Source organism: Peribacillus sp. P4_C12 (assembly GCF_056402095.1).
Genome location: NZ_JBFUIB010000007.1, coordinates 1 through 57,671, shown reverse-complemented (window position 1 = coordinate 57,671; position 57,671 = coordinate 1). Strand labels below are relative to the sequence as shown.

At 40.2% G+C, this 57,671-nt stretch carries 51 protein-coding genes, 1 riboswitch and 1 other annotated feature (1 of these 53 running past the window's edge); of the genes, 30 read left to right on the top strand and 21 right to left on the bottom strand.

From position 1 onward, the window contains the following. The 7 genes from AC1DUW_RS03545 to AC1DUW_RS03515 form a co-directional block, all read left to right on the top strand. Positions 1-921: the 3' portion of an isochorismate synthase gene (locus tag AC1DUW_RS03545; RefSeq protein ID WP_477642013.1), read on the top strand. Its footprint begins 489 nt before the window's first position; only the last 921 of its 1,410 coding nucleotides appear in the window; the start codon falls outside the window, past its left edge; the stop codon is at positions 919-921. Beyond that, positions 914-2,665, top strand: coding sequence for a 2-succinyl-5-enolpyruvyl-6-hydroxy-3-cyclohexene-1-carboxylic-acid synthase (menD, locus tag AC1DUW_RS03540; protein ID WP_477642012.1), 1,752 nt, complete (start codon positions 914-916; stop codon positions 2,663-2,665). The genes AC1DUW_RS03545 and menD overlap by 8 nt, the downstream gene beginning before the upstream one ends. Further along, complete coding sequence (gene menH / locus AC1DUW_RS03535) at positions 2,662-3,471, top strand: 2-succinyl-6-hydroxy-2,4-cyclohexadiene-1-carboxylate synthase (RefSeq protein ID WP_053347925.1); 810 nt, start codon at positions 2,662-2,664, stop codon at positions 3,469-3,471. Before menD ends, menH begins: the two co-directional genes overlap by 4 nt. A gap of 13 nt (positions 3,472-3,484) precedes the next feature. Continuing rightward, positions 3,485-4,303 carry a 1,4-dihydroxy-2-naphthoyl-CoA synthase gene (gene menB / locus AC1DUW_RS03530; protein ID WP_053347924.1) on the top strand — a complete coding sequence of 273 codons (819 nt, stop codon included), beginning with the start codon at positions 3,485-3,487 and terminating at the stop codon, positions 4,301-4,303. An 88-nt stretch (positions 4,304-4,391) separates the two neighbouring features. After that, on the top strand, positions 4,392-5,873 hold the full coding sequence (locus AC1DUW_RS03525; RefSeq protein ID WP_477642011.1) for an o-succinylbenzoate--CoA ligase: 1,482 nt from the start codon (positions 4,392-4,394) through the stop codon (positions 5,871-5,873). Then, the gene (menC, locus tag AC1DUW_RS03520; protein ID WP_053347922.1) at positions 5,870-6,973 is read left to right on the top strand and encodes an o-succinylbenzoate synthase; all 1,104 of its coding nucleotides are present in this window, start codon (positions 5,870-5,872) and stop codon (positions 6,971-6,973) included. The genes AC1DUW_RS03525 and menC overlap by 4 nt, the downstream gene beginning before the upstream one ends. Before the next feature lie 653 nt (positions 6,974-7,626). Continuing rightward, a complete protein-coding gene (locus AC1DUW_RS03515; RefSeq protein ID WP_157443825.1) occupies positions 7,627-7,773 on the top strand; it encodes a hypothetical protein in 147 nt (48 codons plus the stop codon). 51 nt (positions 7,774-7,824) lie between these two features. Here the strand turns inward: AC1DUW_RS03515 and AC1DUW_RS03510 are convergent, their stop codons facing one another. Together AC1DUW_RS03510 and AC1DUW_RS03505 are read right to left on the bottom strand one after the other, a co-directional pair. Continuing rightward, positions 7,825-8,520, bottom strand: a complete 696-nt coding sequence (locus AC1DUW_RS03510) for a response regulator (RefSeq protein ID WP_053347921.1) — start codon at positions 8,518-8,520, stop codon at positions 7,825-7,827. Further along, positions 8,513-10,123 (bottom strand): ATP-binding protein, encoded by a 1,611-nt coding sequence (locus tag AC1DUW_RS03505; protein WP_477642010.1) that lies wholly within the window; start codon positions 10,121-10,123, stop codon positions 8,513-8,515. The genes AC1DUW_RS03510 and AC1DUW_RS03505 overlap by 8 nt, the downstream gene beginning before the upstream one ends. A 141-nt stretch (positions 10,124-10,264) precedes the next feature. Here AC1DUW_RS03505 and AC1DUW_RS03500 point away from each other — a divergent pair, with 141 nt between their 5' ends. Continuing rightward, a complete protein-coding gene (locus AC1DUW_RS03500; protein ID WP_083450869.1) occupies positions 10,265-11,329 on the top strand; it encodes a DctP family TRAP transporter solute-binding subunit in 1,065 nt (354 codons plus the stop codon). On the opposite strand, the gene AC1DUW_RS03495 is transcribed toward AC1DUW_RS03500, so the two are convergent. The 3 genes from AC1DUW_RS03495 to yidD form a co-directional block, all read right to left on the bottom strand. Beyond that, positions 11,318-11,410, bottom strand: a complete 93-nt coding sequence (locus AC1DUW_RS03495; protein ID WP_083450868.1) for a DUF1540 domain-containing protein — start codon at positions 11,408-11,410, stop codon at positions 11,318-11,320. The two genes, AC1DUW_RS03500 and AC1DUW_RS03495, sit on opposite strands and share 12 nt — an antisense overlap. Before the next feature lie 128 nt (positions 11,411-11,538). Beyond that, positions 11,539-12,486 (bottom strand): metal ABC transporter solute-binding protein, Zn/Mn family, encoded by a 948-nt coding sequence (locus AC1DUW_RS03490; protein ID WP_477642009.1) that lies wholly within the window; start codon positions 12,484-12,486, stop codon positions 11,539-11,541. 125 nt (positions 12,487-12,611) lie between these two features. Further along, entirely contained in the window at positions 12,612-12,833 is a 222-nt protein-coding gene (yidD, locus tag AC1DUW_RS03485; protein ID WP_376103936.1) for a membrane protein insertion efficiency factor YidD, read from the bottom strand. 211 nt (positions 12,834-13,044) lie between these two features. Between yidD and AC1DUW_RS03480 the strand changes: the two genes are divergently transcribed. Next, positions 13,045-13,518, top strand: coding sequence for an S-ribosylhomocysteine lyase (locus tag AC1DUW_RS03480; RefSeq protein ID WP_053347917.1), 474 nt, complete (start codon positions 13,045-13,047; stop codon positions 13,516-13,518). Positions 13,519-13,556: 38 nt separating this feature from the next. On the opposite strand, the gene ytzI is transcribed toward AC1DUW_RS03480, so the two are convergent. After that, complete coding sequence (gene ytzI, locus AC1DUW_RS03475; RefSeq protein WP_053347916.1) at positions 13,557-13,712, bottom strand: YtzI protein; 156 nt, start codon at positions 13,710-13,712, stop codon at positions 13,557-13,559. Positions 13,713-13,836: 124 nt separating this feature from the next. On the opposite strand from ytzI, the gene AC1DUW_RS03470 reads away from it, so the two are divergent. Beyond that, complete coding sequence (locus tag AC1DUW_RS03470) at positions 13,837-14,277, top strand: Dps family protein (protein WP_053347915.1); 441 nt, start codon at positions 13,837-13,839, stop codon at positions 14,275-14,277. 148 nt (positions 14,278-14,425) lie between these two features. Here the strand turns inward: AC1DUW_RS03470 and AC1DUW_RS03465 are convergent, their stop codons facing one another. Further along, the gene (locus AC1DUW_RS03465) at positions 14,426-14,692 is read right to left on the bottom strand and encodes a DUF6154 family protein (RefSeq protein WP_376103862.1); all 267 of its coding nucleotides are present in this window, start codon (positions 14,690-14,692) and stop codon (positions 14,426-14,428) included. A gap of 227 nt (positions 14,693-14,919) precedes the next feature. Here AC1DUW_RS03465 and AC1DUW_RS03460 point away from each other — a divergent pair, with 227 nt between their 5' ends. Both AC1DUW_RS03460 and ytkD read left to right on the top strand, forming a co-directional pair. Further along, entirely contained in the window at positions 14,920-15,270 is a 351-nt protein-coding gene (locus AC1DUW_RS03460) for a hypothetical protein (RefSeq protein ID WP_053347913.1), read from the top strand. A 122-nt stretch (positions 15,271-15,392) separates the two neighbouring features. Further along, positions 15,393-15,851: an RNA deprotection pyrophosphohydrolase gene (ytkD, locus tag AC1DUW_RS03455; RefSeq protein ID WP_053347912.1), complete on the top strand. Its 459-nt coding sequence runs from the start codon at positions 15,393-15,395 to the stop codon at positions 15,849-15,851. Between the two features lie 170 nt (positions 15,852-16,021). Here the strand turns inward: ytkD and AC1DUW_RS03450 are convergent, their stop codons facing one another. Genes AC1DUW_RS03450 through AC1DUW_RS03440 form a run of 3 tightly spaced genes read right to left on the bottom strand, consistent with a single transcriptional unit; the run spans position 16,022 to position 18,567 of the window. Next, positions 16,022-16,876, bottom strand: coding sequence for an ABC transporter permease (locus tag AC1DUW_RS03450; RefSeq protein WP_083450867.1), 855 nt, complete (start codon positions 16,874-16,876; stop codon positions 16,022-16,024). Beyond that, positions 16,803-17,573, bottom strand: coding sequence for an ABC transporter ATP-binding protein (locus AC1DUW_RS03445; protein WP_053347910.1), 771 nt, complete (start codon positions 17,571-17,573; stop codon positions 16,803-16,805). The genes AC1DUW_RS03450 and AC1DUW_RS03445 overlap by 74 nt, the downstream gene beginning before the upstream one ends. Before the next feature lie 22 nt (positions 17,574-17,595). Then, complete coding sequence (locus AC1DUW_RS03440) at positions 17,596-18,567, bottom strand: ABC transporter substrate-binding protein (RefSeq protein WP_477642015.1); 972 nt, start codon at positions 18,565-18,567, stop codon at positions 17,596-17,598. Between the two features lie 161 nt (positions 18,568-18,728). Here AC1DUW_RS03440 and AC1DUW_RS03435 point away from each other — a divergent pair, with 161 nt between their 5' ends. From AC1DUW_RS03435 to AC1DUW_RS03420, 4 genes are all read left to right on the top strand, one after another. Beyond that, positions 18,729-19,517 carry an alpha/beta hydrolase family protein gene (locus AC1DUW_RS03435; protein WP_053347908.1) on the top strand — a complete coding sequence of 263 codons (789 nt, stop codon included), beginning with the start codon at positions 18,729-18,731 and terminating at the stop codon, positions 19,515-19,517. Between the two features lie 41 nt (positions 19,518-19,558). Continuing rightward, positions 19,559-19,801, top strand: coding sequence for a DUF2584 domain-containing protein (locus AC1DUW_RS03430; protein ID WP_053347907.1), 243 nt, complete (start codon positions 19,559-19,561; stop codon positions 19,799-19,801). A 765-nt stretch (positions 19,802-20,566) separates the two neighbouring features. Then, the gene (locus tag AC1DUW_RS03425) at positions 20,567-21,034 is read left to right on the top strand and encodes a 2-thiouracil desulfurase family protein (RefSeq protein WP_477642008.1); all 468 of its coding nucleotides are present in this window, start codon (positions 20,567-20,569) and stop codon (positions 21,032-21,034) included. Positions 21,035-21,126: 92 nt separating this feature from the next. Beyond that, the gene (locus AC1DUW_RS03420; protein WP_053347905.1) at positions 21,127-21,897 is read left to right on the top strand and encodes a TSUP family transporter; all 771 of its coding nucleotides are present in this window, start codon (positions 21,127-21,129) and stop codon (positions 21,895-21,897) included. Between the two features lie 131 nt (positions 21,898-22,028). Here AC1DUW_RS03420 and AC1DUW_RS03415 read toward each other — a convergent pair whose 3' ends face one another. After that, entirely contained in the window at positions 22,029-22,163 is a 135-nt protein-coding gene (locus tag AC1DUW_RS03415) for a VOC family protein (RefSeq protein WP_477642014.1), read from the bottom strand. 15 nt (positions 22,164-22,178) lie between these two features. Beyond that, complete coding sequence (locus AC1DUW_RS03410) at positions 22,179-22,436, bottom strand: VOC family protein (protein WP_477642007.1); 258 nt, start codon at positions 22,434-22,436, stop codon at positions 22,179-22,181. 251 nt (positions 22,437-22,687) lie between these two features. Between AC1DUW_RS03410 and AC1DUW_RS03405 the strand changes: the two genes are divergently transcribed. From AC1DUW_RS03405 to AC1DUW_RS03395, 3 genes are all read left to right on the top strand, one after another. Further along, positions 22,688-23,266: a TetR/AcrR family transcriptional regulator gene (locus AC1DUW_RS03405; RefSeq protein ID WP_053347904.1), complete on the top strand. Its 579-nt coding sequence runs from the start codon at positions 22,688-22,690 to the stop codon at positions 23,264-23,266. 24 nt (positions 23,267-23,290) lie between these two features. Further along, complete coding sequence (locus tag AC1DUW_RS03400) at positions 23,291-24,658, top strand: MATE family efflux transporter (RefSeq protein ID WP_477642006.1); 1,368 nt, start codon at positions 23,291-23,293, stop codon at positions 24,656-24,658. A 361-nt stretch (positions 24,659-25,019) separates the two neighbouring features. Beyond that, the gene (locus AC1DUW_RS03395; RefSeq protein ID WP_053347902.1) at positions 25,020-26,717 is read left to right on the top strand and encodes a methyl-accepting chemotaxis protein; all 1,698 of its coding nucleotides are present in this window, start codon (positions 25,020-25,022) and stop codon (positions 26,715-26,717) included. A 99-nt stretch (positions 26,718-26,816) separates the two neighbouring features. Here AC1DUW_RS03395 and wecB read toward each other — a convergent pair whose 3' ends face one another. Then, positions 26,817-27,974: a non-hydrolyzing UDP-N-acetylglucosamine 2-epimerase gene (gene wecB / locus AC1DUW_RS03390; RefSeq protein WP_477642005.1), complete on the bottom strand. Its 1,158-nt coding sequence runs from the start codon at positions 27,972-27,974 to the stop codon at positions 26,817-26,819. A 197-nt stretch (positions 27,975-28,171) separates the two neighbouring features. Here wecB and AC1DUW_RS03385 point away from each other — a divergent pair, with 197 nt between their 5' ends. From AC1DUW_RS03385 to AC1DUW_RS03375, 3 genes are read left to right on the top strand one after another with little or no spacing between them, the layout of a single operon-like run. Further along, on the top strand, positions 28,172-29,380 hold the full coding sequence (locus tag AC1DUW_RS03385) for a glycosyltransferase family 4 protein (protein ID WP_053347900.1): 1,209 nt from the start codon (positions 28,172-28,174) through the stop codon (positions 29,378-29,380). A 28-nt stretch (positions 29,381-29,408) separates the two neighbouring features. Continuing rightward, complete coding sequence (locus AC1DUW_RS03380; RefSeq protein ID WP_477642004.1) at positions 29,409-30,725, top strand: glycosyltransferase; 1,317 nt, start codon at positions 29,409-29,411, stop codon at positions 30,723-30,725. Positions 30,726-30,770: 45 nt separating this feature from the next. Continuing rightward, a complete protein-coding gene (locus AC1DUW_RS03375) occupies positions 30,771-32,072 on the top strand; it encodes a nucleotide sugar dehydrogenase (RefSeq protein ID WP_053347898.1) in 1,302 nt (433 codons plus the stop codon). 535 nt (positions 32,073-32,607) lie between these two features. On the opposite strand, the gene pckA is transcribed toward AC1DUW_RS03375, so the two are convergent. Continuing rightward, positions 32,608-34,194: a phosphoenolpyruvate carboxykinase (ATP) gene (gene pckA / locus AC1DUW_RS03370; RefSeq protein WP_477642003.1), complete on the bottom strand. Its 1,587-nt coding sequence runs from the start codon at positions 34,192-34,194 to the stop codon at positions 32,608-32,610. Between the two features lie 553 nt (positions 34,195-34,747). Further along, positions 34,748-34,911, top strand: a riboswitch (SAM riboswitch). Positions 34,912-35,073: 162 nt separating this feature from the next. Between pckA and metK the strand changes: the two genes are divergently transcribed. Beyond that, on the top strand, positions 35,074-36,267 hold the full coding sequence (gene metK / locus AC1DUW_RS03365; RefSeq protein WP_053347894.1) for a methionine adenosyltransferase: 1,194 nt from the start codon (positions 35,074-35,076) through the stop codon (positions 36,265-36,267). Positions 36,268-36,473: 206 nt separating this feature from the next. Here the strand turns inward: metK and AC1DUW_RS03360 are convergent, their stop codons facing one another. Next, positions 36,474-36,992, bottom strand: a complete 519-nt coding sequence (locus tag AC1DUW_RS03360) for a gamma carbonic anhydrase (protein WP_053348187.1) — start codon at positions 36,990-36,992, stop codon at positions 36,474-36,476. Between the two features lie 212 nt (positions 36,993-37,204). On the opposite strand from AC1DUW_RS03360, the gene AC1DUW_RS03355 reads away from it, so the two are divergent. Next, a complete protein-coding gene (locus AC1DUW_RS03355) occupies positions 37,205-38,008 on the top strand; it encodes a lysophospholipase (RefSeq protein ID WP_477642002.1) in 804 nt (267 codons plus the stop codon). 62 nt (positions 38,009-38,070) lie between these two features. Here the strand turns inward: AC1DUW_RS03355 and AC1DUW_RS03350 are convergent, their stop codons facing one another. The 3 genes from AC1DUW_RS03350 to mnmL form a co-directional block, all read right to left on the bottom strand. Next, positions 38,071-38,466, bottom strand: a complete 396-nt coding sequence (locus AC1DUW_RS03350) for a hypothetical protein (RefSeq protein WP_053347892.1) — start codon at positions 38,464-38,466, stop codon at positions 38,071-38,073. 384 nt (positions 38,467-38,850) lie between these two features. Beyond that, positions 38,851-39,423 (bottom strand): tRNA 5-(aminomethyl)-2-thiouridylate-methyltransferase MnmM, encoded by a 573-nt coding sequence (gene mnmM / locus AC1DUW_RS03345; protein ID WP_053347891.1) that lies wholly within the window; start codon positions 39,421-39,423, stop codon positions 38,851-38,853. Further along, positions 39,420-40,382 carry a tRNA modification radical SAM protein MnmL/YtqA gene (mnmL, locus tag AC1DUW_RS03340; RefSeq protein WP_477642001.1) on the bottom strand — a complete coding sequence of 321 codons (963 nt, stop codon included), beginning with the start codon at positions 40,380-40,382 and terminating at the stop codon, positions 39,420-39,422. Before mnmL ends, mnmM begins: the two co-directional genes overlap by 4 nt. A gap of 119 nt (positions 40,383-40,501) precedes the next feature. Between mnmL and AC1DUW_RS03335 the strand changes: the two genes are divergently transcribed. The 4 genes from AC1DUW_RS03335 (at position 40,502) to AC1DUW_RS03320 (ending at position 47,818) form a co-directional block, all read left to right on the top strand. Beyond that, entirely contained in the window at positions 40,502-41,053 is a 552-nt protein-coding gene (locus AC1DUW_RS03335; protein WP_082527421.1) for an SMI1/KNR4 family protein, read from the top strand. A gap of 98 nt (positions 41,054-41,151) precedes the next feature. Next, on the top strand, positions 41,152-41,415 hold the full coding sequence (locus AC1DUW_RS03330) for a DUF2524 family protein (RefSeq protein ID WP_053347888.1): 264 nt from the start codon (positions 41,152-41,154) through the stop codon (positions 41,413-41,415). Between the two features lie 158 nt (positions 41,416-41,573). Then, positions 41,574-41,803: a binding site (T-box leader), on the top strand. A gap of 54 nt (positions 41,804-41,857) precedes the next feature. After that, positions 41,858-44,272 carry a leucine--tRNA ligase gene (leuS, locus tag AC1DUW_RS03325; RefSeq protein ID WP_477642000.1) on the top strand — a complete coding sequence of 805 codons (2,415 nt, stop codon included), beginning with the start codon at positions 41,858-41,860 and terminating at the stop codon, positions 44,270-44,272. 369 nt (positions 44,273-44,641) lie between these two features. Continuing rightward, entirely contained in the window at positions 44,642-47,818 is a 3,177-nt protein-coding gene (locus AC1DUW_RS03320; RefSeq protein WP_477641999.1) for a S8 family peptidase, read from the top strand. A gap of 1,050 nt (positions 47,819-48,868) precedes the next feature. Here AC1DUW_RS03320 and AC1DUW_RS03315 read toward each other — a convergent pair. The 3 genes from AC1DUW_RS03315 to gltC form a co-directional block, all read right to left on the bottom strand. Further along, positions 48,869-49,444 carry a hypothetical protein gene (locus AC1DUW_RS03315; protein WP_477641998.1) on the bottom strand — a complete coding sequence of 192 codons (576 nt, stop codon included), beginning with the start codon at positions 49,442-49,444 and terminating at the stop codon, positions 48,869-48,871. Positions 49,445-49,648: 204 nt separating this feature from the next. Continuing rightward, positions 49,649-50,149 (bottom strand): spore coat protein, encoded by a 501-nt coding sequence (locus AC1DUW_RS03310; RefSeq protein ID WP_056521148.1) that lies wholly within the window; start codon positions 50,147-50,149, stop codon positions 49,649-49,651. 464 nt (positions 50,150-50,613) lie between these two features. After that, positions 50,614-51,516, bottom strand: a complete 903-nt coding sequence (gene gltC / locus AC1DUW_RS03305) for a glutamate biosynthesis transcriptional regulator GltC (RefSeq protein ID WP_379110572.1) — start codon at positions 51,514-51,516, stop codon at positions 50,614-50,616. Positions 51,517-51,650: 134 nt separating this feature from the next. On the opposite strand from gltC, the gene gltB reads away from it, so the two are divergent. Both gltB and gltD read left to right on the top strand, forming a co-directional pair. After that, positions 51,651-56,201: a glutamate synthase large subunit gene (gene gltB / locus AC1DUW_RS03300; RefSeq protein ID WP_477641997.1), complete on the top strand. Its 4,551-nt coding sequence runs from the start codon at positions 51,651-51,653 to the stop codon at positions 56,199-56,201. A 16-nt stretch (positions 56,202-56,217) separates the two neighbouring features. After that, on the top strand, positions 56,218-57,671 hold a 1,454-nt coding region (gene gltD / locus AC1DUW_RS03295), incomplete at its 3' end, for a glutamate synthase small subunit (RefSeq protein ID WP_477641996.1).

Below are 57,671 nucleotides of genomic sequence, written 5' to 3'. Positions count from 1 at the left end.
GATTCAGAAAAACTCTTCATAGATATGATAAATGAACGGGAATCTTTCCTTATCGAAAGCTTGAATGGCACCGAACTGCGTGCCAATACTCTTGTTAAGCAGAAGGAAGTCAAACCTAAGGAATGGAAGCAGACGGTTGCAGAGGCTGTTGAGGAAATCAAGACAACAGATCTCGACAAGATTGTTTTGGCAAGGGAGCTGCGCCTTGTGTTTGAGCGTTCCATTGATTCAGAGAAAGTACTCGAGCAATTGATTGCTGAGCAGCCATTAAGCTATATTTTTAGTTTGGAAGCGGGCGGTGACTGTTTCGTGGGTGCAACTCCTGAGCGTTTGATAAAGAAGCAGGGTAATGAAGTCTTTTCTACCTGTCTCGCAGGATCGATGGGACGGGGGAAAACTGAAGAAGAGGATGCTTGTCTTGGTGATGAACTGCTTCATGACCAAAAGAATTTACAAGAGCATCAATACGTCGTTTCGATGATATCAAATGCGTTTGAGGCGGTATGTGAAAAGGTAATAGTTCCGACAGAACCGAAATTGATGAAAAACCGTCATATTCAGCATTTGTATACACCGGTCCGTGGAATTTGCAATGAGGGTGTCACGATTTTTGAATTTGTAGAAAATCTGCATCCAACACCTGCAATGGGCGGGCTTCCGAAAGAAGAAGCTGTCGCCCGTATTCGGGAAATAGAAGGTCTTGAACGCGGATTTTATGCGGGGCCATTAGGCTGGGTGGATGCCTATGGGAACGGGGAATTTGCAGTTGGGATTCGTTCCGCCCTACTACAGGATAATGAGGCATCGCTTTTTGCAGGATGCGGCGTAGTGGAAGATTCGACACCTGAAAGTGAATTCCAAGAAACGGGGATTAAATTCAATCCAATGCTAAGTGCTTTAGGAGGAAATCTTAATGAATGACCGAGATGCATTGACAGCGTATGCTGCTTCATTTGTCGATGAGCTTGCACAAAATAAGATGAAGCATGTGGTGGTAAGTCCAGGTTCACGATCCACACCGCTCGCTTTGCTGCTGGTAGAACATCCTGATATCGAAGTTCATATTAATGTGGATGAGCGTTCGGCTGCTTTTTTTGCCCTTGGTTTGGCTAAGGCATTAAAAGAACCTGTCGGACTTCTTTGTACGTCTGGTACAGCTGCTGCTAACTTTTACCCAGCTGTCATTGAGGCTTACTATTCAAGGGTGCCACTGATCGTGCTGACAGCTGATCGTCCGCATGAGTTGCGTGATGTCGGGGCTCCACAGGCCATTGATCAAATTCATCTGTACGGAAGGCAAGTGAAGTGGTTTGTCGAATTGGCTCTTCCGGAAAGTACCGATGAAATGATGCGATATGCGAGAACAATCGGTGCAAGGGCAGTATCGACAGCGGCAACTGAGCCAGCTGGACCCGTACATTTGAACTTCCCGCTTCGTGAACCACTTATTCCAAATCTGGAACAAGCTAAAGAATATAGGCAAAATAAAATGACACCGGCTGTGATGATTGAAAATGGTGCACTATCACTGTCTGATTCACATATAGAGGCGCTGGCAGCTACGTTATCACAAGCGAAACAAGGAATAATCGTGTGTGGAGAATTACGGCATCCAAAGATAAAGGAAGCAATTGTAGCTTTAGCTGAGAAGCTTGCTTTCCCGATACTAGCTGACCCTCTTTCGCAGCTAAGAAGTGGCAAACACGATAAAGACGGTATTATTGATACCTACGATACATTCCTACGTGATGAAGCGGCCAAGGAAGCTTTCCGGCCGGATGTAGTGTTGCGTTTCGGTTCTATGCCGGTATCTAAACCTTTATTGTTATTCATGAAAAAACAAAAACAGGCAATTACTTTGGTCATTGATGGCGGAGCAGGGTGGCGCGAACCAGCAGGACTGGCAACCAACATGATTTACTGCGAAGAAAAAGAGTTTTGCCAACGTGTATGTGAAAAAATTCCGAAAGCTACTGAGAAAAACTGGCTTGGTTTGTGGAAAACTGTCAATGGAGCGACGAAAAATGCCTTATCTTCCATCCGTGATGAAGTGGAGTTAAGTGAAGGAAAGCTGTTCTCGCTGCTACAGGATATGATGCCAATAGAATCGACATTATTTGTTGGCAATAGTATGCCAATACGGGATCTGGATACATTCTTTTTGAGTAATGAAAAAGGAATCAAAACCTTTGCAAATCGGGGAGCGAACGGAATTGATGGTGTTGTTTCTACCGCGCTTGGCGTAAGCACCGTTTCAGAAAATACAGTACTCGCAATCGGAGATTTAAGCTTTTTCCATGATATGAACGGATTGCTTGCGGCTAAGCTGCAAAAGCAAAATATCACGATTTTGCTGATTAATAATGACGGCGGCGGTATTTTCTCTTTCCTTCCACAGGCAAATGATAGGGAACACTTCGAAACGTTATTCGGCACTCCCCACGGGCTTGATTTTTCCCATACGGCCCAGCTTTACGGCGGGAAATACAGCAAGGTGCAAAATTGGGATGAACTGAAGCAGGTATTTACAGAGTCGTTTGAAATCCAAGGCTTGAAAATAATCGAAGTACCTACCGAAAGGGAGTCCAATTTGCAAAAGCATCGAAATTTGTGGAATTTTGTTTCCCAGGAAATAAAAGTGGTATTAGATAGGGAAATATCATGAAAATTGTCTGCAGAGATGTCACTTATTCTGTTGAAATAGCGGGAAATGGAGAACCTCTTGTACTTTTGCATGGATTTACGGGAAATCGAGATACATGGGAATTTCTCATCCCGCTTTTGCGTGAAAGATATACCTTGATCATGGTCGATATTATCGGACATGGAGGGACTGCATCACCAGTCGATTATCGTCGGTATGAGATGAAGCAAGTGACTGAGGACCTTAAGCATATTTTGGATGAGTTAAATTTCCCAAAAACCCATATCCTTGGATATTCAATGGGAGGGAGGCTTGCTTTGGGCTTTGCCTGTTTGTATCCTGAGTATGTAAAGACATTGATGTTAGAAAGCGCTTCACCTGGCCTTTTAACAGAAGAAGAGCGGGAAATCCGCAGAAGTAATGATAAGAAGCTTGCCGGAAAGATTCTTGAAAACGGCATCGAGGCGTTTGTCGATCAGTGGGAAAACATCCCGCTGTTTGAAAGTCAGAAAAGGTTATCATCTAAAACCCAGGCGGCGATTCGACAGCAGCGTTTGGAAAATAATCCTTCAGGCCTTTCCAGTAGCCTTTTAGGAATGGGAACCGGCAGTCAGGCTTCATATTGGGAAGAACTAGAATTTCTTGATTTTCCAGTGCTTCTTGTTACTGGTGAACTCGATCCCAAGTTTTGTCTGATTGCGGAGTCGATGCAAAAAATGCTGAAACAGGCTGAATGGAAAATAATTAATGATGCCGGACATGCGATTCATGTGGAAGATGGAGAAAAGTTTGGTAAAATAATAAGTGAGTTTTTAATGCGAAATTAAAGGAGGATTTTAAATGACAATACAATGGGAAACAATACGTGAGTATGATGAAATTCTATATGAAAAATATAATGGGATTGCGAAAGTGTCTATCAACCGTCCACATGTACATAATGCATTCACGCCAAAAACGACTGCTGAGATGATTGATGCATTCGCAAGAGCGCGTGATGATTCTAGCATTGGAGTTATTATTTTAACCGGTGTAGGCGGCAAAGCATTCTGTTCAGGCGGAGACCAAAAAGTACGCGGAAACGGTGGATATGTCGGCGAAGATAATATTCCGCGTCTAAACGTACTTGATTTGCAACGTTTGATCCGTGTGATTCCGAAACCAGTTGTAGCTATGGTTGCAGGTTATGCGATTGGTGGCGGTAATGTATTGAATGTGGTATGTGACTTAACAATTGCCGCTGACAATGCAGTCTTTGGACAAACTGGGCCAAACGTAGGAAGCTTTGATGCTGGTTATGGTTCAGGTTATTTAGCACGTATCGTTGGTCATAAGAAAGCACGTGAAATTTGGTACCTATGTCGTCAATACAATGCTCAAGAAGCATTGGATATGGGACTAGTTAACACGGTTGTTCCTTTAGACCAATTAGAAGCAGAAACAGTTAAATGGTGTGAAGAAATGCTTGAGAAGAGCCCAACTGCACTTCGTTTCTTAAAAGCAGCGATGAATGCGGATACAGATGGTCTTGCAGGTCTTCAACAATTGGCTGGCGATGCTACACTTTTATACTATACAACAGAAGAAGCAAAAGAAGGCCGCGATGCGTTCAAAGAAAAACGCAATCCGGACTTCGGACAATTCCCTCGTTTCCCTTAATGAGACGCGTGAATCGATGAGACAAACAGCTTGGCGGATAATCGCCGGGCTGTTTTCTATATCTAAATGTATGGGAGGGTAAGCAACGATGGCAGAAGAAAAGTTGCCGAACTGGCTGAAAAACCGGGCACATCTATCACCGGATCGTCCGGCGATTGAATTTGAAGGGCGTACGTATACCTTTCTTGAACTACATACTCTAACCGGGAAAATGGCCGGTAAGCTAGCGAACAAAGGTGTGAAGGTTGGCGAATCATGCGCGGTTTTGCTCCGGAATCATATAGATAGTGTCGTCGTGATTCATGCGCTCTTTTATCTGGGTGTGAAGATCGTGATGCTGAATAATAAGTTAACGGCAAAAGAACTGTCCTGGCAGATCGAGGATAGTGAGGCAGTACGTCTGATATCGGAGGATTCCTTCTCTGAAAAACTCTCCGATATTCGTGACATTCTCACGGATTTCCAGGTTCTTTTAAAGGAAGAATTACCCGAAAAAGGCACGACAGAATTTCTCCATGAGTTTAATCTTGAAGATATAGCTACGATTATGTATACATCGGGTACAACGGGTAATCCAAAGGGTGTAATACAAACATTCGGCAACCACTGGTGGAGTGCGGTTGGTTCTATGTTGAATCTTGGATTGAGGGAAGAAGATTCATGGTATTGTGCGGTCCCGATTTTTCATATTAGCGGCCTGTCTATTTTGATGAAAAGTGTAATTTATGGTATGAAGGTCGTGCTGGTAGAGAAGTTTGATGAACGAGAAGCGAACCGGGGCATTCAGGAAAATGGCGTGACGATTATTTCGGTCGTGACGACGATGCTGAACCGAATGTTGCATGATTTAGGAAAGACAAGCTATCCAGAAACCTTCCGCTGTATGCTATTAGGCGGCGGCCCGGCACCGGTTCATTTGCTTGAAGTATGTAAGGGAAAAGGGATTCCTGTCTATCAGACGTATGGGATGACTGAAACATCTTCGCAGATTGTAACACTTGCACCGGAATATAGCATGACAAAAATCGGGTCGGCGGGGAAACCTTTGTTTCCTTCGCAGTTACGGATAGTTAAGGACGGTAAGACCTGTGAACCTGGTGTAGCGGGTGAAATTGTTGTTTCAGGTCCGAATGTGACGAAAGGTTATTTCAAACGATTGGATGCGACACAGCAAGCGATTACGGAGGGATGGCTTTATACTGGGGATCTTGGTTATCTTGATGAAGAAGGCTTTTTGTATGTGCTTGACCGACGCTCCGATTTAATCATCTCCGGTGGCGAAAATGTCTATCCGGCTGAAATTGAAAATGTTCTAAGTAAGCACCCGGCTGTTTTCGAGGCGGGAGTTACGGGAACAGACGATGAAAAATGGGGACAGGTACCACTCGCATTTGTCGTCTTACATCAAGGTGCAGAGTTGAAAGAGACCGAGCTTTTGAATTATTGCGGGGACTCCTTGGCTACTTATAAAATTCCCCGGAATGTTATTTTTTGTGAGGAGCTTCCCAGGAATGGTGCGAGTAAACTGCTGCGAAGGGAATTGAAGAAGAGAGTGGGGAAACAACGATGAAGTTATCCTCCATCTCATTACGGCTCATTACGGCCCCTTTAAAGCAACCGTTTAAGACCCACCTCGAGATGGTAAGCGAACGCGAAGTGATTGTTGTCGAAGCCAAAGATCAAGATGGGCTAATCGGATACGGTGAAGCGGTGCCATTTACAAGTCCTTGGTACACCGAGGAAACGGTTAAAACCTGCTTTCATATGTTGGAGGATTTCTTAATTCCGTTGACATTGGCTGGTCAGTTTAAGCACCCTAATGAACTGCCAAGCTTATGGAGTGGAATAAGAAGGAATGCGATGGCGAAGTCAGCTCTAGATCAGGCGATTTGGGATTTATATGCGAAGCAGAAGGGATTCTACCTCGGACAGTTGTTTGGAGGGGAACGGAGCGAAGTTGCGGCTGGTGTTGTCGTTGCATCGGATAATATCGGTGATGCGATGCGTCAGATTGACGATTTTTCCGCATTCGGGTATCAGCGGTATAAAATAAAAATCAATCCTAAAAATGACTTGGAGTTTCTATCAGAAATTCGGCGCACCTATCCAGATATCCCGTTAATGGCGGATGCCAATTCGGCGTACAAGCTTGAAGACACTTCGCACTTGCAAAAGCTTGATGCGTTCAAGTTGATGATGATTGAGCAACCACTAGGGCATGACGACATAGTCGAACATTCTGTTTTGCAAAAGCAGCTGCAGACGCCAATTTGTCTTGATGAAAGCATCAATTCCTATCATGATGCGAAAAATGCACTTTTACTCGAGAGCTGCGGGGTCATTACAATTAAGATGGCCAAAGTAGGTGGCTGGTCGGAAGCGGTCAAAATCCATGATCTATGCGTTGAAAAAAACGTGCCCGTTTGGTGCGGAGGCATGATTGAATTTGGCATATCCCGGGCTCATAATATCGCGCTAGCCACATTAAAAGGCTTTACAATTCCGGGGGACATATCGTCATCGTCCCGCTATTGGGAAGAGGATATTATTGAACCGGAAGTTATCGTTGAAAGTGGCGTCATTCAGGTTCCGGAAAAAGCAGGAATCGGTTTTGCCATAAATGAAAAGCGACTAAATGAATTGACGACCTATAGTAAGCTGTACCGGTAAAACGACAAAGAGGTGCAACTCGCACCTCCTCTTTTGAATGTACTTTTTTATTCGTAAAGCCATCGTCATTAATATTCCTTAGGCTGTTTGGATAACAAGTGAGGAGCTAGATGCATATGAAGATAGGAAATAGAATGAAGGGAGACGCGTGAATAAATTTGTTCCGCTTTCTACTGTCTAATAATGCATTTCTAGCACTTGTCTTAGTGAACCCAAATGCTTTTTCTTCTATATTCATACCGCGAAAGATAGGGTTGTATCTTGTGAAGCCAATTATAATATAACCTGAATAATTTGATTGTTCGTAATGATTAATATGTCCAACATAATCATCATTTCCCCCGCAAATTGTATTTCCATCCGTCTGAATGATTCCTGTGTGTTAGTAACAAATAAAACAATCTTGGATTAAAATCCACCCCTTAATAAACTTTTTTAATAGTATGATACAAATGGATTTTTACCCTATCCATCTTATTCCTTTAAATAAAACGACTCATAAAACAGATACGGTTTTCAAAAATAAGTAATTCCTAATTCTCCAAAAGTCATATTTTTTTCGAAAAATGGGGCTTTGTCTATTTTTCCTTTTATGGATTATTTTGTATAATAGAGAAAAGTGAAACAACTAAGGAATAGGGAGGGGAGAGTATATGAAAAAGCCATACCTTATTGCAGAAATTCTATTAAGAAGAGGTGTTCCGGATTTTGTCATTAAAGAAGTTACAGCATTGGCTGAGTGTGAATTGTTTCTCTTGAAGAGAAAGTGGGGCATATATAACAGAACAACAGGAGCGTAGGTTAAGAAGCTAAAAGGGAACCGCTATGGTTCTAGTAGGTCCCCATATGTTCTAAGATTTTTTTAGACGGTATCGATTGACTGGACGGCCTATGCTGCCGTACTGGACATCAAGCTGAAGAACGTCTTCGCCGTGTAAGTATTCTAGATAGCGACGGGCTGTTACTCTGGCAATTCCAATTCCATCGGCAACTTCCTCCGCAGATAAAGATCCAGGCTGAGTTTTTATGAATTTTGTGACCTGCTCAAGGGTCGCACCATTTAACCCTTTAGGAACATCGTATTTCGGACTCGTTTCAGGAGATGTTTTATTTTGAAAGAGAATTCGGTCGAGTTGATTTTGAGAAATCTGATGGTCGGGCTCAACTTCCATACGAAAAGCATAATATTGCTCAAGTGTATGTTTTAGTCTCTCGAATTTAAATGGTTTAATTAAATAGTCAAAAGCCCCGTTTTGTATCATTTTTCGGATGGTTTTTTGGTCATTAGCTGCCGAAATGATGATGACATCCACATCAATTTGTTCTTTTCTTATTTGATAGAGTGTATCTACCCCGTTTAAAGAAGGCATGAAGATGTCCAAAATGACAAGATCCGGTTTAGATTGCCTGATTTTTTCAAGACCTTCAAGTCCATTGGAAGCTGTATCAAAGACTTTAAATGCTTGTAGCCGCTCAATGAACTGCTTATTTACCTCTTGGACCATTGGGTCGTCTTCAATTAAAAGTACGCGAATTTGGTTAGTCATTTTGGTTCTCCTCTATATCATGCATGGGAAAAGAAAGAAAAAAGCTTGTTCCTTCATTAGGACGTGTTGTAAAACTCATTTCGCCATTCGCTTTTTTTACAATTTGGTCTATAAGATAGAGACCAATTCCTGATCCTTCCGCACCTTTTGTTGTAAAACCATACTCAAATATATCTTTGTGAATCTCCTCGGGGATACCGGACCCATTATCTTCAAGTACAATTTGGCAATGCTGTTCATCCTGATAGATGGATAGGTAGACTTGCTTTGGTTCTTCTGATAAATGTTTGAAGGCTGCAAAGGAATTTTCTATCAAGTTCCCGATAATCAATACGAAATCATGATGATCTATATCATTTGGAAAGCGGTCCAGTTTCGTATGTTTATCCATGATGAGTTCGATTCCAAGTTCCCGCCCTAAGGAGATTTTACTTAATAGTAGCCCCACTAAATTATCATCGTGAATGTGCTTCGTTAAAAACCTGGTCAATTCCTCTTGCTCTTCTGTAATTTGAAAAATGTACTGTAGTGCATCATCTAAATTCCCAAGTTGAATCAATCCTGCTATCGTATGAAGTTTATTCATATGTTCATGGTTTTGAACACGCAGGGCTTCAACGAATGCTTTGACACTCGTCAATTCTTCAGCAAGCTTTGCTACATCGGTACGATCCTGAAAGATTGCCACAGCTCCGATGGTTTTATCGGCTATTTTAATAGGTACCCGGTTGCTTAGAAGGTTTCTGTTTTGAACCGAAATTTCCTGATTGAAGATAGGAGATGTCCGGTCTAGCACTTCTGGCAGGCGGGTATCACTAATAATGTCATTGATATTCTTGCCAATCACCGCGCCACTGATATTTAGCATTTGCTTTGCCTTTTCATTAAAAATTGTGATGGTTTGATTATTATCTATTGCAATGACACCTTCATGCATCGCATTAAAGGCAGCGGTCCTTTCGACTAACATTCTTGAAATTTCATGAGGCTCAAGTTGAAAGGTTTCTTTTTTTATCCGTCTGGCCATGAGCCAGGAGCCGCATACGCCGAACAGCAGTGTAAGTAATAGAATAATCGCGATTTGGCCTTTCAAGTCCATGATTAATTCGGGAATTGTCGGTAATATGTTTCCGACGAGAACGACACCGATTTGTTCATTCTCCTTATCAAGGATCGGGACAAATGCACGGACTGAAATTCCAAGTTCGCCAGAAGCCTTTGATAGATATTCATGTTCAGCAAAAGCAGCGCTTTCGTCGTTGCTTTTTGATTGTGTTCCCAATTGGCTGAAAACCGGGTGGGAATAGCGAATATGTTGATTGTTCAGCACAACTATATAATCAGCTTGATGAATTTTTCTTAAGTTTTCAATCATAGGGTTTAGTTTTGTCCAACCTTCTGATTCACGGACTAATTTTTGTACTTCAGGTAGTTCGGCAATGGTATGGGCTGTAATCATGGAGCGTTTGCCAATTTCATCCTCCCTGATTGAAACGATGTTTCCAAATATAAAAATCCCGCCTATTAGAATCGAAAAAGCTACGATTACGAATGATAGCAGGGTAATCTTCAATTGAATCGGCATATGAAAGGATTTATCCATTATTTTTCCTCCATTACTTCTATACTTAATAGTAACAGAATTTCTAACACTTTTCGCTATTTTTCGCGCATTGTATTACGACAGGAAAAAGGCTGTGATAGAATAGATATACTGTGAAGCGAGCGGTAAGGAGATGTCAATATGCGTGCTTTTTGGGGGTACTTTGTTTTAATTGGAATAGGGTTGCTGATTGCGGTATATATTTCATTTCAATCGTTCTTTTCTAGCTCCAATTTTGATCTGCCTAAGGATGAAGAGCAGGTAGGAATGGAAGATCAAATTGTAATTAAGTTCAGCCATGTAGTCGCTGAAAATACGCCTAAAGGGCTAGCAGCGAACCGATTTGCAGAACTTGTTGATGAATATACCGATCACCGTGTCAAAATTGAAGTCTACCCTAATCAATCTTTATATAGTGATCATGAAGAAATCAATGCTTTACACGAAAATAAGGTGCAGATGATTGCTCCGACCACTTCTAAAATTACAAGCATATCGAAAAAGTGGATGCTCTTGGACCTGCCCTATGTCTTTCCAACGGATGCCGCCTTACAGGAAGCATTGAATGGAGAAGTGGGAGATGAGCTACTAGATCAGTTAAATACGATAGATATAGAAGGGCTAGCATTCTGGTCGAATAACTTCAAGCAAATTACAAGCAATAAGCCAATTCGCCATCCAGAAGATTTTGTAGGGAAGAACTTCCGGATTATGCCAAGTACGGTGATTGAAAGCCAATTTCAGCATTTTGGGGCCACAACATCTAAGCTGGAATTTAATGATACGTTCAAAAGCCTGGAAATCAATAAAACGGACAGCCAGGAAAATACGATTTCGAATATCTATTCCAAAAAACTATACGAAGTTCAAAAATATTTAACTATCAGTAATCACGGGTATTTAGGCTATGTTGTCATGATGAATAAGCCGTTTTGGGACAAGCTTCCGGTGGACATTCAGCAACAAATTCAGCGGGCAATGGACGACACAACGAATTGGCTATGGATCAAGTCGAATGAAATGAATCAAGCTCAGCTTCGAGAAATTGAGAAAAAATCCAATATCGACATATACACATTATCTGATAAAGAAAAAAAAGAGTGGATGGATAAAATGACGGTCATCTATCCGGAATTCGAGTCTACAATTGGGACGAAACTGATGGAAAAAATGGAAAGAATTCGTGAGAAACACCTAGAGAAATAGAAGAACCGGATCGGCAGCACAGCGATTGCCATGTTTCCAGAAGGAACAGGTGTCAACGGAACACTTTACATCTTGAGCCATGTACCTCCTTATATTTTACAGTTTGATGGTGGTACTAATATAGCTCGAGACAAAGAAAGAAACATTAAACTATAAAAATGGCAATAGCAAAGAAGAGGCGGACCCATTTGAGTCTGCCTCTTCTTTGTCTATTGCAACGCAGTTTGTAGCGTCTTGATATTTTTTTCCATTAAACTGAAGTAATCTTCACCGGCTTCGATATCTTTATCTGTCAAGACGGAAAGGTTATGAAGCTCAAGTGATTTCGCACCCATTTCCTTTTGAATGATCTCAGTCAGCTTAGAACTGATATTTTGCTCAAAGATGACGTAGTGAAGATTTTCTTTGTCGGCCATTGTTACGATCTTCCCTAGTTCTTTTTGAGAAGGCTCGTTTGAAGACGTAAGGCCGGTGACGCCAATTTGTTCAAGTCCGTATCGTTCTTCCCAATAACCATATGCGGAATGAGAAACGATAATCTTATTGGTACGACCCGATTCAACTGTCGTAGAGAATTTTTCATCAAGAGCTTTAAGTTTTTTAGAAAGTTCGTTGAATCTGCTGTCGAAGTAGCCTTTTTGTTCAGGCATTTGCTTCGTTAATTCGTCCTTAATGCTTTTTGCCATTTCAATGGAATAGATGGGATCTAGCCACAAATGGGGATTAACGCCACCATGATCATGGCCGTCTTCTAAATGCGCATGTTCGTTTTCGTGTGCATGCTCATCTGCATCTAAATGAACCGTTTCACCTACAGCGACTGTAGTGACGCCTTCTTTGCTTAAAATCGGTTCTGCTTTTGTGACAAAGCCTTCAAGATTATAACCAATATAGAAAAATAGGTCTGATTCAGCCATTTTCACAATATCTTTTTGAGAGGGATCAAATGAATGCTCATCAGTACCTGGTGGATAAACAGTTTCGGCGTTTACGTACTCTCCACCAATTGCTTCTGTGAAGTATTGCAAAGGATAAACGGTAGTGTACACGTTTAAAATGTCTTTATCAGTATCAGTAGTTTCTCCCTTTGAATTGCCACAGCCTGAAAGAAATAGCGCTGTAACCAGAAAARGGGAGAGAAGTACACTTTTTTTCATATAAAACTCTCCTTTTAAGATAATTCGTATTGATTACGATTTGAGATCTATGATTTAAAAACGAAATGATTACGATTTGACTTCTGTATAATACAAAAGATTACACAAGAAAGCAAGGTTTTTTTCTAGTGATCTTCACCTTTTTTCTTTTTTTCGGGAACGAGGTCAATACCGCCTGGATGAAAAGGATGGCATTTAAGAATCCTGACGATGGCTAACCAGCTTCCTTTTATCGGTCCGAATCGACTTATCGCTTCTAAACCGTAATGGGAACAAGTTGGGTAAAAACGGCAGGTAGGCGGTTTTAATGGTGAAATCACAACTTGGTAAATACGGATTATTCCCATTAATATTTTTTTCAGCAAGACGTTTTCATCTCTTTTCGAGTAAAATTCAATACCGTTAATTATAGCATATTTTTTTTGTTTCCAATAAGGTTAATAAAGGAACAAGCGCAAGGATAAATCCGATTAAAATAATAGGAATTAATTTTAAAGGGTGAAATATATTGTAATTCAAGGTAAAATAGAAATGACATACAATTAAGGAGTGAATTAAATGCCTTCAGTCGAAAGCTTTGAATTAGATCATAACGCTGTTAAAGCCCCATATGTTAGACATTGCGGTGTCCATAAGGTTGGAACAGATGGTGTTGTTAATAAATTTGATATCCGTTTTTGTCAGCCGAATAAACAAGCGATGAAGCCGGATACAATCCACACATTAGAACATTTGCTAGCTTTTAATATCCGTAAGCATTCTGAGCGGTTCGATCATTTTGATATTATCGATATATCACCTATGGGATGTCAAACAGGGTATTACCTTGTGGTAAGCGGCGAGCCGACAGTGACGGAAATCATCGATGTTCTTGAAGATACATTCAAGGATGCTGTAGAAATTACAGAAATTCCAGCTGCAAACGAAAAACAATGCGGCCAAGCGAAGTTGCATGATCTTGAAGGAGCTAAGAAATTAATGAATTTCTGGCTTGCACAAGATAAAGAAGATCTTCATAAAGTTTTCGGTTAATAAAAAAAGTTCCTGTCCATTTGTGACAGGAACTTTTTTTATTTTTCGGGTTCTTCTTTTTTCCCCTTATCCTCAGGTAAAGGATCGACCGGATCCACTGTATGCTTGTAACTGTAGCCTTTTCCAATTGTTAGGACCGATAAGGCCAATACAATCAGAATCACAATAATGGAGATAACTAAAACCGTAATCATACTTTACAGCTCCTAACGTTCACAATTTAGATTCATTTTAGCATAAGAACCGAGTCAGATAATGTTTCAATTTTCGAATAGAGGGAAATATAAGGGTATAACCAACTTACGGAGGTAGATATTTATGGCTCAGAAAAAATTAGGAACTTTAGTGAATAAGGAAATTGCAAACTTCAGTGTTCTTTATACGAAAATTCATAATTACCACTGGTTCGTGAATGGACCGCACTTCTTTGAACTTCACCAAAAATTGGAAGAATTATATAAAGAAGTGACATCCAACTATGACGAATTGGCTGAAAGACTATTGGCCATTGGTGAAAAGCCGGTTGCTACGCTTAAAGAATATTTGGAATTGACTACTATTGAAGAAGCAACAGGGAACGAAAATACAGAAGATATGGTGCAAAGTGTCATCAGCGATTTCGAGAAGCTTTCCGAAGAGTTCCTAGAAATTATCGCAGTTGCTGAAGAAGAAGATCCGGTTACAGCTGATATGCTGACAGGCATGAAGAAAAGCTTAAACAAACATTCATGGATGCTGCGTGCGTATTTAGGACATTAAGATCTTTTTGAAAAGCTCTACTTCGGTAGGGCTTTTTTTTAATATATTTGTACGATAGAAAGAGGTTCTGTGTCTATTTCACCAATAACTTTCCTAAAGCGGAAAGAAAAAAGGCATCCCATAAAGAGGGATACCTGAATGGTATGTATTAATGAATATTCCGAGGTGGAAAATGTGTAGGTTTCGTATCGTTCATGCTGTTTTGAGCGAACTTCCCTTTTAACGTTTCAATAATGTAAAGGCCCATTAGATTGGTTAGTTCTTGATCATCCATCTCTTGAAGCAATTCGAAAATTTCCTTCCTGTCCAGTTGTTCCAGAACCGCAAAAGTAAGCATATCAATGTCTTCTTCATCACCGGTCAACTTATTACGGTACATATTGTATAATTCTTCAATTAACTTCAAAACTTTCACCTCACATTTTTTAGAAATCCGTTATCTCTTTATATGTAGGTTATCAAAAAAACCTCTGGGTGCATATAAAAATTTGTAGGGATGCTTGCCTATATTATATGTTTTACCCTATGAAAGATACTTTAATCTATTATTTAACATCTTTGGTTTTCTGTAAACAAAATTTTCCATTGTATGAAGTGGAGAGTTACGTGAAAAAATAAGCGTAGGATTTATGGAAAGGGTGGATGAATGTGTCTGAAAATAGGAAAACGTATTACATTTGGATTCCGAATGGGCAAATTTCACAAGATAGGGAAGGTTCTCCGTGGAATTTTGAAATCGAAGCAACCGACAACGAAATCCTGCAGTTGCGTGAGTTATTTGATTACAATTATTCAGTAGGGGAAGAAAACTTTTATCGCGCCCACGTCCCGTATCTTCAATATCATTTTGACCGGGAAAATGATAAACAGGATATCACGCTTCAAAAGATATACGAAATGATTCATAAACTTGGAACTGAAGAAGGAAAGCGGCATATAGAGAGTATGGGAATTTTACAGGCAAAACGAACAGATGATGGCCTCGAATATTGAGAGGCCATCGTTTTTTTCAATGTGAAGAGAATTCTCGCTGGATAGCGGGATTTTTATTCCATATAATGAATGGTGACTCCAATAAAATGAAATAGTTTTTCTTAAATAGAGAGAGGGGAAATATGAAACAGTTTTGTGATATGAACGGATATAAGGTGGAATTCTCCGTGGATCCTGTTTTTGGGGAGGCGTGGCATGTTTTCGTTCTCTGTAGAATTCAAGAAAAGTGGGTATTGACGAAACACCGTAAGCGGGGATTGGAATTTCCAGGCGGAAAGAGGGAGACTGGGGAATCAATTGAAGCAGCGGCTAAGCGGGAAGTGTATGAAGAAACCGGAGGAGTGGTGGAACACCTACAATTTTTGGGACAATATAAAGTACATAATCCAGTGAAGCCATTTGTAAAATCGATTTACTTTGCAAAGTTGAGTGAGATAGAGTGGAAAGAAGATTATCTGGAAACGGATGGACCGATTCTATTGGATGTGTTGCCGGATGTGCTAGGTGAGGAGTTTAGTTTTATCATGAAAGATGAAATCGTGCCGTTGAGTTTAGCAAGGTTGGATGGTTTGTACGAGTAAATTGCATAGATTCACGAGTAAAACCCGAAAACTCACGAGTAAATCCATCTAATTCACGAGTAAATCCCGAAAACTCACGAGTAAATCGAACTAATTCACGAGTAAAGCCTGAAGATTCATGAGTAAAACCCCGTAAATATGAAAACTGCCGACGAGTATCGGCAGTTAGATTAATCCTTGATCAATTTTCGCTCGAGTAGTTCGACAAGTTGGTACATGATTGTCGCAAAGAAGGCAATAATCATCAAGGAGAGCATAACGAGGGTAAAATTGAAGACTTGAAATCCATAAATAATTAAGTAGCCGAGTCCTTTTGCTGAGACGAGAAATTCACCGACGATGACGCCGACCCAGGAGAGGCCTACATTTACCTTCAATGTCGAGATAATAGTCGGGAAGGAGGCCGGTAATATGGCTTCCCGGAAGGACTGAGCTCTTGTGGCACCGAATGTTTGCAGTACCTTTAGGTAGTTGGGATCGACTTCGCGAAATGCTGTGTAGACGACGATAGTGGTGATGATAATGGAAATGATCGCTCCCATAGAGATGATTGACGGAAAACCTGGTCCGAATGCTACGATGATAATAGGTCCGAGGGCGACTTTTGGCATTGCATTTAAAATGACGAGATACGGGTCGAGCGTTTTCGACAACCTCGGCGACCACCAGAGCAAGGAAGCAAGTATCGTTCCAAGCAGTGTCCCGATGATGAAGCCGAGCACGGTTTCGAATAGGGTCACGCCTGAATGGGAAAGAAGTGTTCCGTCACCTAATTTCTTTATAAATAGATGCCACACTTTAGAGGGCGAACTGAAGATGAGCGGGTCAATCCACCTCATCCGAGAAAAAAGTTCCCAACTGCTGAAAAAGACAATGAAAATCAGGATCTGATAAAAGCGAATTAGCCTGTTTTCCTTTTTCAAAGAGGTTTTATACTGGCTATGAAGTTGTTCAATATTCAAGGCTCTCAAGCTCCTTCCAGATCGTTTGGAATAATGCCGAATAGTGTGGGTGATTACGGGCATGAAAAGGTGTCAGTTCGCGTAGTTCATCAGGTACTTCAAAAGTTTTGTAAATTCTGCCTGGCTTCGCGGAAAATAGATAAATCCGGTCGCTCATTGCAATGGCTTCACCAATATCATGGGTGACAAGCACTGCCGTCTTTCCAAAAGATTTCAGAATTTCAAAAACAAGGTCTTCAAGCTTCAACTTCGTTTGGTAATCTAGGGCAGAAAACGGTTCATCAAGCAAGAGGATTTTTGGGTCCACTGCGAGTGTTCGTGCCAGAGCAGCTCGTTGCCTCATCCCCCCGGAAAGTTCACGCGGATATAATTTTCCGGTGCCTCCCAATCCAACATCACTCAACAGTTTCAACGTCTTTATTTTCTCCAGGCCTTCATTCTTCTTAATCAGCTTTAATCCTAATAAAACATTTTCTTCAATCGTTTTCCATGGGAATAGATAATCCTGTTGCAGCATATAGCCGATTGAAAAGTCACTGTCGGCCTTCAGCGGGTTGTTTTCGAGCAGGATCTTTCCCGAAGTGGGCGGGAATAGTCCAGCGATGATGGAAAGCAGGGTCGTCTTTCCGCAACCGCTCGGACCAAGAAAAGAGACAAATTCACCTTTTTCAATGTCGAGGGAAATGTCCGCGAGTGCGGTCGCTGCCGTCTGATTTGAAAAATAAGTATGGTGAATGTCTTGGATTTTTAAAAAGCTCATCGGACATCCTCCTTACCTCTAGCTACTTTGACACTTTTTCAGCAAAATCGGTGTTTACCAGTTCATCATGGCTAATTCTTGAAGGGAGCTCATCGGCTTCATCCATGATGTCTTGCAGATTGTTCCACTCTTCTTCATCAAGAATGGGATCGGTGGCAAAGGAGCCTTGTTCTTTGTAGCGGGTGATGACTGTTTCCATCGTGTCTAGATCGGTATCTTCAAAATAGGGCTGAATGACTTTAGCAATTTCTGATGCATCACTTTCCTGAACCCAGTCCTGTGCTTTTTTCAAAGCCCGCGTGAATTTCTCAACCGTCTCTTTGTCTTCCTTTAAATAGCTTTGTTTAGCCATATAAACCGTATAAGGAAGATGACCAGACTCGGTGCCGAAAGAAGCGACGATATAGCCTTTTCCTTCTTTTTCAAACACACTGGCAGTTGGTTCGAATAGCTGAACAAAATCACCTGTACCGGAAGCGAATGCAGTTGAGATATTCGCGAAATCAATATTCTGGATGAGATTCAAATCCTTTTTCGGGTCAATGTTATGTTTTTTCAACACAAACTCGCCTGCCATCTGCGGCATCCCGCCTTTACGCTGGCCAAGGAAAGTGGAGTCTTTCAGCATATCCCAATTGAAATTGTCAATTTTTTCACGTGAAACAAGAAACGTTCCATCGGTTTGCGTTAATTGAGCGAAGTTGATGACCGGGTCGTCTGATCCCTGCGCCACATAAATCGATGTTTCAGAGCCCACGAGAGCAATGTCCGCTCCATCCGTAAGGAGAGCGGTCATCGTCTTGTCACCGCCTGCTGTCGTTTTTAAATCAATAGTTAAGCCCTCATCTTTAAAAAATCCCTTTTCAATCGCGACATATTGTGGTGTATAGAAAAGGGAGCGGGTCACTTCGGCAACCCTGACCTTCGTTGTTTCTTTTTCCTTGCTGCCGCATGCTTCGAGCGGAATCAGAAGCAAACACATGAGTAAAAACATGACACCTGCTTTACACCATTTTTTCAAAATTGTTTCCTCCTCATAAATAGGTATTTTGCCTACCTTATCGTATGAACGGGTGAAAAAATATGTGAATGCCTATCAGGGGATAAAAACTGTTGGATGTTTTACAATAAAGGAAAGAGAAAGGGGCGTGGAAATTGGAGAACGGATCGATTATTTCAAAACAGCGGTTTCCATCACCGCATCCAGAAATCCATCTTTATTTAATTACATACATATCACAGGGCTTGAAGGTTAAGGGATTGCTAGCTGAACCGGTGGATGGTGAGATGCACGATGCCTTCTTATATTTACGAGGTGGGATTAAAAATGTAGGCAAGGTGAGGCCTGCAAGAATTATCCAGTATGCTGCAGAAGGATTCATCGTATTTGCCCCTTTTTACCGGGGGAATCAAGGTGGCGAGGGAGATGAGGATTTTGCCGGCGAAGATCGGTTCGATGCGATATCCGGGTTCAATCTGCTTGAGCAACATCCCCGAGTGAATAAGGAACATATTCATATTCTCGGATTTTCCCGTGGCGGCATCATGGCGCTTTGGACTGGAATCTATTGTAAGAATGCGGCGTCAATTGTAACGTGGGGCGGTGTGTCAGATATGTTTTTAACCTATGTAGAACGGGTCGATATGCGCCGCATGATGAAGCGAGTCATCGGCGGCACGCCTAAAAAATACCCAGACCAATATGAATACCGGACTCCGTTGTTTGCGATTGAAGAATTGAATGTTCCTGTTCTGATTATTCATGGTGAACTGGATGACAATGTCTCGGTTGAACATGCGTACCGGCTGGAAAAACGGTTGAAAACCCATGATAAAGAGGTAGAAAGCTGGTATTTTCCTCAATTCACACATTACTTCCCGCCAGCCGTCAACAGAAAAGTAGTCGAAGATTTAACAACTTGGATGAAAAATAAAACGGAATAATGTTAGAATGAAGTATACATTGGCCAGAGGAGGAGATATACATGGGCATGCCTATGGAACTCAACACCATGATCGTTACAAAAGGAAACGAAATTCGAGAACAAGAAAATATTTTCAGCCTAACAAAAGCAGGCTATCGGTTATATCCAATCGACATTCCAATTGACGTCCGTAAAACTATTCAATCTGACTCAAGCGGAACAGCAGTTATTCAAAAAGTTGAATGGACCAACGAAAAAACCACCATTACGTACCAATTGTTATCATTAAACTCAACCAACTGAATAAATGAAGTGCTTGCCGAGAAATAGTTTCTCTGCAAGCGCTTTTTTTTGGTTTGGTTGGTGGAATTTGACCTTTTTTGCGGAAATTTCGTCCTACACGCGAATAATTCGACCTACGCACTGATAAATCGACCTACACGCTAATAATTCGTCCTTAGCGCTAATAAATCGACCTACACACGAATAATTCGACCTACGTACGCATAAATCGACCTACGCGCCAATAATTCGTCCTACACGCGAATAAATCGACCTAAACGCCAATAATTCGTCCTGCGCACTGATAAATCGACCTACACGCTAATAAATCGACCTACACGCGAATAATTCGTCCTACGCACTGATAAATCGACCTACACGTCAATAAATCGCCCTACGCACTGATAAATCGCCCTACGCACTGATAAATCGCCCTACGCACTGATAAATCGCCCTACGCACTGATAAATCGCCCTACGCCAATAATTCGTCCTTTGCGCTAATAAATCGACCTACGCGCCAATAAATCGACCTACGCACTGATAATTCGTCCTACACGCCAATAAATCGACCTATGCACTGATAATTCGTCCTACGCGCCAATAATTCGTCCTACGCGGAGATAATTCGTCCTACACGCGAATAATTCGTCCTACGCGAAGATAAATCGACCCTCGTAGCTAATAATTCGACCATAACAATTTTCAGCAGATTTTAATCGTTCAAATCATATTATTTAAGAAGAATGATAAAATATTGTTAAGCTAATATGATGAGGTGATTTTAATGATTTTAGTAAGTTCTTGTCTAGCAGGTTTAGAGGTAAGATACAACGGTACACATAGCTTAGATGATAGAATTATGAGATTGTTAGAAGAAAAAAAGGCAATCACTGTATGTCCTGAGTTGCTTGGGGGCTTTTCAACTCCCAGAGAACCTGCTGAGATAATTGGCGGTGATGGTGAAGATGTCCTTAATGGGAATGCAAAAATAATCGAAAAGTCTGGTAGGGATGTAACGGATTTGTACATAAAGGGGGCAAATTTAACATTAAAAAAGGCTCAAGAAGTAGGTGCCACACTTGTAGTTTTAAAAGAAGACAGTCCATCCTGTGGCAGTTCGACGATTTATAATGGTGAATTTAAGGGGAAGAAAAAGGTTGGGAATGGAGTTACGGCTGCGTTGCTAAAACGACACGGTTTTACGGTAACTTCAGAGGGAAAACTGTTTGAATTTCTAAATGAAAAAGAGTAATCGGTAATATTCATTTTCATTAAAATTCCAGAAATACAGATACAGAAAGTGGGAGTATAATAGAGTTATTGTTTTTGAAGGGAGGAGAATATATGGAGGAAATTAATCTCTATACTTTGTTGTTTTTAATACTTGCTGGTTTTATTGCTGCGTTCATTGACTCTGTTGTAGGCGGAGGAGGGTTAATTTCCATTCCTGCTTTATTATTTACAGGGATATCACCTTCAGCAGCCCTTGCTACTAATAAATTGGCAAGCTCGATGGGTTCTTTAACGAGTACAATCTCATTTATTCGAGCTGGAAAAGTGAATTTCAAATTTGTCATGAAGCTTTTTCCGATTACTGTGATTGGTGCGATTCTAGGGGCATATGTGGTTCATTTTGTTTCCGCTGAAATCCTAAAGCCGCTCATATTAATCTTATTAGTTATCGTCGCAATTTATACGATTGTAAAAAGGGATTGGGGTAAAGACGCAAAATATAAAGGGCTAAAACGGAAGAAAATGATTATGTTGATCATCGCAATATTTGCTATTGGTTTTTACGATGGTTTTCTTGGTCCTGGTACAGGCTCTTTTTTATTGTTTTCATTTTTGATTATTGGATTTGATTTTGTTAAGGCTGCTGGAAATGCAAAAGTACTTAATTTTGGTAGCAATATTGCCGCACTTATTATTTTCTTATCAATGGGGTCAGTCAATTTTGTCTATGGAATTCCGATGGGCCTCGCAATGGTTGTCGGAGCATTAGTAGGATCGAACTTTGCGATAAAAAAAGGTGCTGCCTATGTACGTATATTATTTATTTGTGTCACCATTTTACTGATCGGCAAAAATGTCTTGAATTATCTTCACGTGATTTAATAAGAGGCGTTCAAAAGAGTAATATATATTATTTTGATATGTTCATTTTTACTTTTTCCCCAAAAATAAAGACTTTAAATAATAATACATGGCCGGAAATACTATTGGTATTTTTCGGCCATTTTTTTGATTCATTTTGTGTAATTCAAGTCCCAATGAACGCCAAAGCAATCCTTGACCTTAGCAAATCGTGCACCCCAAAAGGTATCTTGAAGTTCCATTAAGGTTGTTCCTTTTTCACGCAATGTCTCGTATAAATGCTGGATCTCTGATTCGCTTTCTCACTCCAGCACGAGAGAAATATTGGTCCCGACTTCAAGGGGATTTCCAGGAAACGTATCAGATACCATGACCAATAACTCACCTTTTTTAATCTTAGTATGCAAGATCCTATCATTTGCTTCTTCAGGTGTTGGGAAATCAGCGTCCCCGAATGATTGTATATCAATAACCTCTGCTTGAAATACTTCCTCATAAAATGCTAATGCATCTCTAGCTTGTCCATCAAATGTTAAGTATGGGGTAATCTGATGTTTCATTTTGAACCCTCCTTTTTATTTTTGACTATCATTTCTACAGGCAGACATTATAATCCTTTTAATACTAGGGAATAATGTAGCACCATTAACCTTCCTTTATAGAAGGGTTTCAATCGGACCAATCTTTATTTCAATAGGAGGTAAACCTTAAATTTACAAAAAGAAAAAACTTGCCTGACGAACGTTCGTTAGGTTATGATAGGATTATCAGAAATACAAAAAATAATATTCAGCAATGAAAGGTGAACATTATGAAAAGCGATGAAATAAAAAAAGCAGCACTCAAATATTTTACGATTCATGGTTATGAGGGTACTTCACTTTCTCAAATTGCCGAAGATGTTGGGATAAAAAAACAATCAATATATTCTCATTTTAAAGGGAAAGACGATCTGTTTTTATCTGTACTTAAAGACGCCAAGGAAATGGAACTGTCGTCTTATGTTGAGTATTTCAATATCATGAAAAAAAGTGATCCGGAAAAGATGCTATACGGATTTTTGGAAGAAATGATAAAGATGTTCCAGGAGGTTGAGAGTTTAAAGTTCTGGCTTCGTATGGGATTCTTTCCACCAACACATCTATACAATGAAATTCAGAAAGAGACTGATGATCTTCAGGTTCAACAGGAAGCCTTAATGGAAAAGATATTCGGAACATGGATATCCGCTGGGGTTTTAAACTCAGGAGATGCGCGAACCCTGACACTGGCGTATTCAGGCGTCATCGTGGCCATTATGGTCGAACTTGTTTATGCCGATAATCCAGACCGAGTTGCGGAAAAACTTGCGGCGTCATGGACTATTTTTTGGAGAGGAATTTCAAAGTAAGGTCAATAGCAGGAGATGGTATAAATGTCATTAAGAGAAAAACAACAACAAAATCTATTGGAGATAGAATCGACAGGAAAGGTCTTTCTGCGCTATCTGATTCCTTCTATGATCGGAATGGTATTGATGGCATTGAACTTTGTTGTCGATGGCGTGATGGTCGGCAATAAGCTTGGATCGGTTGCCCTTGCAGGAGTTAATATTGCAGGGCCCATTTATACAATCTTTGTAGCGATGTCGATTTGGATCGGGGTAGGCGGCGCAACGCTTTATTCACAAAGCATGGGGGCAAAGGATTATAATCGGGCACGCTTTATTTTCACCCATTCCATCATTCTAATCACAATATTCACCGTAATCATTGGTCTGATTGCCTACGCTTTTCACCATCAGCTTGTTTATGCACTAGGGGCCAATGAAGCAACCGCTCCCTTTGCAACGGACTACATGAACGTATTTTTAATGCTGGGTTTTGTTTTCACCCTAGAAAACACCTTAAGCATATTCGTCAGGAACAACGGTAATCCGAATCTGGCCATGGCATCTCTTATCGTCACAGCCATTTCCAATTTCGTTTTAAACTTCATTATCCTGTATGTACTAGATTTAGGGGTGCGCGAGATTGCATACGGAACAATCATTGCAGCTGCCTTGGGCATACTGGTTCTCAGCACGCACTTTTTCACGAAGAAGAACACGCTTCGCCTCGTCAATTTTCGTTTTGAAAAGTCACTTTTCATTATGACAATGATGATTGGCTTTCCTAGTTTCTTAGCTGAGATAGGTGTATCAGTCTTTACTATTGCTCATAATAATGCGTTCTCGCGCCTTGCTGGTACCGACGGATTAGCTGCATTTTCTATTGTCAATTATGCACATAGTGTTATGCTGTTGATGTTTCTTGGCATCGGGTCGGCAATACAGCCACTAGTAAGTTATTATCATGGTGCAAAAGATGATAAGCGGAAGCGCGAAACGGTTCGCATTGCCATTTTCACAGCAATTGGTGCAGGAATATCTATTACCCTGGTGGGACAAGTGGCGGCACCTTATATTGTAGATTTATTCGGAGACTTTTCTCAAGATGTAAAAGAGCTTGCTACAATTGGAATTAGAATCTTCTTTAGCGGATATATCCTAATGGGAGTCAACTTCGTTATGATGACCTATTTCCAATCAATTGGGCAAGTAAAGATGGCCGCTTGGATTACGATTGGACGCGAATTTATTTTCATGCTTTTATTCCTGCTAACATTGCCGCTTATATTTGGAATAAATGCAGCATGGCTGGCCATTCCATTATCTGAGGTAGTCATATTCTTAACCGTCTTACTTTATTTAAAAAGCGTAGGTTCAAACTTTGGAAAAAATGTCCGGTTAATTAAGGGATAAGAGATGAAAATTAGAAATTCCTAAAGATCACCAATTTGGTGGTCTTTTTTGCTTAGTTTTAAATCGTACAGTGAAGTAATCAAAAGATGCAATTGGGTACTAGGTCGCTAATTGGCAAGCCGAAAAGGATGTTTCATGCTGTGCATGTTTTTTACGAAGCCTCAAATGGACGATGCTGATCAACACTTCCCGCTTTATTATCATATCTTCTTTTTTACTTTACCCCAAACTGCTTAGTTTTTTGATATAAGTTAATTTTATTGTGTTTTCGTGAACTGACTAGAAAAAAGGCACTATGCAACCGATATTATTTATAGAGTTTGAAAATTAAAAATTATTGATTAATTGGAGGGTATTTAACGTGAAATTATCTGTATCAAAAAAATTATGGGCAGGTTTTTTGTCTATACTTATATTTCTTATGACTATAGGTTTCTTTTATCTCTGGATCATCACCGATTTGAATAAACAATATACTTTTTTATTGGATGATCGAGTGAAAAAGATCAATCTGGTAGATGAAATGATTAACAAACAGCAAGCTGTTTCAAATGATGTTCGTGGTTATATTATCTATAAGGATTCTACATATTTGGAAAATAGAGTAGTTAAAAACGAAATGTTTGAGGAGGCTTACGAAAATCTTGGAAAAACATTTACATCACAAGACGATATCGAATTGTTGGAAGAGATACATAACGCAAAACTTGAATATATGGAATTGGCTGAAGAGATAATTATCAGCATGCAGCAAGGCGATAGTGCGAAGGATCTAGATATAACTGAGAAAACGGATAAAGCAAGTGTCTTGGAAAAAACAATCTTGGAAAAAGCTGAAAAACTAAGTGACAATCAAAATGCTTATTTACAAGAGACTCGGGAAGATTTGAACGATAAAGTAAAGGATATGGAAAGAATTATTGTATTGCTAATAATCTTTGGATTCATCCTTAGTATTATTTTACCAATCGTCCTGAGTCGCAGTATTTCTCGCCCGGTTCGCAAACTTACAGAAGCAATTGGTCAAGTTGCAGGCGGTAATTTACAGATAGAAGAAATTCGGATTCGAAACAAAGACGAAATTGGTGAAATGGCCGGTGCTTTTAATAAAATGGTTGCGGAACTTAAAGCGATTGTCTTAAATATGAGGGATTCTTCGTCACAACTTGCTGTTCAAGCAGAACAAATGTCGGCAAGCTCTGAAGAAAGCCTAGCTTCTTCGGAGATGGTCGCAACAACTGCTGAAGAAAATATGAGAGGGACAGCTCGGCAGGTCACTATTGTAGAGAACTCAGTAAACTCTATGAATGAAATGGCTGCAGCTATCGAGCAGATCACCGAAAGTAATGTCGAAATGCTTGCCTCCGCAGAATCTGTGAATTCACTTGTTCAACAAGGATCTAACATTATAGATGATGTAACTACCCAAATGAATAATATAAACACTACGATTCACGAGTCAGCGAGCATAATGGAAGTAATGTCGAAGCATTCAAGTGAAATTCAAAGAGTTACGACATTAATTACGGACATTTCTGAGCAAACAAACTTACTGGCATTAAATGCTGCAATTGAAGCGGCCCGTGCCGGAGAAAATGGAAAGGGTTTTGCAGTAGTGGCTGATGAAGTCAGAAAACTTGCTGAACAATCAAAAATATCAGCCTCAGAAATTGAAAAAATGGTCAAATTGATCGAAGAGGCTACCGAAAAAGGCGTCGAATCAATTAATATTGGAAGTAAGAAAGCAGAAGATGGACTTTCTGCTTCAGCAAACTCACTCCAGGTGTTCAATCATATTAAATCCGCAGTTGGAGGAGTGAGTGAGCAAATTGAATCCGTATCCTCTGCTATAGAAGAAATTCAAGCGATGACCAAGGATGTAGCCGCTGGTGCGAATGCAATAAAAGAAATAGCGGTTACTTCAGCAGAAAGGGCAAATGATACAAGTGCTGCAACTGAAGAACAGCATGCAGCGACTGAACAGATTTCTGAAGGCGCTCAATCACTAGCAACCCTGGCCGAGAGTCTTAAAATGGAAGTGAATCATTTTAAAATCTAATATATAAGAAGAATTAGAAAAAGCCTAGCAACCTCTTAAAGAGTGTTAGGCTTCTTCTTTTGATTTATCGTTCTTTCTAACGTTAATAAATGATAAAAATTAGGATGAGAGGGTTGGCCGATTTATCATCTTATTGTTATCAGCACTCAATTTCTCTAAAAGTATTTCGACTATTCGCTTCGAGGCAAATCCATCTCCATATGGGTTAGAAGCTGTCGCCATTTTTTTATAGGTTTCTTCATTTGTAAGTAAGTCTGTGGCTAATTGATAAATTCGTTCTTCCTCAATTCCTGYCAATAAAAGGGTACCAGCCTCAATTCCTTCTGGCCGTTCTGTCGTATCGCGTAACACAAGGACAGGAACGCCAAGTGAAGGAGCTTCTTCTTGCACCCCTCCGGAATCTGTCAGTATTAGATGGGCGTGCGCCGCAAAATTATGAAAATCAAGCACCTCAAGCGGCTCTATTAAGTGAAGTCTTTCCGTTTCACCAAAAATCCGATAAGCAATTTCGCGGACTACTGGGTTTTTATGAAGTGGGAAGACGACTTGGATATCCATGTGATCTTCAAGCAGCCGTTTGACGGAACGGAATATTTCTTCCATTGGTTTTCCGATATTTTCTCGTCTGTGCGCTGTCATCAATAGCATACGATCTCCATTTAAACCGGATAGAATTGGATGCTCATAGTCTTTTTGAACCGTTGTTTTCAAAGCATCGATGGCTGTATTGCCGGTAATATGGATCGAATCACTCTTTTTATTTTCCAAAATGAGATTTTCTGCTGCTTGATTTGTCGGGGCAAAATGCAAATCAGCTAAGACGCCTGTCAGCTGTCTATTCATTTCTTCAGGATACGGAGAATACTTATTACCAGTCCGAAGACCAGCCTCAACATGACCAATTTGAATTTTATTATAAAAAGCGGCTAGGCTGGCGATGAAAGTCGTCGTTGTATCTCCATGAACGAGCACGATATCTGGTTGTAGTTCTTTCATAAGGGCGCTCAGTTCCCCAATCCCGCGAGTTGTGATCTCTTCTAATGTTTGTCTTTCTTTCATCATATTTAAATCGTAGTCTGGTCTTATTTGGAAACATTGCAGGACTTGATCAAGCATATCCCGATGCTGGGCGGTGACCACTACAATGCTTTCAATCGATTCTTGATGCTTTTTCAACTCCAATACGACAGGTGCCATTTTAATGGCCTCTGGTCTTGTCCCAAACACAGTCATGACCCTTAAACGATTTTTAGGCATTATGATTTCCTCGCTTTCTTTATTTCCTCCCTATTATAACGAGTTGTTCTTAAGAAATATTTATTTGACGCAACAATTAACAGAATATTTACAAAGTTAATAAGGACTTTATATTTCTTTAACCCCCACTTAATATCGTCCATTTACAATAAAAAGCAGGACGATGAACATTTTAAGAATAGAGGTGATAGGCTCATATGAAAAGTGTCCTGATGATTGTACAAAACTTTTATCCTGAAATTGGGAGTGCAGGAAACAGGATGAAAAATGTATATCTCAATTTGAAGCGAAGCGGCTATGAGGTAACAGTCATCACTTTGAAGCCGAGTTATCCTCACCAAAGTTTATATCAAGATGCCCATTTTTGGGATGAAGTCGATATTGAGGAGAAAGATATCATCAGGATTCAACCAGATAAAGTGAAGAGGTATACAAGCAATATGGGGAGACGCTTGCTTCATTATTTGGAAGCAATGTGGCTTTTCATTTATACAATCATTCGACTGGAAAAAAAATATGACTATGTGTTTGTCACGACACCACCTATTTTCCCGATATTTGCGGCATTGATTGCCAAGAAAAAGATGAAGGCAAAGCTAATAACCGATGTAAGAGACTTATGGCCCGAATCACTGCAGGGAGTAGGCGTATTCACGAATAAGTGGATCTTGAAAATGGCTTTTTTCCTTGAAAGAAAAATATATCAACACTCTAATCAAATTATCATCAATAGTCCTGGATTTAGGGATTATATCATTTCAAAAGGAGTAAAGAATGATGATATCCAATTCATTCCAAACTCGCTTACTGCAGACGAGCTGAACTTGAAAAAAAGGCTTCCACCCATTTCGGAAAATAGGATTAAAGTCGTTTATACGGGTAATATCGGACTTGCCCAAGATATTAAAAAGTTAATAGAAGTGGCTGAAAAACTGAAAGAACATAAACAAATTGAGTTTACGATTATTGGATATGGATATCGAATGTCCGAAGTGCAAGACGAGATTTCCTCTAAAGGCTTGACCAATATAAGGGTCATCAAAGCGATGAATAGGAGGGTGACTCTTAATGAAGTATCCTCTTCCCATATTGCGTATGTAAGCTTAGTTGAGAAGGATGTCTTTAACAAGGTGCTGCCTGGAAAAATCATTGACTATATGTGCGTAGGGAAACCGATTGTCGGTGATGTCGCCGGGCGTGCCAGACAAATGATTTCAGAAGCGCAATGCGGGATGGTGGCAGATAGTAGAAAGGTTGATGAAATCAGTCAACATATTCTAACAATGGCCTCTGAGAAAGCTCTTCGCGAAGAGCTTGGAGAAAATGGCCATCGATATGCGGAACAAAATTTTCTATGGTCAAAAAATATTCAAGGGCTCATTAACGTGATGGAAGCATCTAGCTGACGGCATATCTGGAAAAGTGGAGGTAAAAATGGCGAAGACGGTATGTATGTTTGTGTGGAATCATTTTACCAACGATGCACGGGTTCTAAGGGAATGCACTGCTCTTACCGAAGCAGGTTATGAAGTCGACTTAATTGCAATTCATAACTGGAAAAATGAAGAATTACCAAAAAAAGAGAAACATAAAAATGGATTTAATGTCATTCGAGTGAATAATCGCTGGGAAAGACTTAATAGAGTACTTAATATCGTAAAAAAAACAAAAAATAAGATGTTTGAATTGACCGTTCTCACTTTATTGGTTTGGAATACCTTGTTGAACATGAACCTGATAACGGGCTGGATCAGTACTGTCGTATTAGTCGGTGTTATGGCGCTTCTTGCAATAATCGCCACAATTGTGACGAAAACAAAGCTACCGATTCTTTTGACAAGAAGCTATATTTTTTTTCAAATGGTTCATTACGGCCGGAAAAAGAGGTATGACTTTTACCATTCGAATGATTTGAATACGCTAATGCAGGGAGCGATCAGCAGTAAATTTCTAAGACGTAAAAAGCTCATATATGATTCTCATGAAGTTCAAACAAGCAGAACCGGTTATAATAGCCGGATTTACGGGATACAAGAGAAGTTTCTATTAAAATTTGTCGACGAAATGATCGCCGAAAATCATACTCGTGCTAAATATAATGAAGACTTATACGGTCTGTATCCGAATGTGGTCCATAACTACCCAATCCCTACATTGCCTGAGGAAAGTACAGTCGTGGATTTACACGAGTTGCTCATGCTGCCAGAGGACGAGCCGATATTGTTATATCAAGGTGGCATTCAAACAGGCAGAGGGCTAGAGAAAGTGGTTGAGGCTGTGCCAATGATGGAAGCAGGAACGCTAGTTTTTATAGGAGATGGAAAGATCAAGCCTGAATTAATAAAAAAGGTAGAGTCAATGGGTCTCGAACATCGGGTGAAATTTATCCCGAAGGTACCGGTTGACGATTTGCTTCATTATACCAAAAACGCATATTTAGGTTTTCAGGTATTGAATAATGTCTGCTTTAATCATTATTCTGCTTCTTCCAATAAGTTATTTGAATATATGATGAGCGGAGTACCCGTCATCGCCTGTAGCTTTCCAGAAATTCAAAAGGTAGTCGAGACTGAGAAAATTGGTGTGTGTGTCGACTCCCATGATCCCCGTTCTATTGCGGACGGAGTCAATTATTTATTAAAGCATCCAGAAAAAAGAGCGGAAATGAGCAGCAACTGTCTGAATGCCCGCCTTAAATACAATTGGRAACAAGAGAAAGAAATCTTCATCCAAATCTATCAATCAGCTTAACAATAACTAGAATACTAGAAGAAAATATGATGAGGAGTGGTTATTATGAAATTATGTACAATGGGACTAGGTTATATAGGACTTCCAACATCTTTAATGTTCGCAAAACACGGTGTAGATGTTGTTGGCGTGGATATCCATCCTGATGTTATTACTAAATTGAATAATGGAAAGCTCCATATTGAAGAACCTGGACTAGAAGAAGTGTTAAATGAAGCGCTTGATGCTAAAAGATTTCGTGCTACCTTGAATCCGGAGTCTGCGGATGTTTTCATCATTGCGGTCCCAACTCCAAACAATGAAGATCAACACCAATCCTGTGATCTAACCTATGTTATGCAAGCAACTTCAAGGATTCTTCCTTTTGTTCAGAAGGGAAATGTCATCATTATCGAATCGACGATTGCACCAAGGAGCATGGATGATCATATCAAGCCATTGATTGAGATGACAGGGCTAACGATCGGGCAAGACATCTTTCTCGTACATTGTCCGGAACGTGTCTTGCCAGGGAGAATACTAGAAGAATTGGTGCATAATAACCGAATCGTTGGCGGCATCACAGAAGCCTGCTCCCACAAAGGAAGTCTTGTCTATGAAACTTTCGTTAAAGGGGAAATCATTCGTACGGATGCGAAAACGGCTGAAATGTCCAAGCTGATGGAAAATACCTTCCGTGATGTGAATATTGCTCTTGCGAATGAGTTGGCTAAAGTTTGCTTCGAATTGGATATCAATGTATTGGATGTCATATCAATGGCAAATAAGCATCCACGTGTAAATATTCATCAACCAGGACCAGGGGTAGGTGGACATTGTCTCGCGGTCGATCCTTATTTCATTGTCGCTAAAGCTCCTGAGACAGCTAGAATCATCAAATTAGCCCGCGACACGAACGTTTCGATGCCGTATTATATCGTCAATTGTGTCAGGATGTTACTTGAGGGGATCCGTAAACCAAAGGTAGCGGTTTTTGGACTTGCCTACAAAGGAAATGTAGATGATATCCGTGAAAGCCCAGCCATTGATGTTGTAAATATCCTAATGAGCATGGATCAGGTGGAAGTATCCTTGCATGACCCACATGTCCAATCTGGGAAAATGCCAGTCGTTTCTGTCGAAGACGCTGTAAAAGATGCCGACCTGATTCTTGTCTTAACCGATCATAATGAATTTAAAGAAATGGATTATGATAAACTATCGAACAAGATGGCTCATAAAATGATTTTGGATACTCGGAATTGCATTGATGCTAATAAACATAACATCCAAATTGCCAACTTAGGCAATGTATTCGAATATAAAACAGAACATTTGAAAGAAGTAAGGAAAAAAATGATTATCTAATAAACAACTGATTCTGCAAGGCCGGATATGATAGGGATATAAAGGGTGTTGACTCAGTCAGCACCCTTTATAGTTGTGCAACATGTTAAAAAAATCATTTGAAATAATAATAGGGATCGGATAATTATTATATGTTCTGTAAATATGAATTCCTATGGGACATGGGAAGAGCAGAATTGGTTGGCCTGGCCCCACCTACTCGCTATTTATAGGTGGCGGACCAAGAGGGAGTGGAATCATACGTATGAAAAAAGTATGATGAACTTTCTAGTTTATTATATTGGCAAACAGGATGTAGAGGATTTGGCTCAGGAGACCTTTGTCTGGGCTTTTGTGAAACAAAGGGGAAGACACCATCTGGAACATAGGAGACAGCCTCTTGGCTGTTTTTAATTCAAAAATACTGGCGCTTCAGGTTAATGTGGCTTTTACAGGAGTGAGATCGTGATGGTCGATTTATCGTTTAGATTAGTCAGTTTATAAAGAAAGGACCAAGCAAGTTTCGCTTGGTCCTTTTGTTTTCTATTAATTAAGATTAAGCAGTCGGTCCGCCAAGTTCTTCAATTTCACTTGGAACGTTTCCGAATTTTTTAAAGTTTGCACGGAATTGAGCAGCAAGAGCTGTTGCTGTTTGTTTATATGCAGCAGGATCTGCCCAAGTCTTGATTGGTTGAAGCACTTCGTCAGGAACACCAGGAACATGAAGTGGAATATCCAAACCGAAGATATCGTCTTTGATTGTCTCGATGTTTGCTAATTCGCCTTCAAGTGCTGCTTGTACCATCGCACGAGTGTAAGCAAGTTTCATACGGCTACCAGTTCCGTATGCACCGCCAGTCCATCCAGTGTTGACAAGGTATACTTTTGCACCATGCTCGTCAATTTTATCTCCAAGCATTTCAGCATAGCGTGTAGCAGGAAGGGGCAAGAATGGTGAACCGAAGCATGTTGAGAATGTAGCTTCTGGTGAAGTTACTCCTCTTTCAGTACCAGCCAATTTACTTGTGTACCCACTTAAGAAATGGAACATTGCTTGTTCTTTAGAAAGTTTGCTGATTGGAGGCAGTACGCCTGAAGCATCAGCAGTTAAGAAAATGATTGTATTTGGGTGTCCTGCGATACTTGGGTTCACGATGTTATCAATCGCTTGCATTTGGTATGCAGCACGAGTGTTTTCTGTTAATGAACTATCATCGTAGTTTGCTTCACGTGTTTCCGGGTCAACAACTACGTTTTCCAATACGGCACCGAAACGGATGGCATCGAAAATTTGCGGTTCTTTTTCACGTGAAAGGTTAATGGTTTTTGCATAGCAGCCGCCTTCGATGTTGAATACACCGTTAGAAGACCAGCCGTGCTCGTCATCACCAATCAGTTTGCGATTAGTGTCTGCAGATAAAGTTGTTTTACCAGTACCAGACAGTCCGAAGAATAAAGCGACATCTCCTTCACGTCCTACGTTAGCAGAGCAATGCATTGGAAGAATTCCAGCTTCTGGAAGTAGGTAGTTCATGATTGAGAAGATCGATTTTTTCATTTCACCTGCATATTCCGTTCCACCGATTAAGATAGTACGGCGTTCAAATGACACGATGATGAATGTTTCGGATTGAGTTCCGTCCACTTCTGGATCTGCTTTGAAATTAGGTGCAGAAAGAATCGTGAATTCTGATTCGTGACCTCTTAGTTCTTCTTCATTTGGACGGATGAACAAAGTGTGAGCGAAAAGATTATGCCAAGCATATTCATTTACAACTTGGATGGGAAGGCGTGAGGTTTCGTCTGCGCCAGCGAAACCTTTGAAAACAAAGATCTCTTCTTTTGCTTTTAGGTAGTCAACTACTTTATTATATAGTTTATTGAATACTTCTTCAGAGATTGGTTGGTTTACGGAACCCCAATCTACTTTGTCTTTCACAGAAGCTTCGTCTACGATATATTTATCTTTAGGTGAACGGCCAGTATATTTGCCTGTTTCAGCTTTTACTGCGCCAGTTGATGTCAAAACGCCTTCGTTTCTGCTTAATACTTTTTCAACCAATTGGGGAACTGAAAGTTGAGTTTGCACATTATTTCCTGACAATAATTGGTGTAACTCATTAGAAACATCTACAGAATTCATATATGAGGTACCTTCCTTTGTTTTAAGTTTTTATATTACAATTAGTATAACACATTCACTTAAATAGTCTATACTATTTATTTTTTTTTGTGATTATTTTTTATATGGTTTCCTTAATCATTTTTTAAAATGCGTTATGAACCGAGTTCGGGTTCCTGCATATACTTGAATGAGGAATCTGAACTGGGTGGTGTAATTAGGAAGAAAGCCCATTATCAAGATTAGAATTTTGATCGAATGGGTCTCGTTTCAGGAATATAAAAAAGGTTTGATTCTTTTATTTAATAGGAAGAAATTAAGAAAAGAACAACTTACTATTACATCAAAAGGCAAAATCCTAAAAAGTTTTATGCGGTTCGAATTCCGCTTTTTCATGTTCTTTTATCTATGGTAATTTTCTACATTTTCGTTGGTTTTCTACATCGAAAATCCAATAATGACAGAGCATTAGCACATTTTTTTTCGTGAAAGCTGTGATGGGGAAAAATGTTCTTTTTCGAAAAGCATTGACAGATTCCGACCAAATACGATAATATCTTAAATTGTACGGATTCTCTTATCCCGAGTTGGTGGAGGGACAGGCCCTTTGAAACCCAGCAACCTGCCATATTGAACTTGACTCCAAGATCAATCGCCGAAAATAAAGCGATAGTTCTTCAAGGAATAGTGGTGATGGTGCTAACCTGAGCAAGGTAAAAAACCCTTGAACGATAAGAGTGAAAGGATAGATGACAGAATTTTAAACCTTTCCTCATTTGCCAGGGAAGGTTTTTGTGTTTTTTAGTAATTCTGTGTCTATAGTTGAAGCTAATAAGGGAAAACGAGTTCCGTAAAAAATCAGGCTTTTGCCTACAACATACTAACTTCCAAGGAGGAAATATGATGTCAAAGAAACGTCTATTTACTTCTGAATCTGTTACAGAGGGCCATCCGGACAAGATTTGTGATCAGATTTCAGATTCCATTTTAGATGCTATCCTTGCTAAGGATGCAAATGCACGTGTTGCGTGTGAAACAAGTGTAACAACAGGTCTTGTACTTGTTGCTGGTGAAATTACAACGTCCGCTTATGTGGATATTCCACGTATCGTTCGTGATACGATTGCAGGAATTGGTTACACACGTGCGAAATACGGTTTCGATGCTGAAACTTGTGCCGTATTGAGTTCTATTGATGAGCAATCTGCTGATATCGCAGCTGGCGTAGACAAAGCGTTGGAAGCTCGTGAAGGAACTATGTCAGATGAAGAAATCGATGCAATCGGTGCAGGGGACCAAGGGCTTATGTTCGGTTTTGCCTGCAATGAAACAGAAGAGCTTATGCCACTTCCGATTTCATTAGCTCATAAACTTTCATTCCGCTTGTCTCAAGTTCGTAAAGATGAAACGCTTGCTTACTTACGTCCTGATGGTAAAACACAGGTAACGGTGGAGTATGATGAAAATAATCAACCTGTAAGAGTTGACACAATTGTTATTTCAACACAACATGATCCAGAAGTAACTCTTGAGCAAATTCAAGCTGACTTAAAAGAACATGTGATTAAAGCAGTTGTACCAGCTGAATTAATCGATGCTGGGACTAAGTACTTCATTAACCCAACTGGTCGTTTTGTAATTGGCGGACCTCAAGGGGATGCTGGTCTTACTGGACGTAAAATCATCGTTGATACGTACGGCGGCTACGCTCGTCACGGTGGCGGTGCATTCTCCGGTAAAGATGCAACAAAAGTTGACCGTTCTGCGGCATACGCTGCTCGTTACGTTGCGAAAAACATCGTAGCTGCTGGCCTTGCTGACAAAGCGGAAGTACAATTGGCATACGCAATTGGTGTGGCAGAGCCTGTATCAATCTCGATTGATACATTCGGAACAGGAACAGTAAGCGAAGAAGTACTAGTTGATCTAGTACGCGCTAACTTTGACCTGCGTCCAGCTGGTATCATCAAAATGCTTGATCTTCGTCGCCCAATCTACAAACAAACAGCTGCTTACGGACACTTTGGCCGTACAGATGTTGATCTTCCTTGGGAACGCACAGATAAAGCTGAAATTTTAAAAGCACAAGCGTAATCAAATAAAAGTAAAAGGTGCCTCGCAACTAGCGAGGCACCTTTTTCAATTGTGAAATGGAATAAATTTGTCGACTGAGGGAATAATTCAAGAAATCCTATTTAAACCAGCCATTTAGGTTTTTACTCGTGAATTATGTAGTTTTACTCGTGAGTTTTAGTTTTTTACTCGTGAATTATGCAAGTTTACTCGTGAGTTTACATGAATTATTTAATGCGTTCTGCATGTTTATAGTATTGTCCTTTTTCAGCATATTCTCGGACGATACGTTCCATATCCTTGCGATCTTCATCGTTAATTTCGCGTACGACTTTAGCTGGACGGCCGAATGCCAATGTGTTTGGTGGTATGATTTTACCTTGGGGGACAAGACTTCCAGCACCGATAAAAGCTCCTTCCCCGATTTCTGCTGCATCAAGTACAATCGACCCCATGCCGATTAGAGCTCCTTTACGAACTTTACAGCTATGTAAAATAACCTGATGGCCTATGGTTACTTCGTCTTCGATAATTAATGGATTATTTGGACTTTGGTGAAGAACGCTGTTATCTTGTACACTTACTTTATTACCGATTATAGTAGGGGCAACGTCGCCACGTATAACGGTATTAAACCAGATTGACGTTTCGTCGCCGATTTTCACATCACCTGTCACGACTGCATTTTCAGCAATATAAGCGCTTTCAGAGATTTCAGGTTCTTTACCTTTAAATGGATAAATAATCATTTTTAATCATTTCCTTTCCGAAGTAGATGTTTTTATGTATTATTTTAATATACCGTATGTAAATAGACTTGGCTATTTATAATAAAAATGTAGAACTTGTTAGACTTCCTTTTTGTCGAAAATCATGAATATGGTTATAATTTATATATATTATTTTTCAACTATCATTGATCGTATACAACAAGAGAAAAGTGAAAGGGGGATTTCGAATGTGGAAATGGGAGACAGAAGGAGACGCAAAAGGCGTCATTGTCATCATTCATGGGGCAATGGAGCATCACGGCCGATATAAGTGGGTAACGCAAATGTGGCTTTCAGCCGGATATCATGTTGTCATGGGCGACCTTCCTGGGCAGGGGATGACAACTCGTGCCTACCGGGGACATATCGATTCCTTTGACGAATATTTAGACGAAGTAAAAAGCTGGATAGAAGATGCCTATGAATATTCGCTGCCAGTCTTTTTGCTTGGACACAGCATGGGTGGTTTGATTTCGATACGCTTACTTCAGGAAGAAGAGTGGGACATTGCAGGGGTGATTTTATCTTCACCATGTCTGGGCCTCGTGACGAAGCCCCGCAGGTTCTTAACAGCCATTTCGCATGGATTGAACCTCGTGATGCCTAAGTTCAGAGTCGATTCCGGCTTAACACCTGAAATGGCTACGAGAAGTTCTGAAGTCCGTGAATCAGATAAAAATGATACATTATACATTACAAAGGTTTCGATTCGCTGGTATMGTGAGCTTGCACAGGCTATGAAGGATGCCTTTGAAGAGATTCCTGAATTTCAGGATGTGCCTCTTTTGTTGATGCAAGGCGGAGATGACCGAATCGTGAATAAAAAGGCGGTTCGAGAGTGGTTTAATTATAACTTGGCTAGTGAAAAACAATACAAAGAATGGCCAAAACTTTATCACGAAATCTTCAACGAACCAGAGCGGGATGACGTATTCCAATACGCATTGAGTTTTGTTGAAAATCGTTTAAAAATATTAGGGTATGTTGTTTGAAGGTACATACTGCTGGATAAATATAAAAAGCTGCTGAAGCGATTATCAGCAGCTTTTTTGTTTTATCCAGCGTTTGTAAGTAATTCGTTCGACTTAATGACGGGTGCCCAATAAGTAACCGGATACATAAATTGGTTCAAGTGTGTAAGTTCTTTTTTATTGGATAAGGCAGCAGACAAAAGGTAAATTGATTTGAAGCTTAAGTCATTCGCGAATAGGTCTAAGAGGGTCGCCTTCATATTCATGATCTCTTCATGTCCTTGAGTGGAAATCACTAAATCGAGTTGAGGCAGGAATTTATCAAAATGATTTTCAACCTGTTTCAGGTCTTCTACCGTTGTTTGTTTCTCTGTTAATGAGTTAAGGGAGCTGACAAATTCTCCATATTCTTCACTTGTGTCTCGTTTGATTTTTTCAGTCAATATATCTGTCAGTATTGCAGTCGACAAATGTTCCATTTTTCTGCACCCACTTATCTGTTTTTAATCATTATAATAGTTATAGACTAAAAATTCAAAAAGTTCTGTTTGGTAATATTTTTAGATGATTTGTTTGCATTAAGAATAGTTATCCCTTTAACAAGGGGATGAATATATCTCAACCTATCTAAGGGGAAAGGTGTTAAATGTAAATGTAGCCTAGAGCGAATTTAGTAATGACTGCTTTTTTTGTTCATTCTTATCAGGAAGTTTGCTTTAACAAAGAGGAAAAAAATCATATTTTTTAGGTAATAGTCACTGGCCTGTCCTGAAACATGTGTACTATTGCTTTACTCATAGCACATGGGAATGATTTTCGATGAATATGAAAAACACCGTTTTAATGAACGGTGTTAATTGTGGTTATCTCTTTTCAATTGCCACTATGAATGGCGGATTATTGGCTTGATTAATGAAGTCATATTTCAGGACATGGGCTTTTTGCTGAGGGAGATCCTGAACATAGTGTAATAATGCGTCCCGTTCAGTAGCACCTTCTGGATGACCGTGATAGATGACGAGGATGATGATACCTTCGGGAGCCATCATTTCGAACAGCTGTTCAATTGCAGATATCGTTGTATTAGCTTGGGTGACGATTGATTTGTCTCCACCAGGAAGGTAGCCCAGGTTAAAAATAGCTCCAGTAATATTCCCAAAATGTTCTTTGCTGATGTATTTGTTCATCTGCTCGTGTCCGTCATGAACGAGAGTGCAGCGTTCATGCATACTTTCAGCCTTCAGTTTGGCTGCTGTGATTTGAATGGCATCTTCTTGAATGTCAAAACTATAGACATGTCCTTTTTCACCAGTTAGTCCTGCAAGAAAGACAGTGTCAAAGCCGTTGCCCATAGTGCCGTCAACGGTAATGTCCCCGGGTTGAACTGCTTTTTCAAGCAGAAGTTTTGCGAATGGCAAAATGCGATCCAGCTTCATCGTGATGGTACCTCCATATGATAATTTTTCCCCTGCCAGCTGTTGCGGCGTTTCAATTCGGCATCAATGGCATTCAATACATCCCATTTATTGACGCTCCACATCGGTCCAATCATCAAATCAATCGGACCGTCTCCAGTTATGCGGTGAACGATCATTTCAGGAGGGATTATTTCCAACTGATCACAAACAAGATTGACATAATCGTCACGGTCAAGAAATTCAAGCAGGCCCTTTTCATATTGCTTGACCATGGGCGTCCCTTTTAATAGATGAAGTAAGTGAATCTTAATGCCCTGCACATCTAGTTTCGCGACTTCACGAGCTGTTTCCATCATCATTTCGTAGTCCTCTTGAGGAAGGCCATTAATGATGTGGGAGCAAACTCGAATGCCATGTTTGCGCAGTTTATCAACGCCTTCTTTGTAGCAATCAAAATCATGAGCACGGTTGATCATCATGGCGGTTTTTTCATGAACGGTCTGCAGGCCAAGCTCCACCCAGAGGTAAGTACGTTCGTTCAGTTCCGCTAAATATTCGACTACATCATCTGGCAGACAGTCCGGCCGTGTCGCGATGGAGAGGCCGATGACACCCTCTTGAGTCAGTACGCTTTCGTATTTTTCACGAAGCTCTACCACGGGTGCATGCGTATTCGTGAACGCTTGGAAATAGGCCATATACTTTCCGTCTTTCCATTTATGATGCATTCGCTCACTGACTTTCTTAAACTGGACGTCGAGCGGTTCAACGCGGTTACCTGCAAAGTCTCCCGATCCAGAGACACTGCAGAAGCTACAGCCTCCATGTGCGACGGTGCCATCACGGTTCGGACAGTCAAAACCGCCGTCTAGAGCAACCTTAAAAACTTTATGTCCAAAGTGATTGCGTAAGTGATAATTCCAAGTATGATATCGTTTGTTATCCGATGCATATAAAAACGGGTTTGCTTGATTCAAGTCAGCAACCTCCTAAGAATAATAAAGCGCAACATATATTATACAACATTCTGGCAGCTAGGTCTTTTTTCTAAAAATAAGCGTATAATGAATACTTGAAGGTTAAACATTGGCTACTAATGCCAGTATATCTAGTGAATGATAAATCCAATCGGGAGCTGATGGACATGACTGGTCAAGTTGAAGAAGCAATTAATCAAATGAAAAAGAAATTAGCCGAAAATAATCAGGTGATCGAAGTAAATGAAGATGGGTTTATATATAAAGCCACTTGTACCTTCAATTCACCTGCCTCGGACGAACAAATTCATTCCTTTGAACAGAAAACTGGATTGCTGCTGCCCGATGATTATAAAGAATTTTTGAAAATAACGAATGGATGCCGTCTGTTCGATAACCTTGAATCCGGGGGAGAAAATGATTTATACAGCCTGGATGATATTATTAATTACACATATGAAGACTCCTACGAAGGATGTTATAAGGTTGCTTGCATCTATCAAGATAATATCGTGATTGATGGGGAAGCCGTTGCGAAAGGCGATAAGAATTATTTAATGGTAAAAGGACATATCGACGATTTTGAAGAAGGCGAGAAACTCCATATGGGCTTTGCCGAATGGATTGATCAGTTTATTTCCCATCAAGGAGAGAAATTTTGGGATAAATAATGATTCCTCAAAAAAACTGATAATCCACTCGTTAATTGCTCAAACTAATCGAGATGATTCCAAATCATCCAAATGAGACGCGAAGGAGAGGGTTTGAAATGGCCACCAGACAATCCATCGATCATTTTTTAGAGCAATGTGAAGGGGCTCTCCATTTTGCAGAGTTTGAATTTAACGAGGCTTCACGGCAGGAGCATTATGATGATGAACAATTTCAAAATTCGCAAAGATATATCGAAGAGGCTTTGACGGATATGGAACGATTGTATGCCAGTTCGAATGCCCAACAACGAGATATGCTTTCTCGGATGCAACAGCAGTTGAATGAAATGAAAAATGAGATGATTTTACTGCGTCATTAAAGTAAGAATGGGGGCTATGGATGCATAGCTCCCTATTTATTTTTGAACAATTTTTCTCAAAAACGCATATATTATGAAAAACCTGTTGATAATGTTGGTGAACGGCTATTGCAATTATCGGTAAAATTGACTAGAATGTAATATAATCAAATATTCTCATAAAGACTATGATGAGGAGCAGTAGCGATTAGAACCAGTATAGAGAGTTGACGGATGGTGCAAGTCAACCTGGAATGATTGTGAACTCGCCTTGGAGTTACAGGTGTGAAGGTAATAGTAATGCCTGGCGTTTAATCCATGTTACGGATGTTTGAGCTGGGCGGTTTTTTAAGTATCGCCAATGTGGGTGGTACCGCGGGAAGATATACATAATCCTCTCGTCCCTATTTGGGATGAGGGGTTTTTTTATTGTTTTTTTATATGGAAATTAGGAGGAAATCAAATGAGTTTTGACCATAGAAGTATAGAAACGAAATGGCAACAGTATTGGGAAGGCAATAAGACATTTAAAACAGGGGAAGAGAGCGGAAAACGTAAATTCTACGCGCTTGATATGTTCCCATATCCATCAGGAGCGGGTCTTCATGTTGGGCATCCTGAAGGTTATACGGCAAGCGATATTTTAGCAAGAATGAAGCGGGCGCAGGGATATAATGTGTTACATCCAATCGGCTGGGATGCTTTTGGACTTCCGGCAGAGCAGTATGCGATTGATACGGGGAATGACCCAGCGGAATTTACGGAACACAACATCAACACATTCCGCCGTCAAATCAAGGCGCTTGGTTTCTCTTATGACTGGGACCGAGAAATCAACACGACCGACCCTGAATATTATAAATGGACGCAATGGATCTTCTTGAAATTATATGAAAAGGGTCTTGCTTATATTGATGAAGTGGCTGTGAACTGGTGTCCGGCACTTGGCACAGTTTTGGCGAACGAAGAAGTCATCGATGGAAAAAGTGAGCGTGGAGGCCATCCGGTTGAGCGCCGTCCGATGAAGCAGTGGATGCTTCGAATCACAGCTTATGCAGACCGTTTGATCGACGATTTGAATGATGTGGATTGGCCGGAGAACATTAAGGATATGCAACGTAACTGGATTGGCCGTTCTGAGGGAGCGGAAGTGACGTTCAATATCGATGGCCACGATGAAACATTCACGGTGTTTACGACTCGTCCGGATACTTTATTCGGTGCAACGTATGCGGTATTGGCTCCAGAGCATTCATTTGTTGATAAAATTACGACTACTGAACAAAGATCTGCAGTTGACGCTTATTTAGATGAAGTGAAACATAAAAGTGACTTGGAAAGAACAGACTTGGCAAAAGATAAATCAGGTGTGTTCACAGGGGCTTATGCAATAAATCCAGTCAATGGCGAGAAAATGCCGATCTGGATTGCTGATTATGTGTTAATCAGCTACGGAACGGGTGCTATCATGGCCGTTCCTGCGCATGATGAACGTGATTATGAATTTGCTGTTAAATTCGAATTGCCAATTAAGGAAGTTGTAGCTGGTGGAGATGTGACAAAAGAAGCATACACAGGCGACGGTCTTCATGTGAATTCTGAATTCCTAGATGGATTGAATAAAGAAGAAGGCATTTCAACCATGATCAAATGGCTGGAAGAAAAAGAAATCGGCACGAAAAAAATCACGTACCGTCTTCGCGACTGGTTATTCAGCCGCCAACGTTACTGGGGTGAACCAATTCCAATCATCCATTGGGAAGATGGCACAATGTCCGCGGTGAAAGAAGAAGAACTTCCATTGATTTTACCGAAAGCAACTGACATCAAGCCTTCAGGCACTGGTGAATCACCGCTTGCGAACATTACGGAATGGGTGAATGTAACGGATGAAAACGGACGTAAAGGCCGCCGTGAGACGAATACAATGCCACAATGGGCAGGCAGCAGCTGGTACTTCCTTCGTTATATTGATCCGGACAACACAGAAGCACTTGCAGATCCGGAAAAATTAAAAGAATGGATGCCAGTCGACATTTATATTGGTGGTGCTGAGCATGCAGTTCTTCACTTATTGTACGCTCGCTTCTGGCATAAATTCTTGTACGATATCGGTATCGTACCAACGAGTGAACCTTTCCAAAACCTATTCAACCAAGGAATGATCCTTGGAGAGAATAATGAAAAAATGAGTAAATCAAAGGGCAATGTCGTAAACCCAGATGACATCGTTGAAAGCCATGGTGCCGATACACTTCGTATGTACGAAATGTTCATGGGACCATTGGACGCTTCCATTGCTTGGTCGACAAACGGATTGGACGGTTCGCGCCGATTCCTTGATCGTATCTGGCGTTTACTAATTAGCGAAGACGGCACGATTACAGATAAAATAGCTGATACTGATGACAGCGGAAAGCTTGAAAAAGTGTATCATCAAACGGCAAAAAAAGTGACCGAGAACTATGAAGAATTGAAATTCAATACGGCGATTTCACAGCTGATGGTATTTATCAATGATGCCTACAAAGCAGATTCGCTTCCTAAAGTATATATCGAAGGCTTCGTGAAATTGCTTGCGCCAGTTGCACCGCATATCGCCGAAGAACTTTGGTCTAAACTTGGCCATTCTGAAAGCATCACATACGGAACATGGCCAGCGTTTGACGAAGCTAAGCTAGTCGACAACGAAGTTGAAATCGTCATCCAAATCAACGGAAAAGTCAAAGCCAAATTAATGGTTCCAACTGACACAACGAAAGAAAAACTAGAAGAAATTGCGATGGGCGATGACTCCATCAAAGAACAAATTGATGGCAAAACCATCCGTAAAGTCATTGCTGTACCAGGAAAACTAGTCAACATTGTCGCAAACTAAATAGTTGAGAGCTGGCCCGCATGTCTTGTGCAGGGTCAGCTTTTTTTTCATGAGCAGAAATAAATCTGAAATTCGACATATTTTGTGATTTCTATGATAAATGTCGATTTCCGGTATTAAATATCAGATTTTGAAATCATCAACTAGTTATTGGATGCCTAAGTGAATTTCACCTACTATTTTTGATAAAAATACTGTTTTTGGATATAAATTGTTTCTTAATTGGTACATGTGAACCATTTTTCAGCAAATTGTTCAGTACTATCAAGCATTTTTTATGAAAAAGGGAAAAAATTGGTTGATAAAATTTTACAGTATGATAGTTTGGTATAGTGATGTAATTTTTTACTATTTATTGGAGGCGAAACTGTGAAATTTAAGAGTGTAAGTCGATTTACAGCGTTTGTACTTATTTTTGCACTGATTTTCAGCTTGATGGTTCCACAAAAATCTCAAGCTGCACCAAATCCTGTATCACCCATTGAGAACGTAAAACCAATTAAAAATGGAGATACTTTAGTCGGGAAGTTTGAAAAACCGGATGTTCAATGGTATCAAATTAAACCGACAGAAGAAGAAATACAAAAATTCTCCCATATTGAGTTCGAAGTCAATTCGGAGCAAATCTTGAATATTTCCGTTTATCAAGATAAAGAAAAAGCAGAACAAGATGAGAGTAATTACATGGCCTCTGCTTATCCTGATGAAAAGGCTGTTGTGGATTTCCCATATGCTTGGGAAGGCACGTATTATGTTAAAGTTGAATATTTTGGTGAAATGGATGAAGAGGGAAATCCTATACCAGAAGCTAGAAATGAAGCTGAATACTCTATCAATGCTCATTCTGTAACGCTGCCACCATCCGCTGGGGACGAAGAGATGGATCTCGAATCATGCCCAGTTGAAGTAAGCGTAACCGATAAGAAAACGGGAGAATCTATGTTGAAAACACTTCGCGTGTTTAGAGACGAAGTTCTCACGAAGTCATCTGAGGGACGTAGCCTTTCATCTTTATACTATAAAGCCTCTCCATTCCTAGCTCTTCATCTGGCTAGTAATAAAACTGCCAGAGATGCTGTCTATAATCATTTAGTCGTCCTTAAGCCTCTAATTGAGGATCTTAATGAAAATGGAGTAAGCAGTACAGAAGTCATTAGCAACAAACAGCAAGAAGCGATTAAAGCATTATTTAATAAGACAGCAGACGTCGCTCCAGCTGGATTGAAAAAAGAAATGAACAGCATTGCAAAGAAAATCAACCTTGATAAGCTTGCAGGTGAGAGAATCGTCGATATCGCAAGCAAAGCAGGAATTGAACTTCCAGCATCGAAGAATATAAAGAACAAATATATTGTCAAACTTAAACCTGGGAAGTCTTTAAGTTCAGTCCAATCCAAGGTAAAAGGAAAAGGATATGGAACATTATCGACACCTAAGAAACAAGAGGTTCTGTATGATGATATGTACGTTGTAGAGTTAAACAATCAAGCTAAAATGAGCACAGCATCTCTATCGAATATCGAGAAACTTCCAGAAGTGGAATATATCGAAGCGGTCAAAACGTACAAAGCACTTTCAGCCGATATTCAGTCACCGTATCAATGGTCTTTAAATAACCCCGGTGGAGAAGAGGGCTTTAAGGGAGCAGACATCGATAACGAAAAACTGCAAAACCTTATTAAGAAACGTAATTTAAAGGATACATTAGTAGCGGTTGTCGACACAGGTGTTGATGATTCCCTGGCGGATTTGAAAGATAAAGTTCGCATGGATTTAGGTAAGAACTTCATTGATAAAAAAGGAAATGCCGTTGATGACAATGGTCATGGTACCCATGTTTCTGGGATTATCGCGGCCAAAGCTGATAATGGGTATTCTATGCAAGGAATTAATCCAGTAGCTAAAATCATGCCTGTAAAGGTTCTCGATTCTTCAGGGTATGGAGACATGGAGAAAATTGCATTAGGCATTAAATATGCTGTGGACCATGGCGCCAAGGTCATAAACCTTAGCTTAGGTGGAGAATACAGCAGAACAATTGAACATGCTTTGAAAGATGCTGCTGCCAAAAATGTAATGGTTGTCGTAGCAAGCGGTAATGATGGGATGGAAGGTCTTTCTTACCCTGCATCTTCTAAATATGTCATTTCCGTCGGTGCAACCAATGCCCTTGATTTAGTATCGGATTATTCTAATTATGGCGCGAAATTAGACATGGTTGCTCCAGGGACAGGCATTCCAAGCCTTGTACCGAATGGGAATGTTACCTACATGGATGGTACATCAATGGCAGCTCCTCATGTTGCGGCAACTACTGCCTTGTTATTATCCGGGAATCCTGGTTTAAAATTAAATGATGTAAGAGAAATTCTTCACGAGACATCCGAATATGTTGCTTTTGAAGAAGAAGATAATGTAGATCCGTATGAGGACTACCAACCTGAGGAAGGAGAAATCCTATACCCAGTAGAAGAATTACCTATTGGAAAAGATATCGTATCGGGATTTGGAAGACTGAATGCTTATAGTGCACTTAGTACAGTGGATTTACAAGCTAAAGTTAATCCATTAATTGATACGCAAACAAAAATTGCAGGATCAGCAAAAAAAGGTTCGACAATCGAAGTGAAAAATGGAAAGCAAATGCTTGGTAAAACGACAGCTGCAGCCAATGGAACGTTCAGTATTAAGATTCCAGTCCAAAAAGCAAGTCAGCTTCTTACTGTGAATATATCTGATTCTTCCAAACTAGCAGTATCTACAATCAAGGTGTTTGTGAAGAAGGGTGAAACACCTAATAAGCCAACTGTTAAGGCTGTCAGTGACAAAGATACGTATGTAACTGGTCAATCGCAAGCCGAGATGAAAATTACAATCAAAAATAATGCAAAAAAAGTAATTGGTTCAGGCAACACGGATAGCAAGGGGAATTTTAAAGTAAAAATCAGCAAACAAAAAGCGGGGACTAAGCTTTCAATCACAGCTACAGACTTGGCAAAACGTGAAAGTAAAGCAGCGACCGTGACTGTAATTGATAAAACAGCTCCAAGTGCACCGAAAGTGAACGAAGTAAACGACAAATCCACCAACGTAACTGGTAAAGCGGAAATCGGTTCGACTGTTACGGTGAAGTACCAAAACAAAAATATCGGCACAGCTAAAGCTGATAAAAATGGAAAATTCTCTATTAAAATTAGCAAGAAAAAAGCAAGTTCTGTATTATACGTCTCAGCTAAAGATAAAGCTGGCAATACAGGGAAAGCAGCAAAAGTAACGGTTAAAGATAAAACAGCTCCAAGTGCACCGAAAGTGAATGAAGTAAACGATAAATCCACTAACGTAACTGGTAAAGCGGAAATCGGTTCAACTGTTACGGTGAAGTACCAAGATAAAAATATCGGCACAGCTAAAGCTGATAAAAATGGAAAATTCTCTGTTAAAATCAGCAAGAAAAAAGCAGGTTCTGTATTATATGTCTCAGCAAAAGATAAAGCTGGCAATACAAGTAAAGCAGCAAAAGTAACGGTTAAGAAGTATAAAAAATAAAAAGTAAAGCCGTTTAACATTTATGTTAAACGGCTGTTTTTTGTTTGGGCGGCGTTACTGTTTATACCCTTCTATTACAAATGATATAAAGACAAAAATATCAATGTCATACTAGTTAATTCGATTTGAAATACAAAAAACTATTGAGAAAGCAAAAATTTAGACATATTGTTTTTTGACATTCTCTTTCACTACATTTAGTTTTCTGCATCAAGCGCATCCCAAGTGGGTTATTGACATGACCTTTGAAATAACCCATGTGTCAAAAATTCGGGATATAGTTCAGGGCGTTTTTTTTTGTGCCTTTTATCAAAAGGCATTAGGAATCAAACTGATTAAAGCAAGATTCATTATTTTATATGATATCTAGGGCGGGATTTACGGGGGTCATTATATCCGCCGTTTATTTGGTGTCCGAGAGAACTTGCAATGACTACTGCTGCAAAGAAAAGGATGAGCTTCTTCAATTTAAAAATCTTCTTTCTATTTTTTTATTTTAAAAGATTACACTTAGAAATCTTTTACTTCAATAGACTTTTTAAAGATGTTGAAAAATTGTCACAAACCTATCTTAGATGAATCCTCAACTTACTCAGCGTTGTTGAAATAAGTGAATCAGTAGGAAATGCTAAACTTTCAGGTTCAAACCCAATTGGTCTAAAACCCCGTGCTGTAGCTTCTACTTCAGCAAAGAGTCACCAAATAAACCAGGACTATATGAATTTACAAGTTTTATAATACCTGACCCAACTAAGAATAAAAATGAAAATAATTTTTTCATGGCTGAAAAAGCCTATAGATTTACGATAGAAGTTGAAGAATAACAATTATTAGATATTAAAAAAAGACAGCCGAGGATGCTGTCTTTTTTCTCTGTATAAGGGAGGATAGAATCTCGAACTGTATGGTAGAAGTAAATTTAATCAATAGAAATAGAAATAACCTAAACGAAAACTCTTAAAGTTAATAACCTAACCTTTAGGGGGAGAACGAATGAAAGAACATGGCTAATGAACATCTTAGATACCCCTAGATTCAGTTCTAAAAAGCTTATTTAGTAAATTCACTTCTCAGAAGATAGACAACATCGTAATCTTTTAATTCGTTTATGTGACTATCCATATCATTATAAAAATCCGTAGAAAGAGAATGCATGCTTTCATTTCCGCTTGAATAGCAAATACTCGCTAATACGAGCTTGTTTGTATTCAGCATATTTATCGTTTCAATACTGCCGGTTACGATGGAATCTTTTTCTTCAATCTTTTCTAAATAAGTAGCTGTAGACACACCATCATCGCTTTGAATACTGATATTAAACATCGATAGATTTTGTTTTTCGGGCGTTTTAGATGTTGTAAAGATGATCGTACCATTATCTTTAATCCCAGTTGTCATGAGGCCCATTTCATCTTCAACAAGTTTGCCAGCTTCATATTTTTCGACCCAAACGGACATCTTCTTATATGTATCATCAACATCAAAATCGATAAGAAAGGAGTGTTCACTTGTATTCGTAAGGATGGACTTTTCTCTTTCGGTCAACTTAGAAACAGAAAGAGAATTCTCAGATTTCGGTTCAGCATTCTTACAGGCAACTAAAGAAAATGAGAGCAGGGATATCATGATTGATAGAAATACTTTTTTTATTATTTTCTCCCCCTAAATTTAATTCGTAATCCAATAATAAACAATTATTTAATATTATAACATATTAATGGAGCTCATCTGTCCCATAGTTTGCTATTGAAACTACTGGACCCAGCAATTTAACGGAAAGTGAGAAAAAGGCAAGCGGACACCCATTCGGTGCACTTACCTTTTTTGTGTTTAGAATTGTTGGGAAAGAGCCTTATTAGCTACATTCACGTCATTTTGAAGCAGTTGATTAAAGTCATAAGCAGGATATAGGTTTCTTTCGTATAGATAGTTGAAAATTTTGGCATGGTTATCAATAGCTCCATTTAAATGCTTTTTAAATACTTTTCGTAGGGAAGGAGTGGCCGTTTCAGTCAGGGCAGTAGCATAATTGTTGATAGATGATTTGGCCAAGCCTAGCAAATCTCCGGCAGCCGTGGCTGATATATTGTCTCTTTGTTCCTCCTCCTCATCATCCCTCTCTGTTTTAGGTGCCAACGGATAAAATTTAAGCAACTCTATAATGTTTTGAGTTAGTGTATCAATCATTTGCTTGTAAATCGTTTTTAAAATGGGATCTTTTACTTTTGGATAAGCTTTTTTCAATTTCATAAGTGCATTGGACTGGGCGGCGACCAATTCATGAAGTTCAAGTGTTTCGTGCCAAGCAAGGTGTGAATGAGTGGGTTTCATATAAACTCCTCCTGAACAAATAATCTTGATACGTTATTCGTAAAGTGGGCTCTTGGTAAGTTGTCTTTTGAAAAAAGAGGATCAAAATCGTCCTGCATTTTAGCTTAGATTACTTATGGAAGAAACGCTGTACGTTTTTTCAATGGCAAGCTTGATCAAACTCCTAAATAAAGGCAGAACAAGAAAAAGACAGTGGTCTCGGCAACCTTGGATTGAATTCCTGCGTGCCTCGGCTAACTGTCTTTTTACCTCAAATTTCCTATCTTCAATCACACTGATTTACTGAACATTAATCCAATTGACGAAATTGCTAGTTTTGGAAGAAGGGTGATTTTTCAAAAGTTCCATCATTTCAATCACATATTTAATCCACTTTCAATATACTCTCAATATTGAAGTGGAAATAGGCTATGCAAGAGCTATGCATTGAGTAAGTATCATTCATTTATATTATTCTGGAATAATTATTGGTACTGCTCTAGAATCGAGAAAAACTTTTTGACAAACTGGTAAAATACTTTTTCGGAAGGAGCCAAATCCCTGTTTTTAGGTGTGATGATACCAACTGTTCGCTTGACGTCAGGTGTATCAATCGGGATTTTTACAGTTAGTCTGGGAATTACTTCATAAAAGGTACTGTCAGGTAGAAGGCTGACTCCAATTCCCGCTGATACGAGTCCTTTTATGGAATCCATATCTTCACCTTCTGAGGCAATGATCGGTGTGAATCCTGCTTGCTTGCATGCATCGATCGCAATGCTATGGAGAATGTATCCTTTTGGAAATAATACGAATGGAACATCTCGTAAGTCGCTAAGTCGCAAACTCTTCTTATCAGCTAATGGATGGGAGATGGGAAGTAAAGCAGAAATGTTTTCTGTGAATAAAATATGGCCTTCGATATCTGGATCTTGTGTTGGAACTGGGCCAAGAAAGGCTAATCCGATTTCGCGGTTTTTGACAGCTTCCTTTAATGCGGAATACGAACCCTGTCTTAAGTGAAACCCGATATTCGGCTGCTCATCTTTAAATGCGGAAATAACGGTAGGTAATAATTGGGTGGAGAGACTTGTAGGAAAGCCGATCTTAATTGTTCCATGTTCAGGGTCTAAAAATTCTTCTATTTGATCTTTTGCATATTCTATCGCCTTTATTGCCGTTTTTGCATGAGCTAAGAATATTTTACCAATAGGAGTTAACTGAATATTACGGCCTGCTTTTTCAAATAAAAGGACCCCAAGTTCATCTTCTAGTCTGGCGATCTGCCGGCTGATTGCTGATTGTGCGATATGCAGGTGCGCTGCGGCTTCAGAGACATGTTCTCTTTCAGCGACTTCAACAAAATAACGTAATTGACGTAGTTCCATTTATTCATCCTCCATTCATCCATCTCAATATGAGATAGATTTTAATAGAATTATATATTGTTTATATTGATTTGAAAACCTAGAATAAAATGTAAGTGAAATAACGGTATAAGAATACGATGGGGGCGATTAATATGACATACAATCAAATACCAAAGGCACAAGGTCTCTACCATCCTGAATTTGAACATGATGCATGTGGGATCGGTTTATACGCTCATTTAAAAGGGCTTGCTACACATGACATCGTCAAACAAGGACTAAAGATGCTGTGTCAATTAGATCATCGTGGAGGACAAGGAAGCGATCCCCTTACAGGAGATGGCGCAGGATTAATGGTGCAAATTCCTGATAGATACTTCAGACTGGCATGCCCGGAAATGAATTTGCCAGCTAAAGGGCGCTATGGTGTGGGGATGCTCTTTTTCTCAAACAATGATTTGGAACGGAATGAGATTGAAGCACGTCTAAATGCTTTTATAGAACAAGAGGGACAAACGCTTTTAGGCTGGAGAACGGTTCCCGTCGATGTAGCAAAAATCGGAGAGGTCGGCAAGGAGACATGTCCGACGATCCGCCAAGTATTCATTGGGGCTAGTGAGGAGATATCCGACGATTTAGCTTTTGAACGTAAACTATTCATTATTAGAAAACAAGCTGAAAACTGGGCTCGTGAACGTGGTAATCGTTTTTATTTTGCTAGTCTTTCAAGTACTACGATTGTGTACAAAGGATTGTTGACACCAGAGCAGGTAGATGCTTTTTATCTTGATCTTCAACAAGAAGATTTTGTTTCGGCTTTTGCTTTAGTGCATTCCCGCTTCAGTACAAACACGTTTCCGAGTTGGGAACGGGCACATCCAAACCGTTACCTGATTCATAATGGTGAAATCAATACGCTTAGAGGAAATGTAAACTGGATGAAAGCGCGTGAACAGCAGTTTGTTTCAGAAGCATTTGGAGATGATTTGCAAAAGGTCCTTCCTATATTAGATATAGACGGAAGTGATTCTTCGATTCTAGATAATGCCCTAGAGTTTTTTGTACTTGCAGGCCGAAAACCGGCGCATGCAGCCATGATGCTTATTCCTGAACCATGGACGGAAAACCCACATATGACGAAGGAAAAGAAGGCTTTTTACGAATATCATAGCATGCTGATGGAACCGTGGGATGGTCCAACGGCGATTTCCTTTACGAACGGGAAACAAATTGGAGCCATTTTAGATCGTAATGGTTTAAGACCAGCACGATATTATGTGACCAAAGATGATTACATCATTTTCTCCTCTGAAGTCGGCGTGATCGATGTGGAGCCGGAGAATGTATTATATAAAGATCGTTTAAGCCCAGGTAGAATGCTTTTACTAGATTTAGAGGAAGGCCGCATTATTTCAGATGAAGAAATCAAATCCGAAATGGCACAGGAATATCCTTACCAGCAATGGCTGGACGAGCAGCTTGTTCAATTAAATAACGAAGAACAAGTAGTTGAGGAGGAACTGTTGTCTGATTTACTTTTCCGACAAAAAGCGTTTGGCTATACGTATGAAGATGTTCAAAAATATCTACTGCCGGTTATTAAGGAAGGTAAAGATCCATTAGGTTCCATGGGGAATGACATCCCGCTTGCGGTCTTATCTGACCGTCCGCAATCGTTATTCAACTATTTCAAGCAATCCTTTGCACAGGTAACCAATCCGCCAATCGATTCGCTTCGTGAGCAAATTGTCACGTCAACGATGACTTTCTTAGGTGCGGAAGGAGATCTTCTGAATCCAAATGAAACAAACAGCCGCCGGATTCAATTGGATTCACCTGTTTTGACGCCAGGTCAGATGAAGCAGCTAAAAGAAATTGTATATCCGGAATTCAAAAGCAAGGTCATTCAAACTCTATTTTCAGAAGATTTAGAGAGCGAACTGGATCGAATCTGCCGTGAAGCGGAACAAGCGATTGCTGAAGGCGTAAGTCTCTTAATTTTGTCTGACAAAAATATGAGCAAAGAAAAGGCTGCTATACCTTCCTTATTGGCTGCGAGCGCCCTTCATCAAGAGCTTATACGTCATGGAAATCGTACGAAAGTGAGCATTATCGTTGAAACAGGAGAAACAAGGGAAGTGCATCACTTTGCGGCACTTATCGGGTATGGAGTAGATGCCATTTATCCGTATCTTGCCTTTGAAACATACAAGCAGGCTGTATCAGAAGGCAGTTTATCCATCAGTTACGAAGAAACGGTAAACAAATACGTTCGCTCCTTAACAGAAGGCATCGTAAAAGTGATGTCGAAAATGGGTATTTCAACGATTCAAAGTTATCGCGGAGCTCAAATTTTCGAAGCGGTAGGAATCAGTGCAGATGTGATTGAACGTTATTTCAGTGGTACGGCTTCACAGCTTAGCGGGATTGAGCTAGAAACTATCGCAGAAGAAGCGTTAATTCGTCACCAAAATGCTGCAGCAGATTCTTATGATCAGACGCTTGAAAGCGGAAGTGACTTTCAGTGGAGAAAAACAGGGGAACATCATGCTTTCAACCCCAAAACGATTCATACACTTCAATGGGCTTGCCGAAAAGGTGACTACAGTTTATTTAAACAATATTCAAACTTGGCGAATGAAGAGAGACTCGGGTTTTTACGTAATTTATTCTCATTCGATCAGAAGCGCCAATGTATCTCTATAGATGAAGTGGAATCCGTAGAATCCATCGTCAGCCGATTTAAAACAGGGGCGATGTCATTTGGCTCTTTGAGTCAGGAAGCACATGAAACATTAGCGATTGCGATGAACCGTTTAGGCGGAAAAAGCAATAGCGGTGAAGGCGGAGAACATCCAAGCCGTTATCAATTGGATGAAAACGGTGATAACCGCCGCAGTGGGATTAAGCAAATTGCATCTGGGCGTTTTGGTGTGAAAAGTCATTACCTTGTCAATGCAGATGAGCTTCAAATTAAAATGGCGCAAGGTGCGAAGCCAGGTGAAGGTGGTCAACTGCCGGGGAACAAAGTCTATCCGTGGGTTGCTGAAGTTCGTGGCTCTACACCGGGTGTTGGTCTGATTTCACCACCACCACATCATGATATCTACTCGATTGAAGATTTGGCACAGTTAATTCATGATTTGAAAAATGCAAATCGCGATGCACGGATCAGCGTTAAGCTTGTTTCTAAAGCAGGTGTTGGCACGATCGCAGCAGGTGTGGCCAAGGGTGCTGCAGATGTTATTGTTATCAGTGGATATGACGGCGGTACAGGTGCTTCGCCTAAAACGAGTATTAAACATACAGGTCTTCCTTGGGAGCTAGGCCTTGCAGAAGCACACCAAACGTTGATGCTGAACGGCCTTCGTAGTCGTGTAGTCCTTGAGACAGATGGAAAGTTAATGACGGGACGCGATGTAGTTATGGCAGCGATCCTTGGGGCGGAAGAGTTTGGTTTTGCAACTGCACCACTTGTTGTCCTTGGATGTGTAATGATGCGTGCTTGCCATTTGGATACATGTCCGGTCGGAGTTGCCACGCAAAATCCTGAGCTCCGCAGTAAATTTGCAGGAGATCCGGATCATGTTGTAAATTTCATGCGCTTCATCGCTGAGGAAGTTCGTGAAACAATGGCTGAGCTTGGTTTTAGAACATTGGAGGAAATGGTTGGCCGCACCGATGTTTTACAAGTGAGTGAACGGGCTCAAAAGCATTGGAAAGCTAAACATCTGGACTTAACGACACTTCTTTTCCAACCAGAGGGCATTCGTACTTTCCAACGTCCTCAAAATCATAAAATTGAAGAATCCTTAGATATTCGGGAGATCTTACCGGTTGTGCAACCTGCTTTAGATGATCAAACCCAAGTGGATGTTAGCTTCCCGATTACGAACGTGAACCGTGTAGTCGGAACGATTGTCGGTAGTGAGGTATCCAAATGTTATGGAGAAGAAGGGTTGCCTGAAGATACGATTACACTCCGTTTCACAGGATCAGCAGGCCAAAGTTTTGGTGCATTCATTCCCAAAGGCATGTCGATGTATTTGACAGGCGATGTCAATGACTATGTTGGGAAAGGTTTATCCGGCGATAAAATCATTGTCACGGCACCAACTGGTAATCAGATTGAGGCAGGAGATAATGTCATTGCCGGAAATATCGCCTTATACGGCGCAACAAGCGGCGAAGCATACATTAATGGACGTGCTGGAGAACGCTTTGCGGTTAGGAACAGCGGTGTCAATGTTGTTGTTGAAGGAATCGGCGACCACGGCTGTGAGTATATGACAGGCGGGCGAGTGGTAATTCTAGGGGATGTCGGCAAAAACTTTGCTGCAGGTATGTCAGGCGGTATCGCTTATGTACTTGCAGATAATGCAGAAGAATTTAAGGCATTATGCAATGTAGAAATGATAGAATTCGAGACACTTGAGGATATAAATGATGTGAACGAAGTAAAAGAAATGCTCCATAGCCATCTACATTATACAGAGAGCGCCAAAGCTTCTTATGTACTGGAGAATTGGGACGATTTCGTTAAGAAATTTGTAAAAGTCATTCCAAAAGATTACAAACGGATGATGAAAAGTATCGAAGAGCAAAAGCATGCAGGTCTAACGGACGAAGAAGCGGTTATGAGTGCATTTCAAGCAAATGYCGTTCAAGATAAAAAAACTACAAAACAAGCTGTGATGCAGTAAGAAAGGGGAGAGAAAGATGGGAAAAGCAACAGGATTTATGGATTATCCGCGAGAAAAGCCAAAAGACCGGAATCCTCTCACTCGTTTAAGCGACTGGAGAGAGTATACAGCTCCTTTCTCTGATGAAAAGTTAAGTACACAGGGAGCGCGGTGTATGGACTGCGCCACCCCTTTCTGCCATATGGGCATGGAATTGAACCGAGTCACAACGGGCTGCCCGATTCATAACCTGATTCCAGAGTGGAATGATTTGGTTTACCGCGGCAGATGGAAAGAAGCATTAGACCGTTTAACGAAAACGAATAATTTCCCTGAGTTCACGGGCCGTGTTTGTCCGGCCCCTTGTGAAGGGTCTTGTACGGTTGCGATTAATGATCCTGCGGTTGCCATCAAAAACATCGAACGTACTATAATCGATAAAGGGTTTGAAAATGGCTGGATCACACCTCGAATCCCCGAATATAGGACCGGAAAGAAAATTGCTATCATCGGTTCTGGCCCTGCTGGATTAGCAAGTGCTGATCAGTTAAATCAAGCAGGTCATTCGGTCACGGTTTATGAGCGTTCAGACCGTGCAGGCGGGCTATTAACATACGGCATTCCGAACATGAAGCTTGAAAAAGATGTCGTTGCGCGTCGAATCAAATTATTGAACCAGGAAGGTATCGATTTCGTCACGAATACGGAAATTGGAAAAGACATTTCATCCGAAGAACTGCAAAATCAATATGATGCAGTTATCCTATGTACAGGTGCTCAAAAGCAACGTGACTTAGTAATTGAAGGGCGCGAAGCAAAAGGCATTCACCTAGCGATGGATTACTTAACGACTTCGACTAAAAGCTTGTTGGATTCCAACTTTGAAGATGGTCAATTTTTAAATACAAAGGGTAAAGATGTCATTGTAATTGGTGGAGGAGACACAGGCGCTGACTGTGTTGCTACTGCTCTTCGCCAAGAATGTAAGAGTGTCGTACAGTTCGGGAAGCATCCTATCCTGCCGACAGCTCGGACTTCCGATAATATGTGGCCAGCCTACCCGAATGTATTTTCACTTGAATATGCGTATGAAGAAGCGGAAGCGAAATTTGGTGCAGATCCGCGCCAATATTCAATCCAAACTAAAAAAATCGTCGCCGATGAAAATGGCAACGTAAAAGAGCTGCATACGATTTCAATGGAAAAAATTAAAGGGGAAGATGGAGTATACATTTTTAAAGAAATCCCGGGAACGGAAAAAGTATGGCCTGCACAATTTGTATTCATCGCAATCGGATTTGAAGGAACAGAACAGCCGCTTTTATCTCAATTTGGTGTAGAAACCGTCAATCAAAAAATTGATGCTGTCTATGGAGAATACAGAACGAATGTAGAAGGTGTTTTTGCTGCTGGAGACGCAAGAAGGGGGCAAAGCCTAATTGTTTGGGCCATCAATGAAGGCCGTGAAGTAGCAAGGGAAGTAGACCGCTA

What these genes read in the sequence shown, in the direction of transcription:
- menD (WP_477642012.1), top strand. Translation starts at nt 914, where the DNA reads ATGAATGACCGAGATGCATTGACAGCGTATGCTGCTTCATTTGTCGAT.
- menH (WP_053347925.1), top strand. Translation starts at nt 2,662, where the DNA reads ATGAAAATTGTCTGCAGAGATGTCACTTATTCTGTTGAAATAGCGGGA.
- menB (WP_053347924.1), top strand. Translation starts at nt 3,485, where the DNA reads ATGACAATACAATGGGAAACAATACGTGAGTATGATGAAATTCTATAT.
- AC1DUW_RS03525 (WP_477642011.1), top strand. Translation starts at nt 4,392, where the DNA reads ATGGCAGAAGAAAAGTTGCCGAACTGGCTGAAAAACCGGGCACATCTA.
- menC (WP_053347922.1), top strand. Translation starts at nt 5,870, where the DNA reads ATGAAGTTATCCTCCATCTCATTACGGCTCATTACGGCCCCTTTAAAG.
- AC1DUW_RS03515 (WP_157443825.1), top strand. Translation starts at nt 7,627, where the DNA reads ATGAAAAAGCCATACCTTATTGCAGAAATTCTATTAAGAAGAGGTGTT.
- AC1DUW_RS03510 (WP_053347921.1), bottom strand. Translation starts at nt 8,520, where the DNA reads ATGACTAACCAAATTCGCGTACTTTTAATTGAAGACGACCCAATGGTC.
- AC1DUW_RS03505 (WP_477642010.1), bottom strand. Translation starts at nt 10,123, where the DNA reads ATGGATAAATCCTTTCATATGCCGATTCAATTGAAGATTACCCTGCTA.
- AC1DUW_RS03500 (WP_083450869.1), top strand. Translation starts at nt 10,265, where the DNA reads ATGCGTGCTTTTTGGGGGTACTTTGTTTTAATTGGAATAGGGTTGCTG.
- AC1DUW_RS03495 (WP_083450868.1), bottom strand. Translation starts at nt 11,410, where the DNA reads ATGGCTCAAGATGTAAAGTGTTCCGTTGACACCTGTTCCTTCTGGAAA.
- yidD (WP_376103936.1), bottom strand. Translation starts at nt 12,833, where the DNA reads ATGGGAATAATCCGTATTTACCAAGTTGTGATTTCACCATTAAAACCG.
- AC1DUW_RS03480 (WP_053347917.1), top strand. Translation starts at nt 13,045, where the DNA reads ATGCCTTCAGTCGAAAGCTTTGAATTAGATCATAACGCTGTTAAAGCC.
- ytzI (WP_053347916.1), bottom strand. Translation starts at nt 13,712, where the DNA reads ATGATTACGGTTTTAGTTATCTCCATTATTGTGATTCTGATTGTATTG.
- AC1DUW_RS03470 (WP_053347915.1), top strand. Translation starts at nt 13,837, where the DNA reads ATGGCTCAGAAAAAATTAGGAACTTTAGTGAATAAGGAAATTGCAAAC.
- AC1DUW_RS03460 (WP_053347913.1), top strand. Translation starts at nt 14,920, where the DNA reads ATGAATGTGTCTGAAAATAGGAAAACGTATTACATTTGGATTCCGAAT.
- ytkD (WP_053347912.1), top strand. Translation starts at nt 15,393, where the DNA reads ATGAAACAGTTTTGTGATATGAACGGATATAAGGTGGAATTCTCCGTG.
- AC1DUW_RS03450 (WP_083450867.1), bottom strand. Translation starts at nt 16,876, where the DNA reads ATGCCCGTAATCACCCACACTATTCGGCATTATTCCAAACGATCTGGA.
- AC1DUW_RS03445 (WP_053347910.1), bottom strand. Translation starts at nt 17,573, where the DNA reads ATGAGCTTTTTAAAAATCCAAGACATTCACCATACTTATTTTTCAAAT.
- AC1DUW_RS03440 (WP_477642015.1), bottom strand. Translation starts at nt 18,567, where the DNA reads ATGTTTTTACTCATGTGTTTGCTTCTGATTCCGCTCGAAGCATGCGGC.
- AC1DUW_RS03430 (WP_053347907.1), top strand. Translation starts at nt 19,559, where the DNA reads ATGGGCATGCCTATGGAACTCAACACCATGATCGTTACAAAAGGAAAC.
- AC1DUW_RS03425 (WP_477642008.1), top strand. Translation starts at nt 20,567, where the DNA reads ATGATTTTAGTAAGTTCTTGTCTAGCAGGTTTAGAGGTAAGATACAAC.
- AC1DUW_RS03420 (WP_053347905.1), top strand. Translation starts at nt 21,127, where the DNA reads ATGGAGGAAATTAATCTCTATACTTTGTTGTTTTTAATACTTGCTGGT.
- AC1DUW_RS03410 (WP_477642007.1), bottom strand. Translation starts at nt 22,436, where the DNA reads ATGAAACATCAGATTACCCCATACTTAACATTTGATGGACAAGCTAGA.
- AC1DUW_RS03405 (WP_053347904.1), top strand. Translation starts at nt 22,688, where the DNA reads ATGAAAAGCGATGAAATAAAAAAAGCAGCACTCAAATATTTTACGATT.
- AC1DUW_RS03400 (WP_477642006.1), top strand. Translation starts at nt 23,291, where the DNA reads ATGTCATTAAGAGAAAAACAACAACAAAATCTATTGGAGATAGAATCG.
- AC1DUW_RS03385 (WP_053347900.1), top strand. Translation starts at nt 28,172, where the DNA reads ATGAAAAGTGTCCTGATGATTGTACAAAACTTTTATCCTGAAATTGGG.
- AC1DUW_RS03375 (WP_053347898.1), top strand. Translation starts at nt 30,771, where the DNA reads ATGAAATTATGTACAATGGGACTAGGTTATATAGGACTTCCAACATCT.
- pckA (WP_477642003.1), bottom strand. Translation starts at nt 34,194, where the DNA reads ATGAATTCTGTAGATGTTTCTAATGAGTTACACCAATTATTGTCAGGA.
- metK (WP_053347894.1), top strand. Translation starts at nt 35,074, where the DNA reads ATGATGTCAAAGAAACGTCTATTTACTTCTGAATCTGTTACAGAGGGC.
- AC1DUW_RS03350 (WP_053347892.1), bottom strand. Translation starts at nt 38,466, where the DNA reads ATGGAACATTTGTCGACTGCAATACTGACAGATATATTGACTGAAAAA.
- mnmM (WP_053347891.1), bottom strand. Translation starts at nt 39,423, where the DNA reads ATGAAGCTGGATCGCATTTTGCCATTCGCAAAACTTCTGCTTGAAAAA.
- AC1DUW_RS03335 (WP_082527421.1), top strand. Translation starts at nt 40,502, where the DNA reads ATGCCAGTATATCTAGTGAATGATAAATCCAATCGGGAGCTGATGGAC.
- AC1DUW_RS03330 (WP_053347888.1), top strand. Translation starts at nt 41,152, where the DNA reads ATGGCCACCAGACAATCCATCGATCATTTTTTAGAGCAATGTGAAGGG.
- leuS (WP_477642000.1), top strand. Translation starts at nt 41,858, where the DNA reads ATGAGTTTTGACCATAGAAGTATAGAAACGAAATGGCAACAGTATTGG.
- AC1DUW_RS03315 (WP_477641998.1), bottom strand. Translation starts at nt 49,444, where the DNA reads ATGATATCCCTGCTCTCATTTTCTTTAGTTGCCTGTAAGAATGCTGAA.
- AC1DUW_RS03310 (WP_056521148.1), bottom strand. Translation starts at nt 50,149, where the DNA reads ATGAAACCCACTCATTCACACCTTGCTTGGCACGAAACACTTGAACTT.
- gltC (WP_379110572.1), bottom strand. Translation starts at nt 51,516, where the DNA reads ATGGAACTACGTCAATTACGTTATTTTGTTGAAGTCGCTGAAAGAGAA.